The sequence below is a fragment of the Streptomyces sp. NPDC005483 genome (genome assembly GCF_040606035.1).
Classification (GTDB): Bacteria; Actinomycetota; Actinomycetes; order Streptomycetales; family Streptomycetaceae; genus Streptomyces.
On record NZ_JBEXEA010000015.1, the window covers coordinates 1 to 54920 of the forward strand.

A 54920-nucleotide genomic window follows, 5' to 3' on the forward strand; every position below is an offset into this window, starting at 1 on the left:
CGACGGACACAGCCAGCAGCACACCGTGCTGCTCACCGACGGCGGCGTCTACGACAACCTTGGCCTGTCCGTCCTCGAGCCCGGACGCTCACCGCCGGCCGTCGTGTTTCGTGTACGGCCCGCGCGTCAGACGGGCTGTCCGATCGGCCGTACGACCACGGTGTTGATGTCGACGCCCTCCGGCTGCCGTACGGCCCACACGACCGAGGCGGCGATCTGGTCGGCGGTGAGCAGGTGGCCGGGCGGAAGGCTGCCGTAGCTGTCCCAGAACGGCGTCTCCACACGGCCGGGGGCGATCAGGGTGACACCGACGCCGAACTCGGTGACCTCACGGCGGGCGTTCTCGGCGAGCCCGGTCACCGCCCACTTCGTCGCCCCGTAGATGTTGCCGGGCCCGTGGACGAACCCGGCGACGCTGCCGACCAGGACGATCCGGCCGCGGGTCTCCTTGAGCGCGTCGATGGAGGCGCGGATCAGGAGGGCGGGGCCGAGCACGTTGGTCAGCACCATCTCGGTCCAGCCGGCGGGGTCCCCCGCGGCCACGGTGTCATGGGTGGCGAAGCCCGCGTTGGCGACGACCGTGTCCAGCCGGCCGAACTCCTTGAGCGTGCCGTCGACGGCGGCCTTGATGTCGCCGTACTCGGCGGCGTTGCCGACGAACGTCAACAGGCCGTCCGGGTTGCCGAGTTCCTCGGCGAACGCCCGCAATCGCGGCTCGCCCCGCCCGGTGACGGCCACCCGGTGCCCCGCGTCGAGCAGTTGCCGCGCGACCGCGGCGCCGATACCGCTGCCGCCGCCGGTGATGAGCGCGACCGGTGAGTCGGACATGGCTTCCCCCTGTGTTCCTCAGTCACTTTCCGAACGCCAGGGAGTACATCAGTTGAAGCGTTCTCCAAGTCAAGTGCCACGGGTCCGCCGATGGTCGGCGGAGAGGAAACGACGCACGGGGTCCGTCCGGAGGCGCGCGTCAGCCGGTCCGCGCCGCGGTGTGAACCGTGTGCACCGCCAGCACGAAGACATCCGGCCGCCGATGCACACTCACCGCGTCCTCGGGGTCGAGGAGCCGGTCGAGCGTTTCGCGGTCGGCCGAGTCCAGCTGCTCCGCGAACACATCGCGCAGCCGCCCCAGTGACGCGGCGATGTACGCACGCGCCCGATCAGTCGTCGGCGCCGGTAGGTCCAGCAGGAAGCTCCGCGTGCCGGTGTGCCGCAGCCCGGCAGCGGCCATCAGCGCGGGCCAGTCCTCGACCTCGGAGACGGAGTCGGGCAGATCCGCGCGCATGCGTGCGAACCACTCCTCCTCCAGCGCGTCGACCCGTGCCTGGAGCCCCGGCCGCCCGATCCCGATGTCGCGGGGCAGAAAGCGGGCGGGCAGTCCGCCCTCCATCAACGCCAGCGTGCCACCCCGCGCCAGCCGCGAGGCGAAAGCGGCGATCCCGGCCCGCTGGTCGCCCAGATGGTGCAGGCTCCGGCTGGCCCAGAGGAGGTCGACGGGGTAGTCCAAGTCATCCAGGACTCCGGGCAGTTCACCGGACAGGGTCCCGAAGCGGTCCGCGACACCGAGTCGCTCGGCCCGGGCCCGCGCCCGCTCCAGCAACGGCTCGGCCCCATCGGCGGCGACCACCCGGGCCCCCGGGAACGCCTCGGCGAGCAGACAGGACAGCACCCCGGGCCCACTGCCCGCGTCGACGATCAGCCCCGGCTCGGTCTGCTTGTGCCCGAGCCAGGCCAGGGCCCGTTCGTACAGGGGCGTGAACAGTTCCGCCTGGGTCTCCAGGTGCTCGGCCATCTCGGACCAGTCGATGTCGGTGTCGTCGTGGTGGTGGTGACCGTGGGAGTCGTGATCGTGCGCCATGCTGCCAGCCTCTCCTCGGGATGCGGCCAGCGTGCGCCGACGCACCGCGAAGAGGCCGGCGAGGTTGCCGCGACGGCAAAAAACACGGCGTGGCGGACGCAAAGAAAATGAGATGCGTGCGCTCCTGCCGCTCTCCCACGATGACCCCATGGACGACGAACTGGTGGAGCGCTTCCTCGAAGAGGGGTTCGTGAGGATCGAGGGTGCCTTCCCGCCCCGCGTCGCCCAGCACTGCGGCTCGCTGCTGTGGCGGGAGACGGGCTACGACCGCGAGGACCCGGCCTCCTGGAAGGACCCCGTGGTCTGGGTGGCCGACATGGCGCAGGGCCCGTTCGCGGCGGCCGTGAACTCACCGGTGCTGCATGGGGCCTTCGACCTGCTGGTGGGCGAGAACCGCTGGCAGTCCCGCTACTCGCTGGGCAGTTTCCCGTTGCGGTTTCCGCACATGGAGGAGCCCGACGACGCACAAAGAGAGGGCACGGAAGGGACCCCAGCTACCTCCCCCGAGGACGCGCCCGCCGGCATCTACCACACCAACCACCTGCGCTCCAGGGACCGCGCCCTGCTGATGCTGTTCCTGTTCAGCGAGGTCACCGAGCAGGATGCCCCCACCCGTATCCGCGTCGGCTCCCCTCTCGATGTGCCCTCGGTCCTGGAGCCGTACGGTGAACAGGGTGCTTCCTTCCTGGAGTTGGGCCCGAAGGTGGACGAGGCCTCGGCCCACCGCCCCCTCGCCCACGCCACCGGAAGTCCCGGGGACGTCTACCTCTGTCACCCCTTCCTGGTCCACGCGGCCCAGCCCCACCACGGCACGAGGCCCCGCTTCATGGCACAGCCTCCGCTGCTGCCGACGGAGCAGTACGAGTTGAACCGCTCCGACGGCAACTACTCAGCGGTGGAGTTCGCGATACGCCGGGGCCTGGCCAGGGAGAACTGACTGAACTCCGGTTTTTTGGAGGCGCGGGGAACTGCGCGACCAGCCACAACAAACCCGCGGCCGACATCGCACAGCCTCCCGCATCCACTCAGAGCGCCGGGTACGCGTTCTTCATGAGCTCCTGGAACTGCGCCGAGAACCAGTGCCCCGACAGCGGGGCGTTCGGCAGCGCACCGGACATGTTGTTGTTGTTGCGCGGGTTGCCGGTGTACGTCGGGTCGCACATCCGGTCGAAGCCCTTGCCCTCGTCGTTCGCGATCGCGGAGCTGGACCCGTCGGACTCACCCGGAGGCTTGATCCACACGTAGGCGTCGATCCCGGCCGCCGGACTGGCCTGCGGACGCTCACCGAGACCGGCCCCCGCCTGGTTGCACCAGTTGCCGACGTGGATACGCCGGTCGATCCGGCCGCCGTTGACGTAGGTGTCCACGTCCGTGGTGGCACCGGGCCCGGTGGGCCGGGCGGAGCCGCCCCAGCCGTTGCGGGAGGTGTCGATCAGCATGCCGACGCCCGAGGCGAAGCCCTGGTTCACCGCCTCCTGGCGGAAGGCCTGCGCGAAGGAGAGTTCGTCGGTGTACCGGTTCCAGTCCACCCACTTCGACTCGCGCACGGACTTGCCGGCCACGGAGTCGTTGATGGTGAAGTACTGCTCCTTCAGGGCGCTGTAGTTGGCGGTGTTGGTGATGAAGCCCTGCACGTCGTTGACGGTGGCGCCCTCGGCGGTCGCCGCCTGCTTGATGGTCTGGACGGTCGCCGAGAAGTTGTCGTCCCAGCCGATCCAGCCGTGGTGTCCGGCGTCCACGTAGTTGTAGACGTTGGGGGCGTCACCGAGCTTGTTCAGCGCGTAGCCGACGCCCTTGATGTAGTTGCCGTTGGCCTTCATGGTGTCGCAGTTGGCGGTGGCGGTGGCCCGCGGCGAGACGTTGGTGACGAGGTTGGGCAGCGAGTCGATCTCGATCGTGTTGACGATCCTCAGCGAGGCGTACTTGGGGTCGGCGAGGATCGCCGCGATCGGGTCGATGTACTGCGTCTTGTACTTGTCGATCTCCGTCGGGCCGAGTTCGCCGTTGGAGGCGAGCGCGGCGCAGTCACGGCCGGGCAGGTTGTAGATGACCAGCTGGACGACGAGCTGGCCGCTGCCCTTCTGCTCCAGGGCCTTGTCGAGGTGGGCGCGCAGCCCCATCCCGCCGTTGACGCCGTTGATGGCGGCGATCCGGTCGAGCCACACGCCGGTGGGCTGGTTGGAGATCCGGCTGCCGCCCGGCTCGGCGGCGGCCTTCGCGGACCACTCCGGGTTCACGTACACCTTGGCGCCGGCGTACGGGTTGTCCACCCGGCTGCCGGTCCCGGGGTCCGGCGGGTCCGTGGGACCGGTGCCGCCGTCGACGTTGCAGGTCACCCCGTCGAGGGTGAAGGTGGTCGGCAGGGCGTTGGTGCCGCTGTAGGTGCCCTGGAAGCCGAAGCTGACCGAACCGCCGGTGGCGAGCGTGCCGTTGTAGCTCTCGTTGGCGGCGGTGACGGCCGTCCCGCTCTGGCTGATCTTGGAGTTCCAGAAGTTGGTGACCTTCTGGTTCCCGGCGTACGACCACTTCAGCGACCAACTCGACTTGGCCGCGCTGTTGTTGGTGATGGTGACGGCGGTGGTGAAGCCGGTGTCCCACTGGTTCTGCACCTTGTAGTCCACGGTGCAGGGGACGGCGGCGATGCCTGCCTCCGCCGGGGCCACGGCGAGCGCGGTCCCGGAGGCCCCGGCGACGAGCGCCAGGGCAGCGAGGAGCGCTGTTCTCGTACGACTCATGAGTGCGGGTTTCCTTCTCGTTCGCGGGTGTTGTCCGTCGAGCGGGTGCTGTGCGTAGAGCGGGTGCTATCCGTTCAGGGCACGCAGATGGTCACGCAGCCCGGTGCCGAACGCTGTGGGTGTGCCGTCGTAGCCGCTGATCAGGGACGGTCCGGAGGAGCAGTCCCAGGTGTTCCAGGTCCAGCCCAGATACGACAGGCCGCGGTCGTCGAACCACTTCATGACCTGGTCGATGAATCCGTGCGCGCAGGTGTTCTCGCCGATCTCCCCTGCCACGAGGGGAACCTGTGCGGCCACCGGGGCGAGCGTGGAGTTCCAGCAGCTCTCGTTGGCGCAGGTGTTGAAGTTGTACACGTGCCATGCGGCGGCGAGATTGCCCGCCGGGTCGGTGGGTTTGTAGGTCAGCCACTGGCTCAGGTCGTTGGACCAGGCGATACCGCCGGCCAGGATCACGTTGGTCGCGCCGGTGCCCCGGACGCTGTCGACGAGGTCCTGCATGCCGGCGACCTCGTACCCGATGCCCGGGCAGGTGCCGCCGTCCCGCCAGCACTGCCACGCCTGGGTGGTCGTGGAGGTGGCGCGGTCCGGGTAGGGCTCGTTGAACAGGTCGAAGACGACGCTGCGATCGCTCTTGAAGGTGTTGGCCACCGACGCCCAGAAGGAGGGCGTGTACTGCATGTCGGGCATCGGCTTCTGGCAGCTGGCGTGCACGTCGGAGCAGCCGGCGGAGTTGCCGGTGTACTGCCCGTAGGTCCAGTGCAGTTCGACCACGGGTGTCATGCCGTGCGCCTTGACCTTGGCGACCAGGTCCTTGACGGCGTTGATGTAGTTCGTCCCGGCGTAGGCCGGGTTGATGTTGGACAGGCCGAGCCAGCACTCCTCGTTGAGAGGGATGCGGACCGTGTTGGCCTTCCAGTCGGCGATCGCCTTGACGGAGGCGTCGTCGACCGGGCCGTCGAAGATGCCGCGGCCCTGGACGCACATGAACTCGCCACCGGACCGGTTGACGCCGAGCAGCCGACGGGTGGCGCCGTCGGCGTCCACGAGCTTGTTGCCGGAGACCCGGAGGACGGGAGGTGTGCCGTCACCGGGGCCCGACGGAGGGTCCGTGGGGTCCGGTGTGGGTGCGCTGTCCGTGTTGCAGACCGTGCCGTTGAGCTTGAAGGACGTCGGTACGGGGTTGCTCGCGGACCTGGACGCGATGAATCCGGCGCTGACGCTCGCTCCGGTGGCCAGGGAGCCGTTGTAGCTCTCGTTGGCCGCGGTGACCGTCGTACCGGACTGGGACCATTTGGCGTTCCAGCCCTGGGTGAGCTTCTGACCGCCGGCGAAGTCGAAGGCGAGGCTCCAACTGCTCACGGCGGCAGTGTTGTTGGTGATCTTCACAGTGCCCTGGAAGCCGCTGTCCCACTGGCTGGTGACGGAGTACTCCACCGAGCAGGCGGGGGCGGCGCCGGACGCCGTGACCACCGGCACCGTCACGGACCCGATGAGGGCGACGGCGCCGGCAACGGCTAAAAGTACTGAACGCGGGGGGTGTCGCATGAGCGACTCCTTGCAGATCAGCGCGCCGTGACGGACGCGTCGACTGATGGAATCGCTCCCACTGGTGTCAAGGAAGGTAGCGCCAAGTGACAGCAAAGAACAGAGGGGTCACTTGATTTTCCGGCACCCCGTCCGTCGAATCATTTCGACTCTTCAAGCACCTTGACCCCTTGAACCCTCGTCTCCACTATGGGAGCGCTCCCACTGGTTCAAGCCTTGACTTCTCCGAGCCGCACAAGGAGGAACCAGCAATGCCCCCCACCAGGAGACGCCGGACCGTCCGGCGATTGTGGACCGCTGTCGTGGCGGCCATGGCACTGCCGTTCGCGATGCTGAGTGCGGCTTCAACTCCCGCACAGGCAGCGGCAGTTCAGTGCAGTGTCGACTACAAGACCAATGACTGGGGCTCCGGTTTCACCGCGGATCTGACGATCACCAACCGCGGCACGGACGCCATCAACGGCTGGACCCTGACGTACGGCTACGCCGGCAACCAGAAGCTGAGCAACGGCTGGAACGGCACGTGGTCCCAGTCCGGCCAGACGGTCACGGTCAAGAACGCCACCTACAACGCGAACATCGCCGCGGGCGCCGCCGTCACCACCGGCGCGCAGTTCACCTACAGCGGCAGCAACGCGGCCCCGACCAACTTCGCGGTCAACGGGACCAGTTGCACCGGCGCCCACCAGCCGCCGATCACCGTGCTGACCAGCCCGGCCGCGGGCGCGGTCTACACCCAGGGCGACGCGGTCCCGCTCGCGGCGACAGCGGCGGCCGCGGACAACGCGACCATCAGCAAGGTGGAGTTCTACGACAACACCACGCTGCTCGGCACCGACACGACATCGCCGTACTCGCTCTCGGTCTCAAGCTTGACCGTGGGCAGTCATTCGCTGCTCGCGAAGGCGTACGACAGCCTCGGCGCGTCCGGTGAGTCGACTCCGGTCGGCGTCACGGTCGCCTCGGGTCCCGCGGTCGTCGCCTCGGCCACCCAACTGGCCGTCCAGCAGGGCAAGACGGGCACGTACACCGTGAAGCTGTCGACGCAGCCCTCGGCCAACGTGACCGTCACGACGGCCCGCACAAGCGGCAACTCGGGCCTTTCGGTGACCGGTGGGGCCTCGCTGACCTTCACCCCGTCGAACTGGAACACCGCCCAGACGGTGACCATCACCGGCAACGCCTCCGGCACCGGCGCGGCGACCTTCGAGTCGACGGCGACCGGCCTCGCCAAGGCCTCGGTGACGGTCACCCAGATCGCGGCGACGGGCACGTACAACGCCCGCTTCCTGGATCTGTACGGCAAGATCACCAACCCGGCGAACGGCTACTTCTCCCCCGAGGGCATCCCCTACCACTCGGTCGAGACACTGATCGTCGAGGCGCCGGACCAGGGCCACGAGACCACGTCGGAGGCGTACAGCTACCTCCTGTGGCTCCAGGCCATGTACGGCAAGGTGACGGGCGACTGGTCCAAGTTCAACGGGGCCTGGGACATCATGGAGAAGTACATGATCCCCACGCACGCCGACCAGCCGACCAACTCCTTCTACAACGCTTCCAAGCCGGCCACCTACGCGCCCGAGCTGGACACCCCGAACGAGTACCCGGCGAAGCTCGACTCGTCGGTGTCCGTCGGCTCGGACCCGATCGCCGGTGAGCTGAAGAGCGCGTACGGCACGGACGACGTCTACGGCATGCACTGGCTCCAGGACGTCGACAACGTCTACGGCTACGGCAACTCGCCCGGCAAGTGCGAGGCGGGACCGACGGACACCGGACCGTCGTACATCAACACCTTCCAGCGCGGCGCGCAGGAGTCGGTGTGGGAGACGGTGCCGCAGCCGACCTGCGACCAGTTCAAGTACGGCGGCAAGAACGGCTACCTGGACCTGTTCACCGGTGACGCCTCCTACGCCAAGCAGTGGAAGTTCACCAACGCCCCGGACGCCGACGCGCGCGCGGTGCAGGCCGCGTACTGGGCCGACAAGTGGGCGAACGAGCAGGGCAAGGGCTCCGACGTCTCCGCGACCGTGGGCAAGGCCGCGAAGATGGGCGACTATCTGCGCTACGCCATGTACGACAAGTACTTCAAGAAGATCGGCAACTGTGTCGGTCCCTCCACCTGCGCGGCCGGAACCGGCAAGGACGCCTCCAGCTACCTGCTCTCCTGGTACTACGCCTGGGGCGGCGCGACCGACACCTCGGCGGGCTGGGCCTGGCGCATCGGCTCCAGCCATGTGCACGGCGGCTACCAGAACCCGATGGCCGCGTACGCGCTGAGCTCCTACGCCGACCTGAAGCCCAAGTCGGCGACGGGCGCGGCGGACTGGAACACCTCACTCGGCCGGCAGCTGGAGTTCTACCGCTGGCTGCAGTCCAGCGAGGGCGCCATCGCGGGCGGGGCGACCAACAGCTGGGCGGGCCGTTACGCCACTCCCCCGGCCGGTACGTCGACCTTCTACGGCATGTACTACGACCAGCAGCCCGTCTACCACGACCCGCCGTCCAACCAGTGGTTCGGCTTCCAGACGTGGTCGATGGAGCGGGTGGCCGAGTACTACCAGCAGACGGGGAACGCACAGGCCAAGGCCGTCCTCGACAAGTGGGTCAAGTGGGCGCTGTCCAAGACCACGATCAACCCGGACGGCACCTACCAGATCCCGTCGACGCTGCAGTGGTCGGGCCAGCCCGACACCTGGAACGCGTCAAGTCCCGGTGCCAACAGCGGACTTCACGTCACCGTCGCCGACTACACCAACGACGTCGGGGTGACCGCCGCGTACGCCAAGACCCTGACGTACTACGCGGACCGCAGCGGTGACACCCAGGCCGCCTCCACGGCCAAGTCACTGCTGGACGGCATGTGGAACAACTACCAGGACAGCCTGGGGATCGCGGTGCCCGAGTCGCGCGCGGACTACAACCGCTTCGACGACTCGGTGTACGTGCCGAGCGGGTGGACCGGGACCATGCCGAACGGGGACGCGATCAACTCGTCGTCGACGTTCGAATCCCTCCGGTCGTTCTACAAGAACGACCCCGCCTGGTCGAAGATCCAGACGTACCTGGCCGGCGGCGCGGTGCCGTCGTTCACGTATCACCGGTTCTGGGCCCAGGCGGACATCGCCCTGGCCATGGGGTCGTACGCGGAGCTTCTTGAATAGCAGCCCCCGCCGGGCGCTCCGCGGGTTGGACCGTTGTCGACTGCGGGTCCGTTGTGGCTGGTCGCGCCCGCGCGGCGGAGCCGCACATGGATGCAGTCCCGCGCCCCTGAAGGGGCGCACCAGGCACCGTTCCTTCTCCGGAGCCGCTCGAAAGGCTCCGCGTATAGGTCCCGCCACCTGACGGCGGGGCCGACTCGCCGGGCGGCCTCCTCCCGCACTGGGGGCCGCCCGGCAACTCTCACACCTGACGGAAAGCGCTTACTCTCCCCCACTCTCCCCTTTCCGGAAAGGACTCCCCCCGTGCGAAGAACCCGCATCCTCACGGCCGTGCTCGCGCTCGCGGCCGGGCTGCTCGCCGGCACCCCGCCCGCACTGGCGGCCGACGGCACCGCGAAGGTCTCGCTCGCCGCCGACACGTACACCTGGAAGAACGCCCGGATCGACGGCGGTGGTTTCGTGCCGGGCATCGTCTTCAACCGCAAGGAGAAGAACCTGGCGTACGCCCGCACGGACATCGGCGGTGCCTATCGCTGGCAGGAGTCCTCGAAGACCTGGACGCCGCTGCTCGACTCGGTCGGCTGGGACGACTGGGGGCACACCGGCGTGGTCAGCCTGGCGTCCGACTCCGTGGACCCGAACAGGGTGTACGCGGCCGTCGGGACGTACACCAACGGCTGGGACCCGACGAACGGCGCGGTCATGCGCTCCTCGAACCGGGGCGCGAGCTGGCAGAAGACCGACCTGCCCTTCAAGCTCGGCGGCAACATGCCGGGGCGCGGCATGGGTGAGCGGCTCGCGGTCGACCCGAACAAGAACAGCGTGCTGTACCTCGGGGCGCCGAGCGGCAAGGGGCTGTGGCGGTCCACGGACTCCGGGGTCACCTGGTCGCAGGTGACCGCCTTCCCCAACGTCGGCAACTACCAGCAGGATCCGAGCGACACCAGCGGGTACGCCAGCGACAACCAGGGCATCGTGTGGGTCACCTTCGACGAGTCGACGGGTACGTCCGGGAACGCCACCCGGGCGATCTACGTCGGCGTCGCGGATCTCCAGAACTCGGTGTACCGCTCGACGGACGCGGGCGGGACCTGGACGCGGCTCGCCGGCCAGCCGACGGGCTACCTGGCCCACAAGGGGGTCCTGGACGCTGCGGGCGGCTATCTGTACCTCTCCTACAGCGACAAGAGCGGTCCGTACGACGGCGGCAAGGGCCAGGTGTGGCGGTACGCGACGGCGACCGGCGCCTGGACGAACATCAGCCCGGTCGCGGAGGCCGACACCTACTACGGCTTCAGCGGACTGACGGTGGACCGGCAGAAACCCGGCACGGTGATGGCGACGGCGTACAGCTCCTGGTGGCCGGACACCCAGATCTTCCGGTCGACCGACAGCGGGGCGACCTGGACGAAGGCGTGGGACTACTCGTCGTACCCCAACCGCGCGAACCACTACACGATGGATGTCTCGTCCTCGCCCTGGCTGACCTGGGGCGCGAACCCGTCACCGCCCGAACAGGCGCCGAAACTGGGGTGGATGACCGAGTCGCTGGAGATCGACCCGTTCAACTCGAACCGCATGATGTACGGCACGGGAGCGACGCTCTACGGCACGGAGAACCTCACGAACTGGGACTCCGGCAGCCAGTTCACCATCAAGCCGATGGTGCAGGGCCTGGAGGAGACGGCGGTCAACGACCTGGCCTCGCCGCCCTCGGGTGCCCCGCTGCTGAGCGCGCTCGGTGACGTCGGCGGTTTCCGGCACACCGACCTGACCAAGGTCCCGTCGATGATGTTCACGTCCCCGAACTTCACCACGACCACGAGTCTGGACTTCGCCGAGACGAACCCGAACACGGTCGTGCGGACCGGCAATCTGGACTCGGGGCCGCACATCGCGTTCTCCACGGACAACGGGGCCAACTGGTTCGCCGGGACCGACCCTTCGGGCGTGAGCGGTGGCGGGACGGTGGCCGCCGCCTCGGACGGCGGCCGGTTCGTGTGGAGCCCCGAGGGTGCGGGCGTGCAGTACACGACGGGCTTCGGTTCGTCCTGGTCGGCGTCGAGCGGGATCCCGGCCGGGGCGATCGTGGAGTCGGACCGGGTGGACGCGAAGACCTTCTACGGCTTCAAGTCCGGGAAGTTCTACGTGAGTACGGACGGCGGGGCGACCTTCGCGGCGTCCGCGGCGACCGGACTGCCCGCCGGGGACAGCGTGCGCTTCAAGGCGCTGCCCGGCGTGAAGGGTGACGTCTGGCTCGCGGGCGGGGCGAGCGACGGAGCGTACGGTCTGTGGCACTCGACGAACGGCGGCACGAGCTGGACCAAGCTGGCGAACGTCGACCAGGCCGACGCGATCGGCTTCGGGAAGGCGGCCACGGGGGCGTCGTACCAGACGCTGTACACCAGCGCGAAGATCGGCGGGGTGCGTGGCATCTTCCGTTCCACGGACAAGGGCGCGAGCTGGACCCGCGTCAACGACGACGCCCACCAGTGGGGTTGGACCGGCGCGGCGATCACCGGTGACCCTCGGGTGTACGGCCGGGTGTACGTCTCGACCAACGGCCGGGGGGTGATCTACGGCGACTCGTCCGACACGAGCGGCGGAGGCGGCGGCACGGATCCGACGGACCCGCCGGATCCCACTCCCACGGGCGCCTGCACGGTGACGTACAAGATCACCAACCAGTGGTCGGGCGGTTTCCAGGCCGACGTCCAGCTCAGCAACACGGGGTCCGGCGCGTGGACCGGCTGGACACTCGGCTGGACCTTCCCCAACGCCCAGACGATCTCCCAGACCTGGAACGCCGAGTCCACCCAGTCGGGCTCGACGGTCACGGCGAAGAACGTCGGCTGGAACGCCAACGTGGCGGCGGGCTCCTCCGTCAGCTTCGGCTTCACGGGGAGCTGGTCGGGGACGAACGGAAAACCGACCGCGTTCAAGTTGGGCGACCAGAACTGCACGGTTGCCTGACGGGAACACAGGGGGCGCGTGCCGCACCGGGTACGCGCCCTTTCCCTGCGCGTCGAATGCCGAGGTCACAACCGGATCACCCCACCCGCGCGACTCTCACCTTTGCTTCGCAACTCCCGTTACGCTCATTCCCCCACGAAAAACCTGAGGGGGGACCATGTCGTACATCCAGCCACCTCCGCCTCCTGCCCCTCCGCCGCCCGGTTTCGGGCCACCGCCCGTTCCGTCGGCGCCCCGCCCCGGGTGGGCCCGCAAGCGGGTACTCATTCCTGTCGCCGTGGGCGTCCTGCTCCTCGGCGTGGGCATCGGAGCCGCGGGCAACAGCAGCAGCGACGGCGGCAAGAAGGCCTCCGCCGAGCCCGCCCCCACCGTCACGGTCACCGCACCGGCGCAGGTCGACGCCGAGGCGGAGCCCGCTGCGACGGTGACCGTCACCAGGACGGCGACGGCCACGGCGAAGGCGAAGGCCGAGGCGGACACGGCCGACAGCGGCGACGCCGCCCCCAGTGGCAAGGCGGTGTTCAAGGTGTGGGGTTCCGCGCCGGCGGGGGTCGACATCACCTACGGCAGTGACGGCACCAACCTCCAGGGCAACGGGCTGCCGTTGAAGAAGACGCTGAGCGTCGACGAGGGCGCCCTCTACTACCAGGTGACCGCTCAGCTCATGGGCGGCGGGGACGTCCAGTGCTCGGTCACCATCAACGGCGAGACGAAGAAAGGGCATGCCCAGGGCGGCTACAACATCTGCTCCGCGCAGCTCAACAGCGATTTCAGCGGCGGTTTCAGCTAGCCGCCCGGGTGGGTGCGTGCTCCCCGAGGGCTTCCAAGGCTCCCCAAAGGCTCACGCACCCACCGGTGTTCACGGCGTGTACACCGTCGGCCTGGGTGCCGTCGTCATCCCGTCGCCGATGAAGAAGCTCGGGTGCGGGGGCTGGTTGTAGGCCGTGTTCTGCCAGGCCAGGGCCGTGCGGTACGTCGTGTCGTGGAGCAGGGTCGTGATCTTCGTCGTCGTCTCGTACGGCGTGGAGTAGACGCGGAGCGCCTTGTTGTCCGACGTCGGCCAGACGACCTCCTCGCGCCAGTCGCCGAGGATGTCCCCGGACAGCGACGGGGTGGCCTTGGTGCCGTTGTTGGAGTGGACCGAGGCACCGGTCAGGAGGCGGGTGTCCGACGAGGTGCCGTACTTGTCGATGTGGGTGCCGTCGAGGAGTTCGCGGACGGGGTCGCCGTCCCACCAGGACAGGAAATTGGTCGAACCCGGCTTGCGGGTCGCGACCACCGTGCCCTTGGGGCCGCGGATGCCGCTCTCCGACGACGACCAGGACTCGGCGCCCGCGCTGCCCGGCCAGATGTCCCCGGAGACACCCCGGCCGTTGTCGCCGTTGGCGGGAGTGGACCAGATGATCTGGCCGGTCCTCGCGTCCGCCATCCAGGACGACGGCTTCGAACCGTCCTCGTCGACCTTGAACTCCTCAAGGCCCGCGCGCGACGGGTCGAGGTCGCCGACATGCAGCGCGTCGCCGTGGCCGTTCTTGGTGGTCCACAGTCCGGAGCCGTTGTCGTCCACGGCCATCGAGCCGTACACGATCTCGTCCCTGCCGTCGCCGTCGACGTCCGCGACCGACAGCTGGTGGTTGCCCTGACCGTCGTAGCCCTTGCCGGAGTTCGTCGAGGAACTGGTGTCGAAGGTCCAGCGGCGGGTGAAGGCGCCACCCCGCCAGTCCCAGGCCGCGATCACCGTGCGGGTGTAGTAGCCGCGGGCCATGATCAGCGAGGGACGCGCGCCGTCCAGGTACGCCGTCCCCGCGAGGAAACGGTCGACCCGGTTGCCGTACGAGTCGCCCCACGAGGACACCGTGCCCCGGCCCGGCACGTAGTCGACGCTCTGCATCGCCTTGCCCGTCTGGCCGTTGAACATGGTCAGGTACTCGGGGCCGGACAGCACATAGCCGCTGGAGTTGCGGTGGTCGGCCGACCACGAGCTGCCGATCACCGCGCCCGTGCCGTCGACCGTGCCGTCCGCCGTCTTCACGGCGACCTCGGCCTTGCCGTCGCCGTCGTAGTCGTACGCCTGGAACTGCGTGTAGTGCGCGCCGGAACGGATGTTGCGGCCCAGGTCGATCCGCCACAGCCGGGTGCCGTCGAGCTTGACGCCGTCCAGGATCGTGTTGCCGGTGTAGCCGGACTGCGAGTTGTCCTTGGCGTTGGTCGGCTGCCACTTCAGGACGAAGTCCAGTGCCCCGTCGCCGTCGAGGTCGGCGACGGACGCGTCGTTGGCCTCGTAGGTGTAGGCGACGCCGTCCGGGGTCGTGCCGCCGGCCGGCGGGCTGATGGGCACGTCCTTGTAGCCGGCGCGGAGTTGGACCGCGTGGACCGAGTCGGCCTGTTCGACACCGCCGACGATCGCGCGGACCGTGTAGTCGGCCTCGGCCGGCGCGCCGGAGTGGAAGTAGTTGGTGGAGCCGGTGACCGGGGTCGGGTTGACCTTCGTGCCGGCGCGGTAGACGTTGAAGGACACCTCGTTCGGGTCGGTGCCGAGCCAGCGCCAGCTGACCAGGTTGCCGCTGCTGGTGTGCACGCTGACCACACCCCGGTCGAGTTTCTCGACCTGGCGGGCGGTGGCGGCCTCGGCGGAGCCGGGGTTCAGGACGGTGAGTCCCGCGGCCACGAGGGCCGTTGCGGCGGTCACCGCCGAGACGAGGACTCGGCGTCTGCGGTGGGGGCGCGGGTGCGGGTGCTGCACGGGTGAACCTCCGAAGCGGTGGGGCGGACGGGTTCCACCCGCTCAGTCGCCGCACGGGGAAGCCGAGTTGCCGTACCTTTCGGCCAGTTCGGCGATCGTCCGGGACATCCGTTCGCGCAGCTCGGGGGGTTCCAGCACCTCGATGTCGGTGCCCAGGCGCAGGAATTCGCCATGGGCGCGCTCGACGGACTCGATGGGAACCCGGGCGAGGGTCCAACCGTCGGAGCCGGTACGGTCGTCGACCGCCCTCGGCAGCCGCACGCCCGGCGCCAGTCGCACGACCGCCTCGTCCCGGTACAGCCGGTCATGGAAGTCCCGCTGGTGAGCCGTCCAGTAGGCGGCCAGGTCGAAGTCCTCGGGCCGGGCGAACTCCTCGTCCCCACCGGAGAGTTCGAGGATCTGGTCCACACGGAACGTGCGCGGCCCCGGCCCGGCGACCACATACCAGCGCCCCGCCTTCAGCACCAGCCCGTACGGCTCCAACCTCCGCTCCACGTCGGTCGGTTCGGCCCAGCGGCGGTACACCACCCGCAGCACTTTGCTGTTCCACACCGCCTCCGCCACCTGCGTCAGATACGGCGCCTCCTCGGCCTGCGCGTACCACCCGGGCGCATCGAGGTGGAAGCGTCCGCTGATCCGGTCCGCGTGGGCCCGCAGCTCCGCCGGCAGTGCGGCCCGCACCTTCAGCTGGGCCGCGGCGAGGACCGAGCCCAGGCCCAGCTCGGCGGCGGGCCCGGGGGCCCCGGCCAGGAAGAGGGCCTCCGCCTCGTCCGCGGTGAGGCCGGTGAGACGGGTGCGGTATCCGTCGAGCAGGCGGTAGCCGCCGGCATGGCCCGCGTCGCCGTACAGCGGGACGCCGGCCGCGCTCAGCGCCTCCACGTCCCGGTAGACCGTGCGCACGGACACCTCCAGCTCCTCGGCGAGCTGGGCGGCGGTCATCCGGCCCCGGGTCTGGAGCAGGAGAAGGATGGAGACGAGCCGGCTGGACTTCACTGACACATGGTGTCAGTGAAGCGGGCCTAGCGTGCCGCGCATGGCTTTCACCGAGAAGCTGCTGACCGTGCCACCGCCGATCGAGGTCGCCGGGCGGCAGATCAAGCGCTACCACGTCACCTCAGATCCAGCCGGAATCGCTCCCGACGTCGAGAAGGCGGCGTACGGGATCCTCCCGGAGCTGCTGCCGGAGCCGGACGGCACTCCGCCCGCGACCTTCGTCGTGCTCCACCGGGGCACGGACACCGGCGCCTACCTCAACGCCTACAGCTGGGTGTGGGACAACGTGCTCCACTTCCGGGGCGCCGCCGCCGGGCAGCCGGCGCTGCGCTGTCCGGACCTCGACCCCACGCACTTCGTCACACCTGACCTGCCCTGGATCGGCTGCGTGTGGGAGCTCCCGCCGATCCGGCACGAACGGGACGCCTGGGTCCGGCACCTGCTCGCGCCCGAAACCCCGGACCTCGAGGCCTACTTGGCCGATTCCCTGCCCGAAGGAACCACGGGAGACCGTTCATGAGCAGCCCGCACGACTTCGTCTTCCTCCACGGCGACTGGGAGGTCGCCAACCGCCGCCGCGCCGACTTCCTCGACCCGGACAGCGGTTGGGAGGAGTTCCCCGCCACCAGCCGCTGCCTGCCGTTGTTCGACGGGGCCGCGAACGTCGACGAGATCGACATGCCACACCTGGAAGCGAAGGGCGTGACCCTGCGCCTCTTCGACCGGGAGACCGGGCAGTGGTCGCTGAACTGGGCCGCGAGCCGCACCGGGAAGCTGTTCCCGCCGGTCGTCGGGCGCTTCGAGAACGGTCGCGGCGAGTTCTACGGCGACGACACGTACGACGGGAAGGACGTGCGGGTGCGGTTCGTGTGGGCCGGCGTGTCCGCTGCCGCGGCCCACTGGGAGCAGGCCTTCTCGGTCGACGGTGGGGAGACCTGGGTGACCAACTGGACCATGGACTTCAGCCGGCCTTCCGGAACGCCCGGACGCTGAACATCGGGTCGGGGCGCGGGAGTTCCTGGTCGGGCAGTGTCTCCAACCGCTCGGCGAACCGTTCGGTGCGCGGGTCGCCGGGCGGCAGCAGGGTGAACCAGCCGCGCCGCAGGTCGGCGGCGGTACGCCGGGGGCTGCGGACCTGACCGCGGCCCGGGAAACGGGCCCGGCCGGCCGGGTGCAGCAGGTGGGCGGCGGCGTACGACTCGACGAGCGGCGCCGCGTCCGGGGCCGGTCGGCGCGGGCGCGGGGCGAGGACCGCGTCGATGTCGCTGCCCACGTCGTGCGCGGCGGCCTTGTCGACGGTGGTGACGTACACCCCGCCGGGTCTGAGGACCCGGGCGCACTCGGCGACCACGGCCCGGACGTCCTCGGGCCGGTCGAGGAGGTGCAGCAGCCACACGCTGGTGACGGCGTCGAACACCCCGTCGGGGAACGGCAGCGCGCGGCTGTCGGCGAGCACGACCGCGCCGGGCAGCCGTACCGCGGCCGTGCGGGCCATGCCGTACGTCAGGTCGGCGCCCGTCACCCGGGTCGCGGGCCGGGCGGCGGCGAGCCGGCGGGTGACGATCCCGGTGCCGCAGGCCACGTCGAGGAGGCGCCGGGTGTCGGCGGGGATCAGACCGAGTACGGCGTCGGCAGCCGCGGCGGCCCTGGGTTCACCGCCGCGGGTGGCGTCGTAGGCGTCGGCCTCCTTGTCGTAGTCGAGCACCGGCTCACTGGGCTCCGTGGCCGGCGGCGAGCGCCTCGACCCGCCGCGCGAGCTCGAAGTCCTTCTCCGTGAGGGCGCCGCCCGCGCTGTGCGTGTGCACGGACAGCGCGACCGTGTTGTAGCCGAGGGTGAGGTCGGAGTGGTGGTCGAGCTCCTCCTGGACCTGGGCGACGTGGACGACCATCGCGGTCGCGGCGAAGTGGGTGCCGAGGTGGTACGAGCGGGTGAGGCGGCCGTCGTCGACGGACCAGCCCGGCAGTTCCGCGAGCCGGTCCTCGATCTCCTTCTGCGACAGGGGTTCGACGGGCATGGCCTCGCTCCTTCCTGGGGGTCGGGGTGTTCTCAGCGTCCCACAGCCGTGCCGCTGCGGCCCTGGTCAGGAGCGTTCCCGGTGGTCAGGCCCGGACACCCTCGGCGGCAAGGTCATCGGCGAGCGCGGCGATCCTGGCCCAGGCCCTCGACCTGCCGGACCCACTCGTGCGGCAGGCCGACGTCACCGTGCAGGGCGCCCAGCAGGTTGCCGCAGATGGAGCCGGTGGAGTCGCTGTCGCCGGAGTCGTTGACCGACAGCAGCAGCGCGTGCTTCACGCTGTCGGCGGCCAGGGCGCTGTAGACGGCGATGGCCAGTGCCTCCTCGGCGACCCAGCCCGCACCGAGGGACTCGACCTTCTCCGGGCCACAGCAGGCGCAGCGTGCGCAGCACCGCACCCGCCAGGTAGCCGGTGGGGTGGCCGTGGGTGATCTGGGTGCCGTGGGCGGCCATGTCGAAGGCCCGCTCGGCGGACGCGCACAGGCCGAAGGGGCCGAGCGCATGACCGTCCCGCAACCCTTGGAGTCCGGGCTGACCGGTCCGGGCTCGCCGTCGATCGCCGACCACGGGTCGGGGGCGTACAGCTGGGGCACCCCGGACAGACAGGCGTTGCCGGGGGCGCGGCGGGCGTACAGCCGGGCCTTGTCCGGCCACCGCTGGTAGGCGAACCGCAGCAGCAGGGAGTAGGCGCCGCCCTGGCTGTCGCCCACCCTGCTTGTCGCCCTGCCTGTCGCCCTGGCAGCTCCCCCCTTCCCGTTCCCGTTCCCGTTCCCGTGCTCGGGCCTGGGTCAGGGCCTCCACGGTGAACAGGGTCATCTGGGTGTCGTCGCTGATGAGGCCCACCCGGCCGTACGCCCCGGCACCAGCCCGGTGATCCCGTGCCGTCCATGCACCTGCCGGATGCGGTCCACGGAGGAGAACTCGATCGGGTAGCCGAGGGCGTCACCCAGCGCACCCCCCGGCAGACAGCCCCGCAGCCTGGCGCGGTACCGCGCCGCGCTCTCCCTCGTCCACGGCCCGCTCATGCGCCCGCTCCTCGACTACGGTCGTACGTATGACCATTGCCCACTCCGCCGCAGCCACCCCGTCCGACCAGGGCGTCGGTCCTCTCCTGCGCGCCTGGCGGGAGCAACGACGGGTCAGTCAGCTGGAGTTGGCGCTGCGGGCGGACTCCAGTGCCCGGCACATCAGTTTCGTGGAGACGGGCCGCTCGCGTCCGAGCGAGGAGATGGTGCTGCGGCTCGCCGAGCATCTGGAGGTGCCGGTGCGGGAACGCAACGCGCTGCTGCTCGCGGCCGGTTACGCCCCGCGTTTCCCGGAGACCCCGCTGGACGATCCGGCGCTGGACGCCGTGCGTGAGGGGATCGAGCGGCTGATCCAGGGCTACGAGCCCTACCCGGCCCTGGTGTTCGACGCCGCCTATCACGTCGTGGCCGCGAACCGGGGGATCATGATGCTCCTCGACGGCATCCCGGAGTCCCTGCTCCGGCCCCCGCTCAACACCATGCGGCTCACCCTGCACCCCGAGGGCCTCGCCCCGCGCATCCTCAATCTGCGGGAGTGGCGCGGGCATCTGCTGGAACAGATGCGCCGGCAGATCGCCCTGCGCCGGTCGGAGCAGTTGCGGGAGCTGTACGAGGAGGTCGCGGCCTATCCCGTGCCGGACCAGGAACGGGCCGACGACGGCCTACCTGCCGAGCCGGTCCCCTACTTCGCGCTGCCGATGCGGATCGAGCACGAAGGCCGGACGCTGTCGTTCATCTCGTCCACGTCCACCTTCAACACCCCCATGGACGTGACCGTCGCCGAGCTGGCCATCGAGACGTTCCTCCCGGCCGACCCGGCGACGGTCAAGTACCTTCACTCACTGTTGCCCTGACGGACCTTCAGCGCGGCGTACTGGAGCAGTGCGAACCCGGCGACGGTGATCGCCTGGAGCACGGTCCACACCGCACCGGCCGTGGTCGGCGACAACCACAGGCCCAGGGCGGCACAACTCACGGCGGCCCACAGGAGATTGGCCTCGACGACGGCACGCACGGCGAGCACCGGCGGACGACCGCGCGAGGCGAGGACGGCCACGACGACGCCGTAGGCCACGAGGAAGGCCCCGAGTCCGAGCAGCAGCCCGGAGTCGACGCCCAGGAACCGGCCGACCGGTCCGGACCCGAGAAGGTACACGAGACCGTTCGCACCGGTCACGGCCGCGTCCAGGGCGAGGAAACGGCGCAGCATGGTGTGCGGGTCCGAGGTCCGGGCGAGCGCGGTGAGCTGGGTCGCGGACATGGCGAATCACCCTCCGTCGAGGTCGGGAACGGGGAAGCGGACGGCGGGTCCCGGACCGGAGTGCGCCGGCCCGGAACCCGTGGCCTCCACCATGCCGTCGGCCCGCGCCCCGGTCGATTACGCGGGAGGTAATGAAGGAACCGGTCGTGACCGGTGAGACCGGCACCGGAACATGGCACACTGCACGCAAGCTTCGACGCGTAGGGGAGGCGTGGCGTGAGTGAGCGGCGACCTGCGCCGACCGTGGGCCAGGTGGTGCTCGGCAGACGGCTTCAGGAACTGCGGGAGGCGGCCGGCCTCAAACGCGAGGAGGCCGCGCAGGTACTGCGCGTGGCCCCCGCGACCGTGCGGCGGATGGAAATGGCCGAGGTCGCCCTGAAGATCCCGTACGTCCAGGTGCTCCTGGAGACCTACGGCGTGCCCGAGGAACAGGTCGAGTCCTTCGTGCAGCTGGCCGAGGAGGCGAACAAGCCGGGCTGGTGGCAGCGGTTCCACGACGTGCTGCCGGAGTGGTTCAGCCTGTACGTGAGCCTGGAGGGCTCCGCCGGGATCATCCGGTCCTACGAGCCGCACTTCGTGCCGGGACTGCTGCAGACCGAGGACTACGCGCGTGCCGTCATGGAGGCCGGGACCATCGGGCAGACGGGCGCCGAGGCGCTGGAGCGGCATGTGTCGCTGCGCATGGCCCGGCAGCAGCTCCTGGAGCGCCCGAACGCGCCCCATCTGTGGGCGATCATGGACGAGACGGTGCTGCGCCGCCCGGTGAGCATCCGCTCCGAGGTGATGCGCGAACAGCTGGACAAGCTGCTGGAGTTCGCCGAGCGCGACCGGGTCACGCTCCAGGTGTGCGAGTTCGAGGAGGGCCCGCACCCGGGGACGTACGCGCCCTTCTCCCTGTTCCGCTTCACCGAGCCGGAGCTGCCCGACCTGGTCTTCACGGAGTACCTGACCGGTGCGCTGTATCTCGACTCCCGCCAGGAGGTCGCCACGCACCTGGAGGTCCTGGACCACATGTCGGCGCGGGCCGCGTCGGCCGAGCGTACGAAGAAGCTGCTGCGGGAGCGCCGCGAGGACTTCTGAGCGGGCCGCACGACACCACGCCAGGTGCGCCACGCCACCATCACAGGGGGAGAAGACACCGCATGACCGGATCCGACGCCGCAGTCCCCGCCATGGACACCAGCCGGCCGCACCCGGCCCGGGTGTACGACTGGTGGCTGGGCGGCAAGGACAACTACCCGGTGGACGAGGAACTGGCCCGCCGGATCCTCGCCGTGGACGGCACGGTGATGCGCGGGGCGCGCGCCAACCGCCGCTTCATGCACCGGGCGGTGCGGACCGCCGCAGAGGCCGGGATCCGCCAGTTCCTCGACATCGGCACCGGCATCCCGACCCAGCCGAACCTGCACCAGGTGGCGCAGGAGGTCGCCCCCGAGTCGAGGGTCGTGTACGCGGACAACGACCCGATCGTCCTGAGGCACGCGCAGGCCCTGCTGCACAGCGCCCCTGAGGGCGCCACGGACTACGTCCACGCCGATGTCCGCGACCCGGACACCATCCTGCGGCCGGCCGCCGCGACCCTGGACTTCTCGCAGCCCGTCGCGCTGTCCCTGGTGGCGCTCACCCACTACCTGGGCGACGAGGCGTACGGGCTGCTCGAGCGGTACGTCGCCGAGCTCGCCCCGGGCAGCTTCGTGATCCTCTCGCAGGTCACGCCCGATCTGAGCCCGGGGGCGATCGAGAAGGCGGCCGAGCGGTTCCGCCGCAGCGGCACTCCCTTCCACCCCCGGTCGCTCGTCGAGTTCTCCCGCTTCTTCGACAGTCTGGAGCTGCTCGGCCCCGGAGTGATCCCCGTGCCGGGCTGGCGTCCGGGCCCGGAGGACGTGGCGGCCCAGGCGGAGGGCATCGTGTCGGTGTACGCGGGGGTCGCGCGGAAGGTCTGACCCGTACGGGTGCCGTGAACGGGTGCGCTCCCGCGCCCCGGCCTAGGTTCGAAGCGAGCCGCGGGCCAGCGGAGGGAGCACACGTGACCGACACCCGGACACCGCCGAGGGAGCCCGGCGCGGCGCTGCTGCGGGCAGGGCGGTTCTTCCGGCCCGGCCGGGCCTCCCCCGACCTGCACAGCATCGAGCTGAGCGGCGGGCGCGAGGCGGACGCCTTCTACCGCGACCGCTGGAGCCACGACAAGGTCGTGACCTCCACGCACGGCGTGAACCGCACCGGCTCGTGCCGCTGGAAGGTGTACGTCAAGGACGGCATCATCACCTGGGAGACCCAGCAGACGGACTATCCGTCGGTGGGCCCAGACCGCCCCGAGGGCTCGAGGAGCCGGCGCTGCCGGACACGTGCAGCCTCGACCACGCGGACGGCCCCGGCATGGGCGAGGACGGGCCCTTCGGGCAGGACTCGGGGCGCAGGCAGCTGCCGCTGGTGTCGGTGGAGAACTTCCACCTGCTGCGCGGACGGCAGACCACGGACGACGCGGAGGAGGCGTGATGCCCTCGGACGCAGTGCTCTACCAGGCGGCGGCGCTCTGCCTGACGTATCCCGACGACGACTTCCGCGCGCGGCTGGCGTTGCTGCGCGAAGCCGCCCCGCAGCTGCGGGAGTTCGTGGACCACGCGGCGTTGACGCCCGCGCAGGAGCTGGCGGCGCATTATGTGCGGGTCTTCGACGTCAAGTACCGGCACGGTCTGTATCTGAGCCGGTGGCAGGACGGGGACACCCGGCGGCGCGGGATGCCGCTGGTCCGCCTCGAGGAGGTCTACCGGGCCGCCGGTCTGGAGTTCGCCGGTGAGGAGCTGCCGGACTTCCTGCCCGCGGTGCTGGAGTTCACGGCCCGGACGGGAGACCTCGGCCTGCTCACCGAGTACCGGGACGGCCTGGAGCAACTCCGCTCCAGGCTCACCGACTTCGGCACGCCCTACGCGACGGTCCTCGACGCCGTGTGCGTCACGCTCCCCACGGGGGTGCGCCGATGACACCCTGCCGGTCACCGGGCTGGGAGAGGAGCCAGATCTGACGGAGTCTCAGGCGGCGCCGCCCTTCTGGTCCTTCTCGTCGTCCACGATCTCCGCGTCGACCACGCCCTCCTCGTCCTGCGGCGGTGAGGCGGATTCGTCCCGCGGGGGCTGCTGCTGGGCCTGGGCGTACATCGCCTGGCCCATCTTCTGGCTGACGGAGGCGAGCTTCTCGACGCCGCCCCGAAGGGTGGCGGTGTCGGCGTTCTCCTCCAGGAGCTGTTTCAGTTCGGAGACCGCCGACTGGACCTCCGTCTTCGTCTCGGCGGGAACCTTGTCCTCGTTCTCCCGGACGAACTTCTCGGTCTGGTAGACGAGTTGCTCGGCCTGGTTGCGGGTCTCGGCGGCCTCGCGCCGGTTGCGGTCCTCCTCCGCATACTGCTCGGCCTCGCGCATCATGCGGTCGATGTCGTCCTTGGGGAGCGCCGATCCGCCCGTCACCGTCATCTTCTGTTCGCGCCCGGTCGCGAGGTCCTTCGCCGAGACATGCATGATCCCGTTCGCGTCGATGTCGAAGGCCACTTCGATCTGGGGGACGCCCCGGGGCGCCGGCGGGAGCCCGGTGAGGTCGAAGACGCCGAGCTTCTTGTTGTACGCGGCGATCTCGCGTTCGCCCTGGTAGACCTGGATGCCGACCGAGGGCTGGTTGTCGGTGGCGGTCGTGAAGATCTCCGAACGGCGGGTGGGGATCGTGGTGTTGCGTTCGATGAGCTTCGTCATGATGCCGCCCTTGGTCTCGATCCCCAGGGACAGCGGGGTGACGTCGAGCAGCAGCACGTCCTTCACGTCGCCGCGGATGACCCCCGCCTGGAGCGCCGCCCCGACCGCCACGACCTCGTCGGGGTTGACCCCCTTGTGCGGGTCCTTGCCGGTGAGCTCCTTGACCAGGTCGGTCACCGCGGGCATCCGCGTCGAGCCGCCGACGAGGATCACGTGGTCGACCGCGGAGAGCTTGATGCCCGCGTCCTTGACCGCCTGGTGGAAGGGGGTCGTGCAGCGGTCGAGCAGATCGGCGGTGAGCTCCTGGAACTGGGCGCGCGTCAGCTTCTCGTCGAGGTGCAGGGGCCCCTCGGCGGAGGCGGTGATGTAGGGCAGGTTGATCGTGGTCTCGGAGGACGACGACAGCTCGATCTTCGCCTTCTCGGCCCCCTCGCGCAGCCGCTGCAGCGCCATCTTGTCCTTGCCGAGGTCGACGCCGTACTGCCCCCGGAACTTCTTCACGAGGTGCTCGACGACCCGCTGGTCCCAGTCGTCGCCGCCCAGGTGCGTGTCGCCGTTGGTCGCCTTGACCTCGATGACCCCGTCGCCGATCTCCAGCAGGGACACGTCGAAGGTGCCGCCGCCGAGGTCGAAGACCAGGACCGTCTGCTCCTCGCCCCGGTCGAGGCCGTACGCCAGCGCGGCCGCCGTGGGCTCGTTGATGATCCGCAGGACCTTCAGCCCGGCGATCTCCCCGGCCTCCTTCGTCGCCTGCCGCTGGGTGTCGTCGAAGTAGGCGGGCACCGTGATCACGGCGTCGGTGACGTCCTCGCCGAGATAGGACTCGGCGTCCCGCTTCAGCTTCTGCAGGACCCGCGCCGACAGCTCCTGCGCCCGGTACCGGGTGCCGTCGATGTCGCCCTGGTCCGGGAAGCGCCAGCTCCCGTCGCCCATGTGCCGCTTCACGGAGCGCGCGGTGCGCTCGATGTTCGTCACGGCCTGCCGCTTGGCGACCTCGCCCACCAGCACCTCGCCGTTCTTGGCGAAGGCCACGACCGACGGTGTGGTCCTGGCCCCCTCCGCGTTGGCGACAACCGTGGGTTCACCGCCCTCCAGCACGGCCACCACCGAGTTCGTGGTACCGAGATCGATCCCGACCGCACGTCCCATCGCAGTTCCCTTCCGCCAGGAAACGTCCCGAACTCCAGCACAAAACTTGAGTGCTTTCTTGTCAATGGGACGGGTACCCCGGGGAACGCTCTTCGCTCGGCTCCGCCCGCAGTGCGACGGCCCGCCGGGGCCGGTCGGTGATCAGGACATCGACGCGCGGATGGTCGAGAAACGCCCGCATCAGGCGGTCGTCGTTGACCGTCCAGACCATGGTGAACAGGTCGTGCCGGACGGCCTCACGGAGCACGTTGGCGCGGGCCAGCCGCTGGTGCACGGCCACCCCGCTCGCGCCGCAGGCGCGCACCCGGCGCATCGGCAGCAGCTCGCTGAGCCGGACGCCGGCCAGCCGGGAGCGGGCGATCTCCTTGCCGTCCCGACCCAGGGACAGGGCCGTGCGCACCCGCGGGAAGGTCCGCGCGATGGCGGCGACGGAACGGTCCTCCAGGGTGGTGGCGACGAAGCCGTCCGCTCCGAGCAGGGCGACCGCCCGGTCGATCAGCTCGCGCTCGTAGCCGGTCTCCTTGAGGTCCAGATGGCCGGCCATCCGGCCCGCGATCAGGGACATGACCTCGTCGACGACCGGCACAGGGTAACCGGCCCGGTCGCTGAGCTCGGCATGGGTGATCTCGCCGAGCAGCGGACCGGTGCGCCCCGCCCGGGGGTCGTGGTGGACGACGAAGACCCCGTCGGCCGTACGCCGGACGTCGAACTCGACGTACTCCGCCCCGGACCGGATCGCGTCCTCGTACGCCTCCCAGGTCGCGGCGCCGGCACGCTCGGACCCGCCCCGATGGGCGGAGACGGCTGCTGGTCGTCGGGACATACGGCGGTCAGCTTCCGGACGGTGGGCGCTGGGCGGAGATCGGGGCGGCCGGGGTCAGCAGGGAGCCGGAGCGTCTGCCGGTGCGGATCATCCGGACGTATCCGATCGCGGCAAGGACGAGGAAGGGAACCCAGGCGAGGAGGTACGCCGGGAGGTAGTGCGCGTCGAAGATCGAGCGGTGGGTGTTCACGGTGGTGGCGTTGACGCCGAAGAACGCGAGCAGCAGCGTCGGCGGCAGGGCGATCAGGGTGGCGATCGCGACCAGCACGGACACCGTACGGTCCCGGCGGTCGTCGCGCTCCGAGAGCTCGGCGTCCAGGGCCGCCGAGCGGGCACTGATCACCGAGGTCAGCCGCTCCACCATGCGGGCCGAGTTGTCCAGGCTGTCGCGGATGCCGAACGCGTCCCGCAGGGACGACTGGAAGGCCTCCATGACCATATCCGGGATCAGCAGGCTGTCGACGTACGCCTCCACCCCGAAGGCCAGGTCCAGCTGGAGTTCGTTGACCCCCGCGGACAGCTGTGAGATCAGCGAGCGGATCTCGTACGGCGAGCTCGCCGCGGCCTGTTCGTTCGCTCGCATCGTCTCGAAGGCGGCCAGCCGGGTGCGCTGGAGGACGGCGAGCGCGGAGATTATGCCGATGGCGACCAGGGTCAGGCCGTTCTCCACGTGCTCGGCCCAGCCGGCGTGGACGGAGACACCGCGGCCGTGCGCGGAGAGTGTGGCGCCGTGGTTCCTGAGGTGGGGCGGTTCCGCCGTGGCCATCCGGCCGCGGTACACGATCTCGTTCAGCACGGCCGACTGCCGGGCCGCGTCGACGCCGAGCAGTTCCTCACGCAACTCCCCGCCGGGGAAGACGAGTTGGTGGACGTTGTGGCCGAAGGCGAGTGGCTCGGGGGGCGCGAGCCGCTCTCCCAGCACGTCGAGCAGCGGCCGGCCGCCGAGCGTGATCAGGTCCCGGTCGAAGCAGGTGTCGGCGAGCCATGCGGCGAGCGCGTCGGGGGGTGTCGGACCGGCGAACTCGCAGTCGAGGACCAGGGTGATGTCACCGCGGGGGGTGGCGAGAACGGCGAACTCGGCCGTGTCCAGGGCGAGTCCGCGGTCCCCGTGGGGCAGCCGCAGCTCCCCGGGCGCCACGTCCTCCACGAGCACCGGCACGGGAAGCACCGCCGCGCTGGACTTCAGGTGCAGGGCGAAGCGGCCGAAGTCGAACCGCTCGACGAGGCTGCCGAGCGAGGGTCCTCGCGGGTCCAGGCCGCCGCTGAGGCTGAACAGCACCAGGACGCGGGTGAGTTGACGGCTCCCGGAGTCGAGTTCCGCCGTGTCGCCGGCCGTTGTTCCCGTGATCATCGCGTCCCTTCCCCCACCCTGGTCTTCCCGCCCGGGCCCGGGCGCGCAGACCGCCCCGGACGAGCGGCCTGCGCGACCCGGTGCCTGCGGGTTCAGGCGAGCTTCGCGTCCAGGGTGATCGGGACGGACTTCAGGGCCTGGCTGACCGGGCAGTTGGCCTTGGCGTCGTCCGCGGCGGCGGCGAACCCCTCCTCGTCCAGGCCCGGCACGGTGCCCTCGACGGTGAGGTGGATGCCGGTGATGCCCTCGCCGGGCTGGAAGGTGACGTCGGCGGAGGTGGTGAGCTTGGTGGGCGGGGTGCCCGCGCCGTTCAGGGCGTGCGACAGCGCCATGGAGAAGCAGCTGGAGTGCGCGGCGGCGATCAGCTCCTCGGGGCTGGTCTTGCCGTTGGCGTCCTGGGAGCGCGAGGCCCACGTGACCGGCTGTGCCTCGATGGCACCGGAGGAGTCGAAGTTGACGACACCGCTCCCCTCGAGGAGGTTGCCTTCCCAGACGGTGTGTGCGGAGCGCGTGGTAGCCACGGTCAGTCCTTTCGTGTGGTCCCGCTGACGGGGGTACGGGAACCATCCGATCACACTACGGCTCAGCTCACGCGGAAGACCGGCCCACGTGCGGTGAACGGCAGCCCGGCCCCCTGCGGGATCAGACAGGCGTGCTCGCGGGGAGGTCGTCGGCGCGGTGCAGCAGGTCGATGCCGGACTTGCAGGACAGTGCCGCCGCGGCAGCCCCGGGGACCCGCTCGGCGATCTCGGTGACGGGCAGACAGCCGGCGTCGTGCCGGGCAGCGTCGCAGAACACGACCCGGGCGGCCGGTACGTCCCGGAGGTGTCCAGGACCACGCCGAAGGTTGAGGGAGGGCGATCTCCAGGGCGGGAAGTACCGGCCCGCGCGCGGGATGTCGGGGGTGGAGGACTGACGGCGCGAGGGACGGGCGTAGGAGCACGGGCTGGGGGCTGGGCACGAACTCGTCGAACCAGCGGGCCGGTCGCGCGTCCCAGGGCAGCGGCGGATGGCTGAGTGCCCGGATCTCCTCGACCAGGCCGCCGGACAGGAAGCCGCGCTCCTGCCGCTGGTGCAGGTCGAGGCCCTGGGCGAAGCCCCGGCGGTAGAACTCGTCGAGGTCGACGCAGTCGCGGGGAGAGCCGAGTGGGTCGCCGAGGATGTCGCCGGCGCCCTTGCCGCGCAGGGCGGCCGGTCGGCGCACGCGGCGCAGATCGCCGGCGATGTGGTCGTAGACCTCCTCGGAGGACAGGCCGGGTGAGTGTGGAGCCGAGCAGGAAGCGGTTGACGACGACGCGGCGGGCGGCAAGGTCGAAGCGGTCGGGCTGGGTGCGTTTCGCCCTTCACCGCCGGGACGTGTCCGAAACCGAGGTGCAGGACGGCGTGGGCGAGCGAGCAGGCCCAGGCGGCGGGCTCGGCGAGCCGGTCGGGGTGGGCGGCGGCGCCCGTCACCCCGCGCAGGCGCCCGAGCGCTGTCGGCACCTCGGTGGCCCGGCCCGGTCGGTGTGTGGGACACCGCAACGGCATCGGGGTGCAGGTCGCTGTCGGAGTCGACGACCACGAGCCCGTCGCGGGGCGCGAACCGGCAGTCCTCCCGGCGGCAGACGACGAACTACGCGGCCTTCTCCTCAGCCTTCCCCACCGGCACTTGAGGACCCCCCGCTTCATCGAGCCACCCCCGCAGCACCTGGTGGACCCCCTCCGCCCCGGCAAGCCCCTCCGGCGGCGCCGACAAGGCGAGCGGCGACAACAGGAACGGCTTCCCCTGGGCGCCCCCCAGCCCACCGTGCGACCCGATCTGTTCCTCGAAGGCCAGCACCTCCCCCTCCGCCGGGTCGTACCACGAGTTGACCATGATGTCGGCGGTGTGCGGAAAGGAGTGCGTACGCCGTACCGCCTCGACCGCGCCCGGCCCGAAGTCGGCCAACGGCCCCGGATTCTCGTCCAGTCGCTCCAGCGGGATCTCCGTGCCGAACGGCCCGAGCACCACCCCGCCGTGCTCCTCGCTGCGCACCAGGAGGAACCCGATGCCGGGATGGTTGGCGAGCGTGGTCAGCAGCGCCGGGTGCCGCGCGTCGATCTCCTCCTTGCTCATCCGGTGATCCACATCGGGGAAGGACACCAGTCCGAGATTCCCCGAGGCCAGCACGATCGGCTCCGAGTCACGCGCGGGCCGGTACTGCTCGCGCCGCCCCTCCTTCCCCGGCCTGCGCAGCGCGGCACGGACGGCGGCACGGGCCTCGGCCCCGCTGTGGGTGCGCTCGGCCTTGCGCGACACGGGCAGCCCGCAGCCGGCCCGGACCAGGTCACCGAGGGTGAGCCCGTAGCGGGTGCGGAAGGTCTCGCCGCGGCTCTGGCCGTGGTCGGAGAGGACAACGATCCGGTACGGGCGCGGAGCGTGCTCGGCGACGTTCGCGATCAGGGCGAGCGAACGGTCCAGGCGCTCCAGGACCTTCGCCGCGTCGCGGCTGGTCGGCCCGGAGTGGTGGGCGACCTCGTCGTAGGCGACGAGGTCGGCGTAGACGGCCGTACGGCCCGCGAGCATGTCGCCCATGACGGCGGCGACCACGACATCGCGCTCGACGACGGTCGCGAAGGCGCGGACCAGGGGATACAGGCCGCCGCGGCCCACCCGCGGGCGCTCCTTGCGGGCCCGGGTGCGGGTCGACTGGCCGATCTCGCGGCCGACCTCGGCGAAGAAGGACAGGGCGGTGCGCACGGCGTTGGCGGGGTCGGAGAAGTACGCGAAGTAGCCGGCTCGGGAGCGGGTCTCGCGGCTGCGGCGGCGGGTGGCGATGGACAGGACGAGTGCCTGTTCCTCGGCGCCTCCGGAGAAGAGGTTGCCGCGGCTGGCGCCGTCGACGGCGAGCAGTCCGTCGTGCCCCGTCTGTTCCACGGCCCGGTGCTGGAGTTCGACGGCGCTGGTCGGGCGGTTGCAGACCATCACCTCGCCGCGGTCCTTCTCGTACCAGCGGAAGGCGGGGACGTCGTGGTTGCTGCCGTGCAGGATGCCGAGCTGGCTGGCGCCGGTCTGGCTGGACCAGTCGGTGCGCCAGGAGGTGAGCCGGTGGGTGGGCCGCACCGCGCGGCCGGGTGTGCCGCTGTGGCCGATCCAGCGGGCGATCGTGGGCATCAGGCCCTTGCCGACCGCGGCCAGCAGGACGTCGTGGCCCACGCCGTCGAGCTGGAGGAAGACCGTACCGGGGGTGGCCGGGCCCACGGGGCCGCTCCTGCGGCGGCGGTCGGCGAGACGGTACAGCCGGCGCCGGTAGGCGTCGTCGTCGCGGACCGCGAGGGCACCGCCGGTGGCGGAGGCGACCGCGGACATCACGGCGGCGACCACGACCGCGGTCTCCGGGGCGGCGTCGCCGCGCTCGGCGGGGTTGAGACGCAGGGCGAGCAGCAGCAGCGCCCCGTTGAGGAAGAAGACGAGGAGGCCGAGCACCAGCGTCGGCACGAGCAGGAAGAGCCGTACGAGCAGCGGCCACACGACGGCCGACAGCACCCCGAAGGCACCGGCGCCGAACGCCGCCGTGACCGCGATCCGGGTCGCGCTGTCACCGGTCGGGGACTGGAGCCGGAAGTCCGGCAGGATGCCCGCGAGCACCAGCATCGTCAAGGTGGAGACGACCCATACCGTGACGCTCCGCCCGACCTGACTGGCGATCCGCCGCCAACGCCCCGCACCCACGCCCCGCACACCTCACGTCCTGGCCCGTCGTCGGTGCGGGCGCTGGGACCAGCGTGTCATACGGGTGGCTAACGGCCGTCGTATCCCGCCGTCGGCATCGACAGCCTGCGGTGCACCCTGGCTTTCATCTGGGCGTCGTAGAGGGGCTCCGCGAAGCCCACCGTCTCCACCCGTACCCCGCGGCGGGCGCACTCCGCGGTGAACTCCTCGACGGAGGACAGGGCGCTCTCCAGGACCCGGCGGCTGGGGGCGACGAAGAGATCCCGTCCCGCCCGCACCCCGTCCCACAGCACGCAGTGGTCGGCGCGCAGGCCCCGCACCAGCAGTTCCCGCCGCACGGTGTATCCCCGCTCGGCGGCCCAGCGCGCGCACATCGCGTGCTGGCTGCGCGAGTCCACCAGGAAGGGATCGGCGTCCAGCTCCTCCAGCGGCGTCAGACTCGCGATCGCCGTGACATGGACCGCTCCCATGGTGTCCCCCTCACCTCCGGGTTTCGCCGCCGACCATACTCCAGCCCGTAGGCTTCGGGGAGTCGCACGAAGGAGGCAAAGAGGTGCCGGTGGAGATCACCTGGTGGGGCCACGCCACCTGCACGGTCACGGATTCGGACGTACGTGTGCTCACCGACCCTCTGTTCACCCGCCGGCTCGCGCATCTGCGCCGGCGCCGCGGGGCGGTGCCCCCGCCGGACGCCTGGCGGGCGGACGTGGTCCTCGTCTCCCATCTGCACGCCGACCACCTGCACGTTCCCTCGCTGGCGCGGCTGGGGCCGGGCACGCGCCTGCTCGTGCCCCGGGGCGCACCACTCCAGGTGCCGGGGCTGCGCCGGCTCACCCATCTGCGGGTGGACGAGGTGGCGCCCGGCGACGAGCGGCGCGTCGGCGACCTGCTGATACGCGCGGTGCCCGCCTGGCACGACGGGCGGCGGCTGCCGCTGGGGCCGCACCGCTCCCCCGCGCTCGGTTACGTCGTCGAGGGCTCGGCGCGGACGTACTTCGCCGGGGACACCGGGCTGTTCGACGACATGGCCAAGGAGGTCGGCCCGGTCGACGTGGCGCTGTTGCCGGTCGGCGGGTGGGGGCCGTATCTCGGGGAGGGGCACCTCGACGCGGGGCGCGCGGCCCAGGCGCTGGCGCGGCTGGGGCCGCGCAGTGCGGTGCCGGTGCACTACGGGACGTACTGGCCGATCGGGATGGACGCAGTACGGCCGCACGAGTTCCACGCTCCGGGCGCGGAATTCGTGCGGCTGGCGGCTCGGTTCGCGCCCGCGGTGGACGTGCACCGGCTGGAGCACGGGGAGAGCGTGCGGCCGGAGGTCGCTCGGTGACGTGGCTCGCGACCGCCACCACGGGGGCGACGCCCGGGGCCGCCGGGCAGGCGATCGGGTATCCGACGTTGTTCCTGCTGGTGTTTCTGGGGGCGTTGATACCGGTGGTGCCTACGGGGGCGCTGGTGAGTTCGGCGGCCGTCGTGGCGTTTCACCGGACGGCGCCTCTCTCGATGCTGTTCGTGTTCGTCACCGCCTCCACCGCCGCGTTCCTCGGGGACATCACCCTGTACTGGCTGGGGCGGCGCGGGATGAAGTCGAAGAACGGCTCGCGGTGGCTGGAGGCGCTTCGGTCCCGGGCGCCGGAGGAGCGGCTCTCGCAGGCGCAGGGGAAGCTGGCCGACCATGGGGTGGCCGTCCTCGTGCTCTCCCGGCTGGTGCCGGCGGGGCGGATTCCCGTGATGCTGGCGTGCCTCATGGCCGAGTGGCCGTTGCGGCGGTTCGTGCGGGGGAATCTGCCGGCCTGTCTGGCGTGGGCCGTGACGTATCAGCTGATCGGGATTCTGGGCGGGTCGTTGTTCAAGGAGCCCTGGGAGGGTGTGCTGGCGGCGGTCGCGCTGACCGTGGCGATCAGCGCGGCGCCGAGTGTGTGGAAGCGGGTTCGGTCCTAGAGGCACCCGCTCCTAGGGGCGCTCCAGCACCCGTGAGCCTCCGATGGGCAGGTCCCACAGGTTCTCGCGGTCCAGGCCGGCCATCTCCCACGCCTCCCTGACCCTCGTCAACGGCTCCAGGACCGGTTCCGCCGACAGCACGAACGTCGCCCAGTGCATGGGGGCCATGCGACGGGCGCCCAGGTCCTGGGCGGCTCGCACCGCCTCCTCCGGGTCGCAGTGGACGTCGCTGAGCCACCAGCGGGGGTCGTAGGCGCCGATGGGGAGGAGAGCGAGGTCGATGCCGGGGTAGCGGTGGCCGATGCGGGAGAACCAGTGGCCGTAGCCCGTGTCGCCGGCGAAGTAGACGCGTTGGCCGTCCTCGGCCGTGAGGACCCAGCCGCCCCACAGGGTGCGGCAGGTGTCGGTGAGGGAGCGCTTGGACCAGTGGTGGGCGGGGACGAAGTCGAAGCGGACACCGTCCAGTTCGGCCGCCTCCCACCAGTCGAGTTCGGTCACCGCGGTGAAGCGGCGGCGGTGGAACCAGCGGGCCAGGCCTGCCGGGACGAAGACCGGGGTGTCGCGCGGGAGGCGGCGCAGGGTCGGGGCGTCCAGGTGGTCGTAGTGGTTGTGGCTGATGACGACCGCGTCGACGCGCGGCAGGGCCTCCCAGTCGATGCCGACCGGGGTGATGCGGGCCGGGGTGCCGAGGATGCGACGGGACCAGACGGGGTCGGTCAGGACGGTCAGGCCGCCGATCCGCACCACCCAACTCGCGTGTCCCGCCCAGGAAACGGCGATCGTGCGGGCGTCGACGGCAGGCAGCGGGGCGGGTGCGTAGGGCAGCCTCGGGATGTCGGCGAGGCCCTCCGGTCCTGGCCGTACGGCGCCTTCGCGGGCGAAGCGGGCCATGGCCTTCAGGCTGGGCAGCGGGGCGGTCAGCCGGTCATGGAAGGACTTCGGCCACGCTCTGCGCTCCCCCAGGGGGCGGGGTTCGGCGAGCGGCGGGGACGGCGGCACGAAGGAGGATGGGGTCACGGGCTCGTCGGCCACTCGCGTGCTCGTGGTCGACTCGGACTGCTGCGTCATCGAGGAGGCTCCCATCGCTGAGCGTCGTCGCGGAGGTCGTCGAAGACCGACTCCAGGGTGTTCAACGCGCGTTGCACATGTGGCAGTTCCAACGGCGCGGGTGACGTGAGGCATTCCGCGCGTTCCTCGTCCGAGCCGCCCAGCAGGGGGCCGGTGGACAGCCGTACGCGCAGCGCGCCGAGGTCGTCGCCGAAGCGGTGGCCGCCGGGTGCGGGCATGCCGAGCCGGGCGGTGAGCAAGTCCTCCAGGTCCTGGGCGTCGCCGACGCCCCGCGCGGTGAGCGCGGGGCGCAGGGGGCCTAGGTCGACGTAGAGATGGCGGCCGGCCCGCGGGGGCCGGCAGAGCGCTCCCGCGGCGACGACCACGGAGTGCGCGGCGGTGGCCACGCGCGCGTGGAGGTGTCCTACGGCGGCGCGGCGGGCGGTGACCGGCTCGGGCTCGGTGAGGGCGTGGGCGGCGGCCGCGGCGACGGGGGCGGCGATGTGGGCGCCGAGGGCGGTCAGGATGTCCAGCACGCGGGCACGCAGGCCGCCGCCGTTCGCCGGGAAGCGGGCGAAAGCGGCGGGCCAGCCGGTCGGGAGCAGGCTGCCGGCCAGGTCGGTGACGACGGTGACCCGGTCGGGCAGCATCTCGGCGGGGCTGAGCAGGACCGTCTCGTGCGGGGCGTGCACGGTGTCGCGCCAGGTCTCGTCGCTGACCAGGTGCAGGCCCTCCCCGGCCGCCGCCTCGACGGCCTCGTGCAGCACCTCGGGCGGGGCGACGGTGGCGGTGGGGTCGTCGGCCACGGACAGCACCAGCAGCCGTGGGTCACCGCCCTCGGCCCGCACCCGGCGCACGGTCTCCAGCAGGGCGTACGGATCCGGGACACCGCCGCACTCGGCGGGGGTCGCCACGTGGAAGACGGGCCTGCCCAGCAGGCGTGCGTAGGGCGCCCACCAGGCGGCGCAGGGACGGGGCACCAGGACGTCGCCGCCGAGGGCGGCGGTCAGGGCGAGCAGGAGGGCGGGGGCGCCGGGGGCGGCGACCATGTGGTCGGGTTCGGCGGGCAGGCCGCGCCGGGCCGCGTAGGCGCAGGCGGCCTCCAGGAGCGGGGTGCCGCCGCCGACCGGTTCGGCGCGGGAGCGAACGGCCGCGGCGGCGAGGACCGCGGTGAGTTCGGGCAGTACGGGCAGCCCGTCGTCGGGCAGCGGAGGGCCGTAGCGGACGGGGCCGTGGCCCTCCGGGTCGGTCCGCATGGTCACCTCCGTAAGGCGCTGTCCGGTGGCTCGTCCGGTCCGCCGTCTCGTCCCCCCGCGCCTGGCGCGTTTCTCGCGCTCCGAGTACCCACGGAGCCGCCCGCCCATGGGCGGGCGCGCGGGTTGCGCCTGTCACACGGACCTGAGGTTTCGATCTCAGACGTCCGTCGCGGGGGTCTTGCGGCGCAGCCGGTAGACGGCGCCCGCGGCGGCGCCCGCGATCAGGACGCCTCCGGTGACCAGGGCGGGCACCGAGTCGCTGAAGGAGCCGCCCTGCCCGGCGCGAACGGGGCTCTGGACGGCGGCGGGGTCGCAGCCGGCGGTCCGCGGCTCGGTCCGCGGCTCGGTGCCCGGCTCGGTGCCCGGCTCGGTCCGCGGCTCTGTGCCCGGCTCGGTGCGCGGCTCGGTCCGCGGCTCGGTCCGCGGCTCGGTCCGCGGCTCGGTCCATGGCTGAGTGTGCGGCTCGGTGCACGGGCGGTGGCTGGTGTCGGGGGTGGTACCGCGGGTGACGGTGAAGGTGGCGCTCCAGGCCTTGCCCGGCGCGCGGTCCGCGGTCGGGCAGGTGCCCTCGACGGTCCACGCGGAGTCCGGGCCGGCACCGCCGGCACCGTCCTGGAGTTCCTGGTCGGCGGAGATGCGCGCGGAGCCACTGTAGGCGGGCCCGGAGACCTTGTCGTCGTTGGCGGCGGGCACCAGCTGCAGCTTTACGGTCTGCGACTCGAATGCCTCCGAGGTGGCGTCGACGGTGGCGGGCGGCGTCCCGGTGCCGGGGTCGCAGGTGACGGACACGGTGACACTGCCGCCCGGCTGGACACTGGTGGGGCTGACCTCCGCGGCCGGTTCCGCGAAGGCGCTCGGCGCGGCGGCGCCCAGGGTGATCCCGAGCGCGGGGAGGACGACGGACAGGGCCCGGAGACGGGCGGTGCGGCGCATGGGGTGGACTCCTTCGGCCGACGGCTGCGGGGCCCGTCGTCTGGCGGCGGGGTCACGACGACTGGACCGTGGGCACGACGGTCGCGCCCACGGTCATCACAGCCCGGCCCTCCCCGTCCCGCGCGCGGCCGGAGGCCATTGGCGGGACGGGGAGGGCCGAGTGGGTGACGCCGGGCGCCGAAGGAGTCGTTCCTTCGGTGCGCTCCCGTCAGCCGGTGGCGTCGCGCATGATCTGCTCGCGCAGCCGTCCGCAGCAGCGGTTGATCAGCCGGGACACGTGCATCTGGGAGATGCCCAGCTGCTCGGCGATCCGGCTCTGGGTCATGTCGCCGAAGAAGCGCATGTACAGGATGGCGCGCTCCCGCTCGGGCAGGGCGGCCAGGCGGGGCTTGACGGACTCGCGGTCGACGACCGTGTCCAGGGCGGGATCGGCCGAGCCGAGGGCGTCGGCGAGCGAGTAGCCGTCCTGGCTGCCGGGCAGTTCGGCGTCGAGGGAGAGGGCGGTGAAGCTCTCCAGGGCCCCGAGGCCGACCAGGGCGTCCTCCTCGCTCATGTTCGCGTGCTCGGCGATCTCGGCGACGGTGGGCCTGCGTCCCGGGATGGTCTGGGCGAGGTCCTGGGAGGCGAAGCGGACGCGGTTGCGCAGGTCCTGGACCCGGCGCGGCACGTGCAGGGTCCACATGTGGTCGCGGAAGTGCCGCTTGATCTCGCCGGTGATGGTGGGGACGGCGTAGCTCTCGAAGGCGTTGCCGCGGGCGGGGTCGTAGCGGTCGACGGCCTTGACCAGGCCGAGGGCGGCGACCTGGCGCAGGTCGTCGAAGCTCTCGCCGCGGCTGCGGAAGCGTCCGGCGAGGCGGTCGGCCATGGGCAGCCAGGCCTCGACGATCCGTCCGCGCAGGGTGTCTCGTTCGGGTCCCGGGGGCAGCGCGGCGAGCCTGCGGAAGGCTTCGGCCGTGTCGGGTGCGTCGTCGTGCGGGTGGTGCTTCGCGCTCACTGGGGTGGGCATCAGCGTCGCAACTCCCTAGTCGTGCTCTGGGGCGGACGGTCGCCGTGGGGAGCGCGTCCGTGTGCGGACAGGCGCGGCCGTGGCGGCAGGTCGCCGCTCCCACGGACGGTGCCTCCGGTCCGAAGCACTGTGAGTGCGCCTGCCCCCGGCCCCGCGGGCCAAACACCGGGCCAGGTTTTCCGGAGGCGGGCAGGGTGACTCGTACGGCTGCTGCCTGTGCCATCCATGTCCGGGAGGTCAGCCCATGAGCACCAAGGTGTCCGATCACATCCTCGAGAGGCTGCGCGAGTGGGGGGTGGACCACGTCTTCGGCTATCCGGGCGACGGCATCAACGGCCTGCTGGCGGCCTGGGGCCGGGCCGGGAACCAGCCACGGTTCGTGCAGTCGCGGCACGAGGAGATGTCCGCGTTCGAGGCGGTCGGTTACGCCAAGTTCAGCGGGCGCATCGGAGTGTGCGCGGCGACCTCGGGGCCCGGCGCGATCCACCTGCTCAACGGGTTGTACGACGCGAAGCTGGACCATGTGCCGGTGCTGGCGATCGTCGGCCAGACGCACCGCACCGCGATGGGCGGGTCGTACCAGCAGGAGGTGGACCTGCACACCCTGTTCAAGGACGTCGCCTCGGAGTTCGTGGAGACGGTGACGGTCCCCGAGCAGCTGCCGAACGTCCTGGACCGGGCGATCCGTACCGCGTACGCCCGCCGCTGCCCCACCGCGATCATCGTCCCGGGCGACGTCCAGGAGCTCGACTACGCGGCGCCCACACACGAGTTCAAGATGGTGCCCTCCAGCCTGGACCGCAGCGCCTGGACGGCGGTGCCCTCCCAGGAGTCCCTGGAGCGGGCCGCGGGGATCCTCAACTCCGGTGCCAGGCCCGCCATCCTGATCGGCCAGGGCGCAGCCGGAGCGCGCGCCGAGGTGGAGCGGATCGCCGAACTGCTCGGCGCGGGCGTCGCCAAGGCGCTGCTCGGCAAGGACGCGCTGAGCGACGAACTCCCGTACGTCACCGGCTCGATCGGCCTGCTGGGCACCCGCCCGTCCTACGAACTCATGCGGGACTGCGACACCCTGCTGACCATCGGCTCGTCGTTCCCGTACACGCAGTTCCTGCCGGAGTTCGGCAAGGCGCGGGGCGTGCAGATCGACATCGACCCGCACATGGTCGGCATGCGCTATCCGTACGAGGTGAACCTCGTCGGTGACGCGAAGGCGACGCTCCAGCGGCTGATCCCGATGCTGGACGTGGAGCGCGACGGGCGCGAGTGGTACGACACGGTGTGCGGCAACGTCACACGCTGGCGTGAGGTGATGGAGCGGCGGGCGCTGCAGTCCGCCGACCCCATCAACCCCGAGTACGTGGCCCACGCCCTCGATCCGCTGCTGCCCGACAACGCGATCGTCACCTCCGACTCCGGCTCCACCGCCAACTGGTACGCCCGGCACCTGACCATGCGGCCCGGAATGCGTTCGTCGCTGTCCGGCACGCTGGCGACGATGGGCCCCGGGGTGCCGTACGCCATCGGCGCGAAGTTCGCGCATCCGGACCGGCCGGCGATCGCGCTGGTCGGGGACGGGGCGATGCAGATGAACGGCATGGCCGAGCTGATCACCGCGGCCAAGTACCGGGAGCTGTGGGAGGATCCGCGGCTGATCGTCGCCATCTGGAACAACCACGACCTCAACCAGGTCACGTGGGAGATGCGGGCCATGGAGGGCGCCCCGTCGTTCCTGCCCTCGCAAGCGCTCCCGGACGTGCAGTACGCCGCGTTCGCCCGCTCCCTCGGTCTGACCGGGATCCGGGTGGAGAAGCCGGAGGACGTCGAGGCGGCCTGGCGGGCCGGTCTTCAGGCGGACGGGCCCGCGGTCCTGGAGTTCCTCACCGACCCCGCCGTACCGCCGATCCCGCCGCACGCCACCTGGGAGCAGATGGAGGCCACGGCCGCGTCGGTCCTCAAGGGCGACGCGGACGCGGCGTCCGTGGTGAAGCAGGGTTTCAAGGCGAAGGTGCAGGAGTTCCTGCCGGGGCGGGAGAAGCAGCCGTAGGGAGGGCGGCCGGTTCGTGCCGGTCGCCCTTCGGCTCGGGGAGCATCAGTTCCTCGTACCGGCCGAGCGCGAGCACCGCGGCGAGCATGAGGATCGGTATGAGCGCGGCGAGGACGACCATCGCCATGTCCTTCCCAAGGGAGGTGCGCGGGGGGTTGGGCCCGGGTCTCCCGACTTCGGTCCGGCAAACGCCGTGTCGGCCTCCGGTGCACGGGTACGCGGTGCGGACCCGAAGATCTGGAGCAGGAAATGCAGCGAGGCAGCGACCGGCTGAGCCGCCACCGCGACGACGAGATGAAGCACGAACTCCAGGGTCTGCTCCGTTCCGGGCATCCCACCCGGAGCGAGGAGTGGAACGACCCGGAGCCGACCGCGGACGACGATCCGCAGGTCTGGGGCGGGCCCGTGGCGCCGGGCAGCGACGGGGCGTCGCTGGAGACCGTGCGCCTGGAACTGGCCCGGCTCCTGGGCCGCAGTTCGTTCCCCGCCACTCCCGTGGAGCTGGTGCGGGTGCTGCACCGCAAGAACGCCCCCGACGTCCTCACCGAGGCGGTGGAGCGACTGCCGCGCAAGGAGAACTACGTCAACGTCCAGGAGCTCGCGCGGGCACTGACCCGGACGGAGGGCACCCCGTGACGGCGGAGCTCGTGCGGGACGTGATGACGCCCGGTGTGGTGGCCGTCCGCCCGGACGCCTCGCTGGTCGAGGCGGCGCGGCTGATGCGCGCGCAGGACATCGGTGACGTCGTCGTGGCCGACGGTCAGCACGTGGTGGGGCTGCTCACCGACCGGGACATCACGGTCCGGGCCGTCGCCGACGGGGCCGATCCGCTGACGGTGAGCGCCCAGTCGGTGTGCACGCCGGATCCGCTGACTGTCGCCCCCGGCGACCCGGTGACGCAGGCGGTCGCGCTGATGCGGGCCCACGCCGTACGGCGGCTGCCGGTCGTCGAGGACGGCCTGCCCGTCGGCATGGTGAGTCTCGGGGACATCGCCGAGGCCCGGGATCCGGGTTCGGCGCTTGCCGACATCAGCAGCGCGGAACCCGACGTGGAACCCGCGAGCGACGGACGGGACCTCATATGAGCCGGGGGTCGCCGATCCGGGGACGTACCAGCGAAGAGCTTTCCAGGAAAGGACGTTGAATCATCATGCGCATCGCGTTTCTGACCGCACCCGAGGGCGTCGAGCAGGTCGAGCTCACCGATCCGTGGCAGGCGGCGGTGGACGCGGGGCACGAACCCGTGCTCGTCTCGACCGAGCCCGGCAAGATCCAGGCGTTCAACCATCTCGACAAGGCGGACACCTTCCCCGTGCAGGAGGTCGTGGGCGAGGCGTCCGCGGACTCCTTCGGCGGGCTCGTGCTGCCCGGTGGGGTGGCCAACCCGGACTTCCTGCGGACGGACGAGAAGGCGGTGGCGTTCGTCGCGGACTTCTTCGGCCAGGGCAAGCCCGTCGCCGCGATCTGCCACGCCCCCTGGACGCTGGTCGAGGCGGACGTCGTACGGGACCGGGTGCTCACCTCCTGGCCGAGCCTCGAGACGGACATCCGCAACGCGGGCGGCACCTGGGTCGACGAGCAGGTGAAGGTCTGCGACCACGGGAACAACAAGCTGGTCACCAGCCGCAAGCCGGACGACCTCAAGGCGTTCTGCGAGACGTTCCTCGACGTGTTCGCGAAGGAAGCCGCCTAGGCGGACTTCCGCGCACCACCGGGTGGCCTGCTGATCGTGTGATCGGCAGGTCACCGTCTGCTGCGGGGGTTCCCCGGTCAGTCCAGCGCCGGTGTGGCCGACTCCCCCGGCCTGCGCTCCCGCGCGCCCTCACGTGTGCGGCCCGCGGCCACCGTCCGGCGCGGGTTGCGGCGCAGATACTCGCCTTCCAGTCGGGCCATGCGCTCGTTGTGGGCGCTGAGGGCGTCGTTCGAGCCGTGGAGCAGCGTTTCGTGCCGGGTGCGATGGATCGTCTCCAGCTCTTTCATGAGCTGGTGGTCGTCCAACTGGCTGGGGTCGACTCCGGTCATGGTGGTGTCCCGCTCGTCGTGTTCGTTCATGTGCTTCGGGTACCCGCCCCGCAAGCATTACCGCACTGCCCCCGAGCGGCATCCGGGAGGGAACCATGGATCTCGCTTTCCTGCACCCACTCTACGAACATCCGGGCCCCTGGGCCTCCGTGTACGTCGGCTCCCCGCGCCCCACGGAGGACACGTCCCACGAACGGCACCTCGCGGCGGTCGCGGTCGCCCGCGAGCTGTCCACGCAGGGGGCCGACGAGGAGACCTGCGTGGCCGTGCGGGAGGCGCTGGAGGAACTGCGGCACTCGTCCGAACCGCACGGCCGGGCCGTCTTCGCGCGGGCCGGCGAGGTCGTCCTGGACCCGGCGCTGACCAGGTCCCCCGAGGGCAGCCTGGTCCGCTGGGCCCCGCTGCCGCACACCGCGCCCCTCCTGGAGCTGGCCGGCGAGGACCCGGTGTGCGTGGTGGCGTACGTCGACCGCAAGGGCGCCGACTTCGAGCTGCGCGGGGCGCTGGGCCGCAAGGGCGCCGGGTCGGTCGCCGGCAGGCAGTGGCCCGTCCACCGGACGAGCAGCGCGGACTGGTCGGAGCGGCACTTCCAGCTGCGGGTGGAGAACACCTGGGAGCACAACGCGGCCGAGATCGCCGACGCGCTCGCCGTGTGCCAGGAGGAGACCGGCGCCGACCTGCTGATCCTGGTCGGTGACGACCGGGAGAAGCGGTCGGTGCACGAGCGGCTGCCGAAGCGGCTGCACGGCCGGGTCGTGGAGGCCGAGCACGGCGCCGGGAGCCGGTTGCTCGACGAGGACGTGGAGCGGGCCCGCGGCGAGCACGTGCGGCAGCGCGCGGAGCGGGAGCTGGAACGGTTCCTCGCGGCCCGCGCATCGGGCGACGACGGCCGCCCGGGGGCCGTGGAAGGCGTTCCCGCGCTGGTCGAGGCCGCGCGTGAGCACCGTATCGACGAGCTGCTGATCCGCCCGGACGGACCCGACGCGCACCGCGTGGTGTGGGTCGGCGAGGACCCGGACCAGCTGGCGGTCCGCCGAACGGATCTGAAGATCCTCGGTGAGCAGAACTCCTGGTCGGCCCGCGCGGACGACGCGCTGATCAGGTCGGTGGTGGCGACGGGCGCTCCGGCGCTCTCGGTGACCCCGGTGGCCGAGGAGGTCCCGGTGGGCGGCCTGGGCGCCCTGCTGCGCTGGGCCTGAGGGGCTTCGGGCGGGCCCGGTGACCTGCGGTCACCGGGCCCTTTCCACGCGTCGTTCGTCCCACACCGGCTCCGGCGTCTCGCGCACCCGGCCGTCCGAGCCGAAGACCAGGAACCGGTCGAAGGACCGCGCGAACCAGCGGTCGTGGGTGACGGCGAGGACCGTGCCGTCGAAGGCCTCCAGTCCCTCCTGGAGGGCCTCCGCGCTCTCCAGGTCGAGGTTGTCCGTAGGCTCGTCCAGGAGCAGCGCGGTGACCCCCTGGAGCTCCAGGAGGAGGATCTGGAAGCGGGCCTGCTGGCCGCCGGAGAGCCGGTCGAAGCTCTGCTCGGCCTGGCCGGTCAGTTCGTAGCGGCGCAGCCGGGACATCGCGGCGCCCCGGTCCTGGGCGTGCTCCTTCCAGAGGATGTCGAGGAGAGTGCGGCCGAAGAGCTCGGGGTGGGCGTGCGTCTGCGCGAAGTGGCCGGGCACGACCCGCGCCCCGAGCTTCCACTGCCCCGTGTGCGCCACGGTGGCGTCCCCCGCCAGCAGCCGCAGGAAGTGCGACTTGCCGGAGCCGTTGGAGCCGAGGACGGCGACGCGTTCGCCGTAGAAGACCTCCAGGTCGAAGGGCTTCATCAGGCCGGTCAGTTCGAGTCCCGTACAGGTGACGGCCCTTACGCCGGTGCGGCCGCCCTTGAGCCGCATGGTGATGTCCTGCTCGCGGGGCGGCTCGGGCGGCGGCCCTGCCTCCTCGAACTTGCGCAGGCGGGTCTGGGCGGCCTGGTAGCGGGAGGACAGCTCATGGCTGATGCTGGCCGCCTGGCGGAGGTTCAGCACCAGCTTCTTCAGCTGCGCGTGCTTCTCGTCCCAGCGTCGGCGCAGTTCCTCGAAGCGGGCGAAGCGTTCACGCCGCGCCTCGTGATAGGTGGCGAAACCGCCACCGTGCACCCAGGCGTCCGCACCGGCGGGCGAGGGCTCCACCGAGACGATCCGCTCGGCGGCGCGCGAGAGCAGTTCCCGGTCGTGGGAGACGAACAGGACCGTCTTGCGGGTCTCCCCCAGCCGCTCCTCCAGCCAGCGCTTGCCGGGCACGTCGAGGTAGTTGTCCGGCTCGTCGAGCAGCAGCACCTCGTCCGTGCCACGCAGCAGCGCCTCCAGCACGAGCCGCTTCTGCTCACCGCCCGACATGGTCCGCACCTGCCGGAACTGCGCCTTGTCGTACGGCACCCCGAGCGCGGCCATGGTGCACATGTCCCACAGCGTCTCGGACTCGTACCCGCGCACCTCGGCCCAGTCGGACAGGGCCTGCGCGTACTTCAGCTGGGCGGCCTCGTCGTCGACGGTCATGATCAGGTGCTCGGCCCTGTCGACGGCCTGCGCGGCCTCCCGGATCCGGGGCGGCGCAACCGACACGAGCAGGTCCCGTACGGTCGTCTCGTCCCGTACGGAGCCCACGAACTGGCGCATCACCCCCAGTCCGCCGCTCACCGTGACCGTCCCGCCGTGCGGCTTCAGCTCACCGGAGATCAGCCGCAGCAGGGTCGTCTTCCCGGCCCCGTTGGGCCCGACGAGGGCCACCACGGCCCCTTCCCCCACCCGGAACGACACATCGCCGAGCAGCGCCCTCCCGTCGGGGAGGTAGTACTCGAGATGTGCGGCTTCCAGATGTCCCATGGGGCGCATTGTCGGTGGGGGAGCAGGACCTGGGCAAACCCATATCTCTCGGCGCCTGGACGGGTGACCGCATCGTGAGTCCACATGGTGATACGGGGGTCTCACCATGCGACACGCGGGCGTACGGTTCTGCGTACCGACGGATGTGTCGAAAAGGGGAGCTCAGTCATGTCGACATCGCAGGGAACGCCGCGGGAGAAGCCGCAGGAGACCGCCGTCTACACGCACGGTCACCACGAGTCCGTGCTGCGCTCGCACACCTGGCGCACCGCCGCCAACTCGGCGGCCTACCTGCTCGGTTCACTGAAGCCCCACATGAAGATCCTGGACATCGGGTGCGGGCCGGGCACGATCACCGCCGATCTCGCGGCGCTGGTCCCGGACGGCCGGGTCACCGGGGTCGACCAGGCGCCCGGCATCCTGGACCAGGCCCGTGCCACGGCCGCCGCACGCGGTCTGACGAACGTCGACTTCGCGGTCGCCGACGTGCACGCCCTGGACTTCCCGGACGACACCTTCTGCGTGGTCCACGCCCACCAGGTGCTCCAGCACGTCGGGGACCCGGTGCAGGCCCTGCGCGAGATGAGGCGGGTCACCAAGCCGGGCGGCTTCATCGCGGTGCGCGACGGGGACTACGCGGCCATGACCTGGTACCCGGCGTCCGCGGGGCTGGACGACTGGCTGGACCTGTACCGCCGGGTGGCCCGCGCCAACGGCGGCGAGCCGGACGCCGGCCGGCGGCTGAAGTCCTGGGCACTGCGGGCCGGCCTGACGGACATCACCGCGAGCTCCGGCACCTGGACCTACTCCACCGCCGAGGAGCGGGAGTGGTGGAGCGGGCTGTGGGCGGACCGCACCCTGGCCTCGGCGTACGCGGAGCGGGCCACCGAAGGCGGCCACGCCACCGTGGAGCAGCTGCAGGACATCTCGGACGCCTGGCGGGAGTGGGGCAGGCAGGACGACGGCTGGTTCTGTGTACTGCACGGAGAAATTCTGTGCCGAAAGGGCGCCTGAATCTTCATTCCCGGGTTACTCGAACGGCAGGAGGTTCACATTATGGTTGCCATTCTGCTGGTGCTGCTTCTGGCGTTGATTCTGTTCGGCGCCGGATTCGCGGTGAAGATTCTCTGGTGGATCGCACTGGCCGTGCTGGTGCTATGGCTCCTGGGGTTCCTGGTACGCGGGACGACAGCGGGCGGAAGCCGGGGTCGTTGGTACAGGTGGTGACCTTCCCCGGAGATCACTCCCGGGGAAGCAGCGGTCCGAGCGGCCCGAGGTCCAGGTTCAGGTCCTCGGGCCGCAGTCCGTACCGCTCACGCAGTTCGGTCATACGGTCGTCGAGGAGCATGAGGGTGAGCCCGATCCGCTCCTCCTGCTCCTCGTTCAGGTCCCCCTCGTCGAACCGGCGCAGCGCCTGGCGCTCCATGAGCTGCCGCAGCAGCTCCACGACGGTCAGGACGAGCTTGACCAGGTCCCGCTCGACCGTGTCGGGCTCCAGGTCCAGCCGGTTGCGTCGGGCCGTCACAACAACTCCTCGAACGGTGAGGGAACTTGCGCGTTGACCGAGCTGATCAGCGCGTTCAGGTCGATGCGGACGAGGTCGACGTCCGCGATGCGCAGGGTGATGTCCCCCGTGATGACGACCCCGCCGGCCAGCAGCCGGTCGAGCAGGTCGACGAGGGCCACCTCGCGGCGTTCGATGACGGTCACGGCTGTTGTTCCTCCCCCGCGAAGGAATAGGCCGCCCAGGGCCCTGTGAGTTCGACCCGCATTCCCGGGACGTCATCCTTGGTGCGGTCCACCATTTCCACGAATTCCTCGGAATCGCTGCGCGGCACAAGATAGGCGGCATTCAGAACGTTCTGTCCTGAGGCCCCCGAAAGCGTGGGGTTCTGCGGGGCGTGCAGCCGTGCGTCCTCTGCATATCCGGAAAGCGTTTCGTGCAGCCGGGTCGCAAAGGCCTCCGCCTGCTGCCACATCTCCTCGCGGGAACGCACCCGCTGGCGCCGCTGCCGCAGATAGTCACGGCCCGAGGCCGGCTTCGCCGGCGTCTCGGCGGGCTCCGCGGGGGCCGGGCCCGCCGTCTCGGCGTAGACCTTGACGCCCCACTCCACCCGGTCCTGAAGCCGGTCGAGGGTGCGTCGGAAGCCCTCCTCGCGTTCCTCGATCATCACCCGGACCCCGCTGTCGTCGCGGAAGACGGTGCCGAGCCGCAGCGGCAGCGGGGTGGTGACGACGGTGAGCGCGTCGATCACGCTCTGGTGCGCGCGGACGGTCCCGGTCAGCCACTCCAGATCCTCCAGATGCCTGCGGAGCGGCTCTTCGGCGAAGTCCCGCTCCGGCACATGGCTGACGACGGCCACCAGACCGTGGTGGTGCAGCAGTCTGGGCGGATCACCGGCCACCCCGGCCAGTTGGGCCTGCAACGGGGTGCCGAAGGGGCGGCAGACGGCGTACACGTACCGCAGTCCGGTCATGAACTCTCCTCCTCGGCACGGCGGCTGGGCTCCAGCTCCTCCAGACGCGCGAGCCGCTCACGCAACTCGTTGTTCTCGCGGGTGAGTTCGTCACGGCGGGCGCGGGTGGACAACGCCGGGTCGTCCTCCCACCAGTCGATCCCCATCTCCTTGGCCTTGTCGACCGAGGCGACGATGAGCCGCAGTTTGATGGTGAGCAGCTCGATGTCGAGCAGGTTGATGCGGATGTCTCCCGCGATGACGATGCCTTTGTCCAGCACACGCTCCAGGATGTCGGCCAGGTTGGCGCCGCTCCCCTGACCGTAGGGATCCGGGAGCCGGCTGGGCATGCTCATCGTCGGCTCCCGCCCTCGGCGTGCTCGTACTCCTCTTCCTCTTCCTCTTCCTCGGGAACCTCTTCCTCGTCCTCGGGGGCCTCGTCCGCGGGTGCCTCGTCCTCGGCCTCCTCCTCGGGCTCCTCCTCGTCGTACTCCTCGTACTCGTCCTCGGGCTCGCCCTCTTCCTCGGGCTCCTCCTCGGTCTCGTCCTCGGCGTACGGGCCCTCCTGCTCGTCGTCTTCCTCGGTGTCCTCGGCGTCCTCGGACCCCTCGGCGCCCTCCGCCTCTTCCTCCTCCGCCACCGCGTCCTCGTGGCTCTTGACGACCTCGCCGTCCTCGATCTCGCCGCGCCAGCCGTCCTCCGCCTCTCCCTTGAGGGTGATGAAGCGGGCGAAGTTCTTGAGGTCCAGCCGGGCCCGGCGGCCCTGGGCGCGCCAGATGTTGCCCGTCTTCTCGAACAGGCCCTGCGGGTAGTACTCGATCACCAGCAGGACGCGGGTGAGGTTGTCGGCGAGCTTGTGGAAGGAGACGACGCCCTTGGTCGTGCCCTTGGCCCCCTCCGACGTCCACTGGATCCGGTCGTCGGGGATCTGCTCGGTGGTGGTGGCCTTCCAGTTGCGGTTGGACCAGAAGATCTTCATCTGCCAGTCGCTGTGGGTGTCGTCGGCGCGGTTCGCGCTCTTGACGCCCTTCGCGAAGGTGGAGAAGTCCTGGTACTGCGTCCACTGGTCGTAAGCCGTGCGCAGATCCACGCCGACGTCGATGAACTCGATGATCACCGTGGGCTTCTGGCCGGACCCGCGCTTGCGCTTGCCCTTGCCACCGCCGCCGAGGTTCTTGAAGGCGCCGACCACGCTGTCCTTGGCGCGGCCCGCTCCGACCTCCAGCGCGCTGCGCAGCGGGCCCTTGCCCTCGGCGAGCTTGCGGCCGCCGTCGAGGGCGAGCTTGGCGAAGCCCGGGCTGTTGCCCTCGGCGATGTCGTTCAGCTTGCCGGTGGTCTCGCCCAGCTTGCGGCCGACGCCGACCAGCATGCGCTGGGCCTGTGCGGCCACGTACTCCTGCAGCTCGGACTTGAGCCGATCGGCGGCCTCGCTGTGGGCCACGTCGGTGAGCGGGTTGTTCTTCGCCTTGTCGGTGGCGGATCCGAGGGTGTCGCTCATCACTCACCGCCTCCCTTCGGCAGCCGGGACCGGGTGCTCCGGCCGGCTCCCCTGGCCGCGGTCGTCTTCTTGGCGGCCGTCTTCTTCGCCGTGGTCTTCTTGGCCGCGGTCTTCTTGCCGGTCGTGCGGCCCTGGCTCTGTGCCGCCTTCTTGGCGGGCGGCTTCCGGCCCGGCTGCTTCTGCGCGGCCGTCTTCTTGGCGGGGGCCTTCTTCGCGGTCTTCTTCGCCGCGGCCGGAGCCTCGTCCTGCTCGTCCTCGGCCTCCTCGTCCTCTTCCGAGTCCTCGGCCTCGTCGTCGTCTTCCGAGTCCTCGGCCTCGTCCTCGTCCTCGTCCGAGGGCTCCTCGTCGGCCTCGGCCTCCGCGGTCCCAGTCTCCTCCTCCTCGGACTCCTCGTCCCCTTCGGACTCCTCGTCCTCGTCGTCGGAGAGCCCGGGCACCTCCGAGGCGACGCCCGAGAGCTGGTCGCGGACCTCGGCTGTACGGCCGTGCAGCCGGTCGGCGATCGCGTCGATCTGCCGCTCCACCATGGCTCCGGAGGCCGCCTTGCCGACGCCTCGCAGGTCCTCGCGGAGCGTGTCGCCTATCTCCTTGAACTGCGGGTTCTTCAGCAGTTGCTGGGAGACCAGTTCGGCCAGCGCCTTCGGCGTCAGATTCAGCCGCTTGCCGGCCACGACCGACCCGACGGCGAACGCCAGTTTCAGTTTCTTCGTACGTCCGAGGAGATATCCGGCCCCTACGGCGAGGCCCAGTCCCATTCGGTTCATCGTGTCGTCCCCTCGCCAGTCCCCGCGCCGCCGCGCAGGCCGATCTCCAGTCGTTCGAGGAGCTCGTCCTCCTGTCGGTCGAATTCCTCCTCGTCGATCTCGCCGGCCTCGAGTCGCTCCTCGAGCCGGGAAAGTTCGGCCCGGACCGCCGCCGGGTCGTAGTAGAGGCGCTCGGCTTCGTGCAGCACCTGTTTGATCGCCCAGGCGCTACCGCGTACCGGGGCGAACGGCAGCAGCAGCACCTCTCCGATGAGCCCCACGGCCGCTCACTCCTCCGCGTGGTCGATGCCGACCGTCGTGCCCGCGGGTTCGGCCGGGCCCGGGTCGACGAAGCTGTACGGCGGCAGCGGGCCGTTGACCCGCAGGTCGAGGTGCGGGTGGGCCTTGCGGAGCTCGTCCACCGCCTCCAGGAAGGACGCGGCCGAGTCGCGCTCCACGAGGAAGGACACGTTGGCGAGCCAGCCCGAGGACTCGGGGCCCACGCTGATCGCGTCGGCGACCGGTTCCAGGGCGCGCTGCACCTCGCCGGCGTCCTCGGACTCGCGGGCCTTGACCGCGGCCACGACCATCTCGCCGAGCCTGAGACGGTCGTCGTAACTGCCGCCGCCCGCCTTCCGGTTGGCTTCGGTCATGGCGCGGAGGTCCGGGTTGTCGGACATCACCCGGTGCAGTACGGCCTCTTCGTCGTGGGTGGCCTTGACGTTGTACTCGACCTTGCCGTCGAGGGTCCGCAGGCGCTCCTTGTAGTGCTCGGAGCGCTCCGCGAGCACCCCGGTGACGGTGCTGTCGTCGGGGGCCACGCTGCCGAACCGCATGGGCAGGATGCAGCCGTCCGCGCCCGCCTCGCTCAGCACGTTCTGGTGGGCGAGGAGGTCACGGCGCTTGGGCCGCAGCCCGTCGGGGGCGTCACTGACGATGGCCGCCAGGTCGCCCTCCGTCAGCACCCGCACTGTTTGTGCGGGGTCGCCGACTCCCACCAGGTCCTCGGGCACCGTGGGGTGGGAAGCGGCGGTGATGCCGTACACGTACGTGCTCACTCCTGCTCCTCCTTCCTGCGCGAAGCCGTGGACTTGCGGGCACGCGGCCTGGACTCGGTCTGGCCGTCCCCTTCACGTGCCTGCTTGAACGCGTCGGAGATGGTCTCGGCGGCGCCGGAGAGCGCGCCCTTGGACTTGCCGCGGGCGCCGGACTCGGTCATCTCGCCGACCAGGTCGGGCAGGCCGGGGTCCTTGCGCGGGCCGGCCTCCAGGTCCAGCCGGTTGCACGCTTCGGCGAAGCGCAGATACGTGTCGACGCTGGCCACCACGACCCGTACGTCGATCTTCAGGATTTCGATGCCGACCAGGGAGACCCGTACGAACGCGTCGATGACGAGACCCCTGTCGAGGACCAGTTCCAGAACGTCGTAGAGGCCGCTGGAGCCGCCTCCGCCACCGCCCTGTTGTGCCGGGACAACGGTCATGTCGACCGCGCCTCCTTCTCTGTGTGCTGGTGAACGAATGTCTGTGCGGCGGGTCGGCCTATCGGCCGCCCTGCCTTTGTGCGTCCGAGCGCCCGCGTTCGTAACGGCGAACGCGCCGATAGCCGGTGAGCTGTCCTTCCGGGTCGAGTTCGACCTGGTAGCTCGCCATCAGGCTCATCGTGTCGGGCACGCGGGTGAGCTCGAGAACCTCGATCTCGAGCGACCAGCCGTCCTCCGTCTGTTCGAAGGACGACACGTTCTCGGCGTCCATGCCGGTCAGCTCGGCGAGCTGGGTGCGCGCGTTGCGCAGCACCTCCATGGGCTTCGGCCGCCGGTTCTCCGCCACGTTCTCTTCCGTGTCCTCTTCTGTCCCTTTGCGGGAGTTCCGTGAATTCGGTGATTCGGATGAGTTGTTTGTGTTCGACATGGCACCTCTCACCTCGGGTGGCCGCTCGTTCCTTCGCCAAACCTTCAAGAGCGCATCAAGGCGTTCAACCTGCGCCGGGCGGGACCGAGAGCGCGCCCCTTCGCCATGACCCCGGCCCAGGGATCGGTGCGGGCCTGTTCGACCGCGTCGGCGATGGTCCAGCGACGGGCGTCCAGACCCGGATCGTCGAGCTGGGTCCAGGCCATCGGGGTGGCCACGGGGGCGCCGGGTTTCGCACGTACGGTGAAGGGCACGACGGCGGTCTGTGCGTAGCCGTTGCGCTGTACGTCGAGGTAGAGGCGGTCGCCGCGGTCCTTCTTGCGGGCGGCGGTGGTGAGCCGGTCGGGGTGGCCCGCGACCAGGGTGTCGGCGACGTCCTTGGCGAACCGGCGGACCTCGTCGAAGTCGTGCCGGCCGTTGAGGGGCACGATCACATGCAGGCCGCGTGAGCCGGTGGTCATCAGCGCGGAGGGCAGTTTCAGCTCGTCGAGCAGTTCCCCGAGCAGCCAGGCCGCCTCGTGCACCGCGGCGAAGTCGTCGTCGCCTGCCGGGTCGAGGTCGAAGACCATCCGGTCGGGCCGCTCCACGCTCCCGACCCGGGAGAGCCAGCGGTGCAGGGTGAGGGATGCCTGGTCGGCGAGGTAGAGGAGGGTGGCGGTGTCGTCACAGACGGTGTGGCAGACGGTGCCGCCCTCTTTCGGCACTTCGACCCGGCTGATCCACTCCGGGTAGGAGTCCGGGGTGTTCTTCTGCATGAACGTGGGGCCGGTGACACCGTCCGGATGCCGTTCCAGCATGAGCGGACGCCGTCGCAGGTGCGGCAGCATGAAGGGCGCGACGGAACGGTAGTAGTCGACGAGATCGCCCTTGGTGTACTCCTTGACGCCGCCGTCGCCGTCGCCGCCGGGGAAGAGCACCTTGTCCGGCCGGTGCACCTCGACGGTGCGCCTGCCCGCGCGTACGGTCCGTACGTCGTCGCCGGTCACGGCACGATCGCCTGCTCCACCAGCAGCCGTCCGGCGGCCGCGATCGACTCGGCGTCGATGCCCGCGGCGTGCAACTGCTCCTCGGGCGAGGCCGAGCCCGGCATCGTACGGACGGCGAGGCGCACCAGGCGCGGTACGGGCCGGCCGTCGGTGAAGGCGTCGAGGACGGCGTCGCCGAGGCCGCCCTCCTCGCGGTGGTCCTCCACGGTCAGCAGGCAGCCGGTGTCCTCGGCGGCCTGGCGCAGGGTGACCCGGTCGACGGGCTTGACCGAGTACAGGTCGACGACCCTGACCCGGATGCCCTCCTGGTCCAGCGCCTCGGCGGCCTTGAGCGCCTCATGCACGGTGACGCCCGCGGCGACGATCGTCATCCGGTCGCTCTGGGAGAAGCGCAGCACCTTGCTGCCGCCGACCGGGAAGTCCTCGTCGGGGCCGTAGATCACCGGGCTCTCGCCGCGGCCCGTGCGCAGATAGCGGATGCCCTTCAGGCCCGCCATGCGGGCGACCAGCTGGGCGGTCTGGTTGGCGTCGCACGGGTACAGCACGGTCGAGCCGTGGATCGCCCGCATCATCGCCAGGTCCTCCAGGCCCATCTGGCTGGGCCCGTCCTGTCCGATGGCGACGCCCGCGTGCGAGCCGACGAGGTTGAGGCCGGCCCCGCTGACGGAGGCCATGCGGACGAAGTCGTAGGCACGGGTGAGGAAGGCCGCGAAGGTTCCGGCGTACGGCACCCAGCCGCGCGCGGCGAGTCCCACGGCGGCCGCGACCATCTGCTGCTCGGCGATGTAGCACTCGAAGTAGCGGTCGGCGTGTTCCTTGGCGAAGTACTCGGTACGGGTCGAGTCGCCGACCTCGCCGTCCAGGGCGACGACGTCACCGCGTCCGGTGCCGAGGGCGGCGAGGGCCTGTCCGTAGGCGTCCCGGGTGGCCACTTCCTCACCGGCGTCCCAGCGGGGCAGTTCGAGGTGCCCGGCGCGGACGGCGTGCAGGATGCGGGCGGCCGGCGGCTCCTGCACCTGGACGCGGAGCTCGCGTACGCCGCCGAGCTCCCGGATCGCCTCGTCGGCGTCCTTCAGCGGCTTCCCGTGCAGTCCCTCGCGGTCCTCGACGTCGGCGACGCCCTTGCCCTTGAGGGTGCGGGCGAGGATCGCGGTGGGCTGGCCCTTGGTGGACTCGGCCTCGCCGTACGCGCGGTCGATGGCGTCCACGTCGTGCCCGTCGATCTCGACGGTGTGCCAGCCGAAGGCCTGGAAGCGGCGGGCGTAGGCGTCGAGGTCGTGGCCGTGCCGGGTGGGACCGCGCTGACCGAGCCGGTTGACGTCCACGATCGCGGTGAGGTTGTCGAGGTGCTCGTGGCCCGCGTGCTCGGCGGCCTCCCAGATCGAGCCCTCGGCGAGCTCGCTGTCGCCGCACAGCACCCACACGCGGTAGCCGGTGCGCTCCAGCCGCTTCCCGGAGAGCGCGATGCCGACGCCCACGGGCAGTCCCTGGCCGAGGGAGCCGGTGGCGGTCTCGACCCAGTCGAGCTTGCGCGGGGTGGGATGTCCTTCGAGGCGGCTGCCCTCCTTGCGGAAGGTCAGCAGCTCGTCGTCGTCGATGACACCGGCCGCCTTGTACGCGGAGTACAGCAGCGGCGAGGCGTGCCCCTTGGACAGCACGAAGCGGTCGTTGCCGGGGTGCGCGGGGCGGTCGAAGTCGTAGCGGAAGTGGTGCGCGAGGAGTACGGCCATCAGGTCGGCGGCGGACATCGAGGAGGTCGGGTGCCCGGAGCCCGCGGCGGCCGAGGCGCGCACACTGTCCACGCGCAACTGCTGCGCGAGTTCGACGAGTTCACCGGTGTTCATGAGTCTCCTTCCGCGGGGTCCGCGTCGGTGCGCTTGAGGTGCCCGGGGGCTCGCCCCGGCTCCCCGCCGGGCTCGTTCTTGGCGGGTACGGGCGCCGGCTGGCTCTTCGCGGGTTCGGGTCCGGGTTGGTTCTTCGCTGGCTCGGGGGCCGGCTGGCTCTTCCCGGACCCGGGCGCCGGCTGGCTCTTCGAGGGTTCGGAGGCGGGCTGACTCTTCGCGGGTTCACCGCCGGGCTGCTTCTTCGCCGGCTCGGGAGCCCTGTACTCGGGCGATGCCTGCTCGGGCGATGCCTGCTCGGGCGATGCCTGCTCGGCCGCCCCGCGGGCCTTCGCCTCCGCGATCACCGCCTCGCCCGCGCTCGCCACGACCTCCGGCTCCCGCGCAACGGATCGGCCGGTTGCGGGATCGGTCGTGTCCCATCCCGGCAGGGTCTCCTCCTCGGTCGCGGCGCCGGGGCCGGAGCGGGCTTCGGCCTCCTGGCGTGGCTGCGGCCGTCCGGGGACCCGTGCCAGTTCCGGCGAGGCCGTGTCCAGCGGTACCGACCAGGACCGTACGAGGCCCAACTGGACGGCCTGGCGCGGGAGTACGGCGTCCAGCAGCCAGTCGGCGGCGACCCGGACGCGGTTGCCCGGCATCGCCGCGAGGTGGTACCCCCGGGTGACGGCACCGGCCGCGAGGCCGGACAGCGGGACGCCCAGCGGGTTGGCGGCGGCCTTCACACCGCCGAGGTCCACGACGAAGCCCAGGTCCCGGTGCTCGTAGGGTCGGCGCACACCCGCTCCCAGCGAGGCGGCGACGTTGAGGGCCGCGGTACGGCCCTGCCGCCAGGCGTGCTGCGCCGTCATCGGCGTGTACTGCCCCGGGTTCTCCAGATCGGGCACCGCGGCCGCGTCACCGCACGCGAACACCTCGGGCCGTCCCGGCACTTGAAGGTTCGGGTCGACGAGCAGCCGGCCGCGTTCCATGGGCAGTCCGAGCGATTCGGCGAGCGGATCGGGCCGTACCCCCACGCACCACACCAGCGACCGCGTCTCGACGAACTCGCCGTCGCTCAGCAACACTCCGTCCGGCGTGGCCTCCTTCACGGAGGTGCCCATCCGCACCTCCACGCCCCGTTCCCTGAGCGTGCGGTCGGCGGTGCGGGACAGATGCGGGTCGAGTTCGGGCAGCACCCGCTCCGCGATGTCGAGGAGGAGCCAGCGCGGCCGCATGCCCTTCCGCAGCGGGTGCTTGCGCACCTGCGCGTCGGTGAACAGCTGCCCCTGCGCGGCGACCTCGGTGCCCGTGTAGCCCGCGCCGACCACGACGAAGGTGCACCGGGC

The 54920-nt window shown here is 71.0% G+C and carries 55 protein-coding genes and 3 pseudogenes (1 of these 58 running past the window's edge); 21 read left to right on the forward strand and 37 right to left on the reverse strand.

Features of this window, described 5'->3' with window-relative positions; genetic code table 11:
* Positions 1-126: 126 nt before the first annotated feature.
* Entirely contained in the window at positions 127-828 is a 702-nt protein-coding gene (locus ABZT06_RS27100; RefSeq protein WP_355746053.1) for an SDR family oxidoreductase, read from the reverse strand.
* Between the two features lie 139 nt (positions 829-967).
* Complete coding sequence (locus ABZT06_RS27105) at positions 968-1855, reverse strand: methyltransferase domain-containing protein (RefSeq protein WP_355746056.1); 888 nt, start codon at positions 1853-1855, stop codon at positions 968-970.
* Between the two features lie 148 nt (positions 1856-2003).
* On the opposite strand from ABZT06_RS27105, the gene ABZT06_RS27110 reads away from it, so the two are divergent.
* Complete coding sequence (locus ABZT06_RS27110) at positions 2004-2792, forward strand: phytanoyl-CoA dioxygenase (protein WP_355746059.1); 789 nt, start codon at positions 2004-2006, stop codon at positions 2790-2792.
* Between the two features lie 88 nt (positions 2793-2880).
* Here the strand turns inward: ABZT06_RS27110 and ABZT06_RS27115 are convergent, their stop codons facing one another.
* Together ABZT06_RS27115 and ABZT06_RS27120 are read right to left on the reverse strand one after the other, a co-directional pair.
* The gene (locus tag ABZT06_RS27115) at positions 2881-4590 is read right to left on the reverse strand and encodes a glycoside hydrolase family 6 protein (RefSeq protein WP_355746061.1); all 1710 of its coding nucleotides are present in this window, start codon (positions 4588-4590) and stop codon (positions 2881-2883) included.
* 66 nt (positions 4591-4656) lie between these two features.
* Positions 4657-6135: a cellulose binding domain-containing protein gene (locus ABZT06_RS27120; protein WP_355746064.1), complete on the reverse strand. Its 1479-nt coding sequence runs from the start codon at positions 6133-6135 to the stop codon at positions 4657-4659.
* 251 nt (positions 6136-6386) lie between these two features.
* Here ABZT06_RS27120 and ABZT06_RS27125 point away from each other — a divergent pair, with 251 nt between their 5' ends.
* From ABZT06_RS27125 to ABZT06_RS27135, 3 genes are all read left to right on the forward strand, one after another.
* Positions 6387-9302 carry a glycoside hydrolase family 48 protein gene (locus ABZT06_RS27125; RefSeq protein ID WP_355746067.1) on the forward strand — a complete coding sequence of 972 codons (2916 nt, stop codon included), beginning with the start codon at positions 6387-6389 and terminating at the stop codon, positions 9300-9302.
* A 300-nt stretch (positions 9303-9602) separates the two neighbouring features.
* Positions 9603-12272, forward strand: coding sequence for a cellulose binding domain-containing protein (locus ABZT06_RS27130; protein ID WP_355746070.1), 2670 nt, complete (start codon positions 9603-9605; stop codon positions 12270-12272).
* Between the two features lie 277 nt (positions 12273-12549).
* Positions 12550-13062: a hypothetical protein gene (locus tag ABZT06_RS27135; protein ID WP_355746073.1), complete on the forward strand. Its 513-nt coding sequence runs from the start codon at positions 12550-12552 to the stop codon at positions 13060-13062.
* A 69-nt stretch (positions 13063-13131) separates the two neighbouring features.
* Here ABZT06_RS27135 and ABZT06_RS27140 read toward each other — a convergent pair whose 3' ends face one another.
* Together ABZT06_RS27140 and ABZT06_RS27145 are read right to left on the reverse strand one after the other, a co-directional pair.
* Complete coding sequence (locus tag ABZT06_RS27140; protein ID WP_355746078.1) at positions 13132-15015, reverse strand: rhamnogalacturonan lyase; 1884 nt, start codon at positions 15013-15015, stop codon at positions 13132-13134.
* 42 nt (positions 15016-15057) lie between these two features.
* A complete protein-coding gene (locus ABZT06_RS27145) occupies positions 15058-16008 on the reverse strand; it encodes a YafY family protein (protein ID WP_355746081.1) in 951 nt (316 codons plus the stop codon).
* Between the two features lie 40 nt (positions 16009-16048).
* Here ABZT06_RS27145 and ABZT06_RS27150 point away from each other — a divergent pair, with 40 nt between their 5' ends.
* Positions 16049-16528: a hypothetical protein gene (locus tag ABZT06_RS27150; protein WP_355746084.1), complete on the forward strand. Its 480-nt coding sequence runs from the start codon at positions 16049-16051 to the stop codon at positions 16526-16528.
* Positions 16525-17001 carry a hypothetical protein gene (locus ABZT06_RS27155; protein WP_355746087.1) on the forward strand — a complete coding sequence of 159 codons (477 nt, stop codon included), beginning with the start codon at positions 16525-16527 and terminating at the stop codon, positions 16999-17001. Before ABZT06_RS27150 ends, ABZT06_RS27155 begins: the two co-directional genes overlap by 4 nt.
* Here ABZT06_RS27155 and ABZT06_RS27160 read toward each other — a convergent pair.
* From ABZT06_RS27160 to ABZT06_RS27175, 4 genes are all read right to left on the reverse strand, one after another.
* Entirely contained in the window at positions 16970-17713 is a 744-nt protein-coding gene (locus ABZT06_RS27160; RefSeq protein WP_355746091.1) for a class I SAM-dependent methyltransferase, read from the reverse strand. The two genes, ABZT06_RS27155 and ABZT06_RS27160, sit on opposite strands and share 32 nt — an antisense overlap.
* A gap of 4 nt (positions 17714-17717) precedes the next feature.
* Positions 17718-18023: a 4a-hydroxytetrahydrobiopterin dehydratase gene (locus ABZT06_RS27165; RefSeq protein ID WP_355746094.1), complete on the reverse strand. Its 306-nt coding sequence runs from the start codon at positions 18021-18023 to the stop codon at positions 17718-17720.
* A gap of 113 nt (positions 18024-18136) precedes the next feature.
* Positions 18137-18733, reverse strand: a complete 597-nt coding sequence (locus ABZT06_RS27170) for an ADP-ribosylglycohydrolase family protein (RefSeq protein WP_355746097.1) — start codon at positions 18731-18733, stop codon at positions 18137-18139.
* A 102-nt stretch (positions 18734-18835) separates the two neighbouring features.
* Positions 18836-19048, reverse strand: coding sequence for an ADP-ribosylglycohydrolase family protein (locus ABZT06_RS27175; protein WP_355746100.1), 213 nt, complete (start codon positions 19046-19048; stop codon positions 18836-18838).
* 29 nt (positions 19049-19077) lie between these two features.
* Between ABZT06_RS27175 and ABZT06_RS27180 the strand changes: the two genes are divergently transcribed.
* Complete coding sequence (locus ABZT06_RS27180; RefSeq protein WP_355746103.1) at positions 19078-19902, forward strand: helix-turn-helix transcriptional regulator; 825 nt, start codon at positions 19078-19080, stop codon at positions 19900-19902.
* Here the strand turns inward: ABZT06_RS27180 and ABZT06_RS27185 are convergent.
* Complete coding sequence (locus ABZT06_RS27185; RefSeq protein WP_355746106.1) at positions 19884-20309, reverse strand: hypothetical protein; 426 nt, start codon at positions 20307-20309, stop codon at positions 19884-19886. The genes ABZT06_RS27180 and ABZT06_RS27185 overlap by 19 nt on opposite strands.
* Positions 20310-20525: 216 nt before the next feature.
* Here ABZT06_RS27185 and ABZT06_RS27190 point away from each other — a divergent pair, with 216 nt between their 5' ends.
* The 5 genes and pseudogenes from ABZT06_RS27190 (at position 20526) to narJ (ending at position 23290) form a co-directional block, all read left to right on the forward strand.
* The gene (locus ABZT06_RS27190; protein WP_355746109.1) at positions 20526-21389 is read left to right on the forward strand and encodes a helix-turn-helix transcriptional regulator; all 864 of its coding nucleotides are present in this window, start codon (positions 20526-20528) and stop codon (positions 21387-21389) included.
* Positions 21390-21451: 62 nt separating this feature from the next.
* Positions 21452-22252 carry an SAM-dependent methyltransferase gene (locus ABZT06_RS27195; protein WP_355746113.1) on the forward strand — a complete coding sequence of 267 codons (801 nt, stop codon included), beginning with the start codon at positions 21452-21454 and terminating at the stop codon, positions 22250-22252.
* Between the two features lie 83 nt (positions 22253-22335).
* Positions 22336-22626, forward strand: a pseudogene (locus ABZT06_RS27200) (hypothetical protein); the annotation flags it as partial.
* Positions 22623-22805, forward strand: a pseudogene (gene narY, locus ABZT06_RS27205) (nitrate reductase subunit beta); the annotation flags it as partial. The pseudogenes ABZT06_RS27200 and narY, both read left to right, overlap by 4 nt.
* On the forward strand, positions 22805-23290 hold the full coding sequence (gene narJ, locus ABZT06_RS27210) for a nitrate reductase molybdenum cofactor assembly chaperone (RefSeq protein ID WP_355746116.1): 486 nt from the start codon (positions 22805-22807) through the stop codon (positions 23288-23290). The pseudogene narY and the gene narJ, both read left to right, overlap by 1 nt.
* 48 nt (positions 23291-23338) lie before the next feature.
* On the opposite strand, the gene dnaK is transcribed toward narJ, so the two are convergent.
* The 7 genes and pseudogenes from dnaK to ABZT06_RS27245 form a co-directional block, all read right to left on the reverse strand.
* Positions 23339-25198 carry a molecular chaperone DnaK gene (gene dnaK / locus ABZT06_RS27215; RefSeq protein WP_355746119.1) on the reverse strand — a complete coding sequence of 620 codons (1860 nt, stop codon included), beginning with the start codon at positions 25196-25198 and terminating at the stop codon, positions 23339-23341.
* A 61-nt stretch (positions 25199-25259) separates the two neighbouring features.
* Entirely contained in the window at positions 25260-26021 is a 762-nt protein-coding gene (locus ABZT06_RS27220; protein ID WP_355746122.1) for a glycerophosphodiester phosphodiesterase family protein, read from the reverse strand.
* Positions 26022-26028: 7 nt separating this feature from the next.
* On the reverse strand, positions 26029-27372 hold the full coding sequence (locus ABZT06_RS27225) for a hypothetical protein (RefSeq protein WP_355746125.1): 1344 nt from the start codon (positions 27370-27372) through the stop codon (positions 26029-26031).
* 92 nt (positions 27373-27464) lie between these two features.
* Positions 27465-27893: an OsmC family peroxiredoxin gene (locus ABZT06_RS27230; RefSeq protein WP_355746128.1), complete on the reverse strand. Its 429-nt coding sequence runs from the start codon at positions 27891-27893 to the stop codon at positions 27465-27467.
* A gap of 62 nt (positions 27894-27955) precedes the next feature.
* Positions 27956-28933 (reverse strand): annotated as a pseudogene (locus ABZT06_RS27235) (hypothetical protein).
* 51 nt (positions 28934-28984) lie between these two features.
* Complete coding sequence (locus ABZT06_RS27240; RefSeq protein WP_355746131.1) at positions 28985-31072, reverse strand: phage holin family protein; 2088 nt, start codon at positions 31070-31072, stop codon at positions 28985-28987.
* 59 nt (positions 31073-31131) lie between these two features.
* Positions 31132-31533: a hypothetical protein gene (locus ABZT06_RS27245; RefSeq protein ID WP_031045739.1), complete on the reverse strand. Its 402-nt coding sequence runs from the start codon at positions 31531-31533 to the stop codon at positions 31132-31134.
* Between the two features lie 83 nt (positions 31534-31616).
* Here ABZT06_RS27245 and ABZT06_RS27250 point away from each other — a divergent pair, with 83 nt between their 5' ends.
* Together ABZT06_RS27250 and ABZT06_RS27255 are read left to right on the forward strand one after the other, a co-directional pair.
* Entirely contained in the window at positions 31617-32390 is a 774-nt protein-coding gene (locus ABZT06_RS27250) for an MBL fold metallo-hydrolase (RefSeq protein ID WP_355746135.1), read from the forward strand.
* Positions 32387-33001, forward strand: a complete 615-nt coding sequence (locus ABZT06_RS27255) for a VTT domain-containing protein (protein ID WP_355746138.1) — start codon at positions 32387-32389, stop codon at positions 32999-33001. The genes ABZT06_RS27250 and ABZT06_RS27255 overlap by 4 nt, the downstream gene beginning before the upstream one ends.
* Positions 33002-33013: 12 nt before the next feature.
* Here the strand turns inward: ABZT06_RS27255 and ABZT06_RS27260 are convergent, their stop codons facing one another.
* From ABZT06_RS27260 to ABZT06_RS27275, 4 genes are all read right to left on the reverse strand, one after another.
* Positions 33014-34069: an MBL fold metallo-hydrolase gene (locus ABZT06_RS27260; RefSeq protein ID WP_355746141.1), complete on the reverse strand. Its 1056-nt coding sequence runs from the start codon at positions 34067-34069 to the stop codon at positions 33014-33016.
* Entirely contained in the window at positions 34066-35304 is a 1239-nt protein-coding gene (locus ABZT06_RS27265) for an aminotransferase class I/II-fold pyridoxal phosphate-dependent enzyme (RefSeq protein WP_355746144.1), read from the reverse strand. The genes ABZT06_RS27260 and ABZT06_RS27265 overlap by 4 nt, the downstream gene beginning before the upstream one ends.
* A gap of 156 nt (positions 35305-35460) precedes the next feature.
* Entirely contained in the window at positions 35461-36237 is a 777-nt protein-coding gene (locus ABZT06_RS27270) for a hypothetical protein (protein ID WP_355746147.1), read from the reverse strand.
* Between the two features lie 208 nt (positions 36238-36445).
* The gene (locus tag ABZT06_RS27275) at positions 36446-37243 is read right to left on the reverse strand and encodes an RNA polymerase sigma factor SigF (protein WP_355746150.1); all 798 of its coding nucleotides are present in this window, start codon (positions 37241-37243) and stop codon (positions 36446-36448) included.
* Between the two features lie 244 nt (positions 37244-37487).
* Between ABZT06_RS27275 and ABZT06_RS27280 the strand changes: the two genes are divergently transcribed.
* The 4 genes from ABZT06_RS27280 to ABZT06_RS27295 all read left to right on the forward strand — a co-directional run bounded on the left by ABZT06_RS27280 (position 37488) and on the right by ABZT06_RS27295 (position 40980).
* Positions 37488-39287, forward strand: coding sequence for a thiamine pyrophosphate-requiring protein (locus tag ABZT06_RS27280; protein WP_355746153.1), 1800 nt, complete (start codon positions 37488-37490; stop codon positions 39285-39287).
* A 249-nt stretch (positions 39288-39536) separates the two neighbouring features.
* Entirely contained in the window at positions 39537-39923 is a 387-nt protein-coding gene (locus tag ABZT06_RS27285; protein ID WP_355746156.1) for a DUF2795 domain-containing protein, read from the forward strand.
* Positions 39920-40372 (forward strand): CBS domain-containing protein, encoded by a 453-nt coding sequence (locus ABZT06_RS27290; protein WP_355746159.1) that lies wholly within the window; start codon positions 39920-39922, stop codon positions 40370-40372. The genes ABZT06_RS27285 and ABZT06_RS27290 overlap by 4 nt, the downstream gene beginning before the upstream one ends.
* Positions 40373-40437: 65 nt before the next feature.
* Positions 40438-40980: a type 1 glutamine amidotransferase domain-containing protein gene (locus ABZT06_RS27295; RefSeq protein WP_355746162.1), complete on the forward strand. Its 543-nt coding sequence runs from the start codon at positions 40438-40440 to the stop codon at positions 40978-40980.
* Positions 40981-41057: 77 nt separating this feature from the next.
* On the opposite strand, the gene ABZT06_RS27300 is transcribed toward ABZT06_RS27295, so the two are convergent.
* On the reverse strand, positions 41058-41339 hold the full coding sequence (locus ABZT06_RS27300; RefSeq protein ID WP_355746165.1) for a DUF6158 family protein: 282 nt from the start codon (positions 41337-41339) through the stop codon (positions 41058-41060).
* A gap of 65 nt (positions 41340-41404) precedes the next feature.
* Here ABZT06_RS27300 and ABZT06_RS27305 point away from each other — a divergent pair, with 65 nt between their 5' ends.
* Positions 41405-42508, forward strand: coding sequence for a Vms1/Ankzf1 family peptidyl-tRNA hydrolase (locus tag ABZT06_RS27305; protein ID WP_355746168.1), 1104 nt, complete (start codon positions 41405-41407; stop codon positions 42506-42508).
* Between the two features lie 30 nt (positions 42509-42538).
* Here the strand turns inward: ABZT06_RS27305 and ABZT06_RS27310 are convergent, their stop codons facing one another.
* A complete protein-coding gene (locus ABZT06_RS27310) occupies positions 42539-44161 on the reverse strand; it encodes an ATP-binding cassette domain-containing protein (protein ID WP_355746171.1) in 1623 nt (540 codons plus the stop codon).
* Positions 44162-44329: 168 nt separating this feature from the next.
* On the opposite strand from ABZT06_RS27310, the gene ABZT06_RS27315 reads away from it, so the two are divergent.
* Together ABZT06_RS27315 and ABZT06_RS27320 are read left to right on the forward strand one after the other, a co-directional pair.
* Complete coding sequence (locus ABZT06_RS27315) at positions 44330-45175, forward strand: class I SAM-dependent methyltransferase (RefSeq protein WP_355746175.1); 846 nt, start codon at positions 44330-44332, stop codon at positions 45173-45175.
* Between the two features lie 42 nt (positions 45176-45217).
* Complete coding sequence (locus tag ABZT06_RS27320; protein WP_355746178.1) at positions 45218-45388, forward strand: hydrophobic protein; 171 nt, start codon at positions 45218-45220, stop codon at positions 45386-45388.
* A gap of 13 nt (positions 45389-45401) precedes the next feature.
* On the opposite strand, the gene ABZT06_RS27325 is transcribed toward ABZT06_RS27320, so the two are convergent.
* The 13 genes in view from ABZT06_RS27325 to ABZT06_RS27385 are tightly spaced (at most 58 nt apart) and all read right to left on the reverse strand, a layout consistent with a single transcriptional unit that may run on beyond the window.
* Positions 45402-45686 (reverse strand): gas vesicle protein K, encoded by a 285-nt coding sequence (locus tag ABZT06_RS27325; RefSeq protein WP_057608230.1) that lies wholly within the window; start codon positions 45684-45686, stop codon positions 45402-45404.
* The gene (locus tag ABZT06_RS27330) at positions 45683-45871 is read right to left on the reverse strand and encodes a gas vesicle protein (protein ID WP_037706474.1); all 189 of its coding nucleotides are present in this window, start codon (positions 45869-45871) and stop codon (positions 45683-45685) included. Before ABZT06_RS27330 ends, ABZT06_RS27325 begins: the two co-directional genes overlap by 4 nt.
* Positions 45868-46638 carry a GvpL/GvpF family gas vesicle protein gene (locus tag ABZT06_RS27335; protein WP_355746183.1) on the reverse strand — a complete coding sequence of 257 codons (771 nt, stop codon included), beginning with the start codon at positions 46636-46638 and terminating at the stop codon, positions 45868-45870. Before ABZT06_RS27335 ends, ABZT06_RS27330 begins: the two co-directional genes overlap by 4 nt.
* A complete protein-coding gene (locus ABZT06_RS27340) occupies positions 46635-46973 on the reverse strand; it encodes a gas vesicle protein (RefSeq protein ID WP_355746185.1) in 339 nt (112 codons plus the stop codon). The genes ABZT06_RS27335 and ABZT06_RS27340 overlap by 4 nt, the downstream gene beginning before the upstream one ends.
* Complete coding sequence (locus ABZT06_RS27345; protein WP_355746188.1) at positions 46970-48115, reverse strand: SRPBCC family protein; 1146 nt, start codon at positions 48113-48115, stop codon at positions 46970-46972. Before ABZT06_RS27345 ends, ABZT06_RS27340 begins: the two co-directional genes overlap by 4 nt.
* A complete protein-coding gene (locus tag ABZT06_RS27350) occupies positions 48115-48879 on the reverse strand; it encodes a DNA primase (protein WP_355746191.1) in 765 nt (254 codons plus the stop codon). Before ABZT06_RS27350 ends, ABZT06_RS27345 begins: the two co-directional genes overlap by 1 nt.
* On the reverse strand, positions 48876-49139 hold the full coding sequence (locus tag ABZT06_RS27355) for a gas vesicle protein GvpG (RefSeq protein WP_355746194.1): 264 nt from the start codon (positions 49137-49139) through the stop codon (positions 48876-48878). The genes ABZT06_RS27350 and ABZT06_RS27355 overlap by 4 nt, the downstream gene beginning before the upstream one ends.
* 6 nt (positions 49140-49145) lie before the next feature.
* A complete protein-coding gene (locus ABZT06_RS27360; protein ID WP_355746197.1) occupies positions 49146-49916 on the reverse strand; it encodes a GvpL/GvpF family gas vesicle protein in 771 nt (256 codons plus the stop codon).
* Positions 49913-50341, reverse strand: coding sequence for a gas vesicle structural protein GvpA (locus ABZT06_RS27365; protein WP_037706465.1), 429 nt, complete (start codon positions 50339-50341; stop codon positions 49913-49915). Before ABZT06_RS27365 ends, ABZT06_RS27360 begins: the two co-directional genes overlap by 4 nt.
* 58 nt (positions 50342-50399) lie before the next feature.
* Complete coding sequence (locus ABZT06_RS27370) at positions 50400-50768, reverse strand: gas vesicle protein (protein ID WP_355746201.1); 369 nt, start codon at positions 50766-50768, stop codon at positions 50400-50402.
* A 44-nt stretch (positions 50769-50812) separates the two neighbouring features.
* Positions 50813-51754, reverse strand: coding sequence for a non-homologous end-joining DNA ligase (gene ligD / locus ABZT06_RS27375; protein WP_355746203.1), 942 nt, complete (start codon positions 51752-51754; stop codon positions 50813-50815).
* Positions 51751-53598, reverse strand: a complete 1848-nt coding sequence (locus tag ABZT06_RS27380) for a transketolase (protein WP_355746206.1) — start codon at positions 53596-53598, stop codon at positions 51751-51753. Before ABZT06_RS27380 ends, ligD begins: the two co-directional genes overlap by 4 nt.
* Positions 53595-54920 carry the 3' portion of an FAD-dependent oxidoreductase gene (locus ABZT06_RS27385; protein WP_355746209.1) on the reverse strand. 474 nt of this gene lie beyond the right edge of the window, so the window shows 1326 of its 1800 coding nt (coding positions 475-1800); the start codon falls outside the window, past its right edge — the gene reads right to left on this strand; it ends in the stop codon at positions 53595-53597. Before ABZT06_RS27385 ends, ABZT06_RS27380 begins: the two co-directional genes overlap by 4 nt.

What these genes read in the sequence shown, in the direction of transcription:
- ABZT06_RS27100 (WP_355746053.1), bottom strand. Translation starts at nt 828, where the DNA reads ATGTCCGACTCACCGGTCGCGCTCATCACCGGCGGCGGCAGCGGTATC.
- ABZT06_RS27105 (WP_355746056.1), bottom strand. Translation starts at nt 1,855, where the DNA reads ATGGCGCACGATCACGACTCCCACGGTCACCACCACCACGACGACACC.
- ABZT06_RS27110 (WP_355746059.1), top strand. Translation starts at nt 2,004, where the DNA reads ATGGACGACGAACTGGTGGAGCGCTTCCTCGAAGAGGGGTTCGTGAGG.
- ABZT06_RS27115 (WP_355746061.1), bottom strand. Translation starts at nt 4,590, where the DNA reads ATGAGTCGTACGAGAACAGCGCTCCTCGCTGCCCTGGCGCTCGTCGCC.
- ABZT06_RS27120 (WP_355746064.1), bottom strand. Translation starts at nt 6,135, where the DNA reads ATGCGACACCCCCCGCGTTCAGTACTTTTAGCCGTTGCCGGCGCCGTC.
- ABZT06_RS27125 (WP_355746067.1), top strand. Translation starts at nt 6,387, where the DNA reads ATGCCCCCCACCAGGAGACGCCGGACCGTCCGGCGATTGTGGACCGCT.
- ABZT06_RS27150 (WP_355746084.1), top strand. Translation starts at nt 16,049, where the DNA reads ATGGCTTTCACCGAGAAGCTGCTGACCGTGCCACCGCCGATCGAGGTC.
- ABZT06_RS27155 (WP_355746087.1), top strand. Translation starts at nt 16,525, where the DNA reads ATGAGCAGCCCGCACGACTTCGTCTTCCTCCACGGCGACTGGGAGGTC.
- ABZT06_RS27165 (WP_355746094.1), bottom strand. Translation starts at nt 18,023, where the DNA reads ATGCCCGTCGAACCCCTGTCGCAGAAGGAGATCGAGGACCGGCTCGCG.
- ABZT06_RS27175 (WP_355746100.1), bottom strand. Translation starts at nt 19,048, where the DNA reads ATGAGCGGGCCGTGGACGAGGGAGAGCGCGGCGCGGTACCGCGCCAGG.
- ABZT06_RS27180 (WP_355746103.1), top strand. Translation starts at nt 19,078, where the DNA reads ATGACCATTGCCCACTCCGCCGCAGCCACCCCGTCCGACCAGGGCGTC.
- ABZT06_RS27185 (WP_355746106.1), bottom strand. Translation starts at nt 20,309, where the DNA reads ATGTCCGCGACCCAGCTCACCGCGCTCGCCCGGACCTCGGACCCGCAC.
- ABZT06_RS27195 (WP_355746113.1), top strand. Translation starts at nt 21,452, where the DNA reads ATGACCGGATCCGACGCCGCAGTCCCCGCCATGGACACCAGCCGGCCG.
- narJ (WP_355746116.1), top strand. Translation starts at nt 22,805, where the DNA reads ATGCCCTCGGACGCAGTGCTCTACCAGGCGGCGGCGCTCTGCCTGACG.
- dnaK (WP_355746119.1), bottom strand. Translation starts at nt 25,198, where the DNA reads ATGGGACGTGCGGTCGGGATCGATCTCGGTACCACGAACTCGGTGGTG.
- ABZT06_RS27220 (WP_355746122.1), bottom strand. Translation starts at nt 26,021, where the DNA reads ATGTCCCGACGACCAGCAGCCGTCTCCGCCCATCGGGGCGGGTCCGAG.
- ABZT06_RS27225 (WP_355746125.1), bottom strand. Translation starts at nt 27,372, where the DNA reads ATGATCACGGGAACAACGGCCGGCGACACGGCGGAACTCGACTCCGGG.
- ABZT06_RS27245 (WP_031045739.1), bottom strand. Translation starts at nt 31,533, where the DNA reads ATGGGAGCGGTCCATGTCACGGCGATCGCGAGTCTGACGCCGCTGGAG.
- ABZT06_RS27260 (WP_355746141.1), bottom strand. Translation starts at nt 34,069, where the DNA reads ATGACGCAGCAGTCCGAGTCGACCACGAGCACGCGAGTGGCCGACGAG.
- ABZT06_RS27265 (WP_355746144.1), bottom strand. Translation starts at nt 35,304, where the DNA reads ATGCGGACCGACCCGGAGGGCCACGGCCCCGTCCGCTACGGCCCTCCG.
- ABZT06_RS27270 (WP_355746147.1), bottom strand. Translation starts at nt 36,237, where the DNA reads ATGCGCCGCACCGCCCGTCTCCGGGCCCTGTCCGTCGTCCTCCCCGCG.
- ABZT06_RS27275 (WP_355746150.1), bottom strand. Translation starts at nt 37,243, where the DNA reads ATGCCCACCCCAGTGAGCGCGAAGCACCACCCGCACGACGACGCACCC.
- ABZT06_RS27280 (WP_355746153.1), top strand. Translation starts at nt 37,488, where the DNA reads ATGAGCACCAAGGTGTCCGATCACATCCTCGAGAGGCTGCGCGAGTGG.
- ABZT06_RS27285 (WP_355746156.1), top strand. Translation starts at nt 39,537, where the DNA reads ATGCAGCGAGGCAGCGACCGGCTGAGCCGCCACCGCGACGACGAGATG.
- ABZT06_RS27295 (WP_355746162.1), top strand. Translation starts at nt 40,438, where the DNA reads ATGCGCATCGCGTTTCTGACCGCACCCGAGGGCGTCGAGCAGGTCGAG.
- ABZT06_RS27300 (WP_355746165.1), bottom strand. Translation starts at nt 41,339, where the DNA reads ATGAACGAACACGACGAGCGGGACACCACCATGACCGGAGTCGACCCC.
- ABZT06_RS27305 (WP_355746168.1), top strand. Translation starts at nt 41,405, where the DNA reads ATGGATCTCGCTTTCCTGCACCCACTCTACGAACATCCGGGCCCCTGG.
- ABZT06_RS27310 (WP_355746171.1), bottom strand. Translation starts at nt 44,161, where the DNA reads ATGGGACATCTGGAAGCCGCACATCTCGAGTACTACCTCCCCGACGGG.
- ABZT06_RS27315 (WP_355746175.1), top strand. Translation starts at nt 44,330, where the DNA reads ATGTCGACATCGCAGGGAACGCCGCGGGAGAAGCCGCAGGAGACCGCC.
- ABZT06_RS27320 (WP_355746178.1), top strand. Translation starts at nt 45,218, where the DNA reads ATGGTTGCCATTCTGCTGGTGCTGCTTCTGGCGTTGATTCTGTTCGGC.
- ABZT06_RS27335 (WP_355746183.1), bottom strand. Translation starts at nt 46,638, where the DNA reads ATGACCGGACTGCGGTACGTGTACGCCGTCTGCCGCCCCTTCGGCACC.
- ABZT06_RS27340 (WP_355746185.1), bottom strand. Translation starts at nt 46,973, where the DNA reads ATGAGCATGCCCAGCCGGCTCCCGGATCCCTACGGTCAGGGGAGCGGC.
- ABZT06_RS27345 (WP_355746188.1), bottom strand. Translation starts at nt 48,115, where the DNA reads ATGAGCGACACCCTCGGATCCGCCACCGACAAGGCGAAGAACAACCCG.
- ABZT06_RS27350 (WP_355746191.1), bottom strand. Translation starts at nt 48,879, where the DNA reads ATGAACCGAATGGGACTGGGCCTCGCCGTAGGGGCCGGATATCTCCTC.
- ABZT06_RS27365 (WP_037706465.1), bottom strand. Translation starts at nt 50,341, where the DNA reads ATGACCGTTGTCCCGGCACAACAGGGCGGTGGCGGAGGCGGCTCCAGC.
- ABZT06_RS27370 (WP_355746201.1), bottom strand. Translation starts at nt 50,768, where the DNA reads ATGTCGAACACAAACAACTCATCCGAATCACCGAATTCACGGAACTCC.
- ABZT06_RS27380 (WP_355746206.1), bottom strand. Translation starts at nt 53,598, where the DNA reads ATGAACACCGGTGAACTCGTCGAACTCGCGCAGCAGTTGCGCGTGGAC.